The 44283-nt window shown below is 73.5% G+C and carries 32 protein-coding genes; 8 read left to right on the plus strand and 24 right to left on the minus strand.

The window, feature by feature from the left end; translation table 11 throughout:
• Together CXR44_RS01400 and CXR44_RS01405 are read right to left on the minus strand one after the other, a co-directional pair.
• Positions 1-1357, minus strand: a 1357-nt coding sequence (locus CXR44_RS01400; protein WP_101783471.1) for an amidase, incomplete at its 3' end; no start/stop codon positions are given.
• A gap of 71 nt (positions 1358-1428) precedes the next feature.
• Entirely contained in the window at positions 1429-1866 is a 438-nt protein-coding gene (locus CXR44_RS01405; RefSeq protein ID WP_101782983.1) for a MarR family transcriptional regulator, read from the minus strand.
• Between the two features lie 108 nt (positions 1867-1974).
• Here CXR44_RS01405 and CXR44_RS01410 point away from each other — a divergent pair, with 108 nt between their 5' ends.
• Positions 1975-3099, plus strand: coding sequence for an SMP-30/gluconolactonase/LRE family protein (locus tag CXR44_RS01410; protein ID WP_219601629.1), 1125 nt, complete (start codon positions 1975-1977; stop codon positions 3097-3099).
• 163 nt (positions 3100-3262) lie between these two features.
• Here CXR44_RS01410 and dnaE read toward each other — a convergent pair whose 3' ends face one another.
• Together dnaE and CXR44_RS41905 are read right to left on the minus strand one after the other, a co-directional pair.
• Positions 3263-6790, minus strand: coding sequence for a DNA polymerase III subunit alpha (dnaE, locus tag CXR44_RS01415; protein WP_101782984.1), 3528 nt, complete (start codon positions 6788-6790; stop codon positions 3263-3265).
• A 314-nt stretch (positions 6791-7104) separates the two neighbouring features.
• Entirely contained in the window at positions 7105-8106 is a 1002-nt protein-coding gene (locus CXR44_RS41905; protein ID WP_101782985.1) for a chorismate mutase, read from the minus strand.
• A 285-nt stretch (positions 8107-8391) separates the two neighbouring features.
• Between CXR44_RS41905 and CXR44_RS01425 the strand changes: the two genes are divergently transcribed.
• The 6 genes from CXR44_RS01425 to CXR44_RS38745 are packed head-to-tail and all read left to right on the plus strand — an operon-like array spanning position 8392 to position 15629.
• A complete protein-coding gene (locus CXR44_RS01425; protein WP_101782986.1) occupies positions 8392-10425 on the plus strand; it encodes a serine/threonine-protein kinase in 2034 nt (677 codons plus the stop codon).
• A gap of 10 nt (positions 10426-10435) precedes the next feature.
• The gene (locus tag CXR44_RS01430) at positions 10436-12238 is read left to right on the plus strand and encodes a serine/threonine-protein kinase (RefSeq protein WP_101782987.1); all 1803 of its coding nucleotides are present in this window, start codon (positions 10436-10438) and stop codon (positions 12236-12238) included.
• Positions 12239-12250: 12 nt separating this feature from the next.
• Complete coding sequence (locus tag CXR44_RS01435) at positions 12251-13087, plus strand: AraC family transcriptional regulator (protein WP_245898740.1); 837 nt, start codon at positions 12251-12253, stop codon at positions 13085-13087.
• Positions 13088-13116: 29 nt separating this feature from the next.
• Complete coding sequence (locus CXR44_RS01440) at positions 13117-13779, plus strand: AzlC family ABC transporter permease (RefSeq protein ID WP_101782988.1); 663 nt, start codon at positions 13117-13119, stop codon at positions 13777-13779.
• Entirely contained in the window at positions 13776-14087 is a 312-nt protein-coding gene (locus CXR44_RS01445; protein ID WP_101782989.1) for an AzlD domain-containing protein, read from the plus strand. Before CXR44_RS01440 ends, CXR44_RS01445 begins: the two co-directional genes overlap by 4 nt.
• A 27-nt stretch (positions 14088-14114) precedes the next feature.
• Positions 14115-15629, plus strand: a complete 1515-nt coding sequence (locus CXR44_RS38745; RefSeq protein ID WP_245898741.1) for a serine/threonine protein kinase — start codon at positions 14115-14117, stop codon at positions 15627-15629.
• 11 nt (positions 15630-15640) lie between these two features.
• On the opposite strand, the gene CXR44_RS01455 is transcribed toward CXR44_RS38745, so the two are convergent.
• From CXR44_RS01455 to CXR44_RS01465, 3 genes are read right to left on the minus strand one after another with little or no spacing between them, the layout of a single operon-like run.
• Positions 15641-16570 carry an RluA family pseudouridine synthase gene (locus CXR44_RS01455; RefSeq protein ID WP_101782990.1) on the minus strand — a complete coding sequence of 310 codons (930 nt, stop codon included), beginning with the start codon at positions 16568-16570 and terminating at the stop codon, positions 15641-15643.
• Positions 16567-17151, minus strand: a complete 585-nt coding sequence (locus CXR44_RS01460; protein ID WP_245898742.1) for a signal peptidase II — start codon at positions 17149-17151, stop codon at positions 16567-16569. The genes CXR44_RS01455 and CXR44_RS01460 overlap by 4 nt, the downstream gene beginning before the upstream one ends.
• Entirely contained in the window at positions 17115-17504 is a 390-nt protein-coding gene (locus CXR44_RS01465) for a TraR/DksA family transcriptional regulator (protein ID WP_101782991.1), read from the minus strand. Before CXR44_RS01465 ends, CXR44_RS01460 begins: the two co-directional genes overlap by 37 nt.
• A gap of 474 nt (positions 17505-17978) precedes the next feature.
• Between CXR44_RS01465 and ileS the strand changes: the two genes are divergently transcribed.
• Entirely contained in the window at positions 17979-21125 is a 3147-nt protein-coding gene (gene ileS, locus CXR44_RS01470; protein WP_101782992.1) for an isoleucine--tRNA ligase, read from the plus strand.
• Positions 21126-21168: 43 nt separating this feature from the next.
• Here the strand turns inward: ileS and CXR44_RS01475 are convergent, their stop codons facing one another.
• The 17 genes from CXR44_RS01475 to ftsL form a co-directional block, all read right to left on the minus strand.
• Positions 21169-23427, minus strand: coding sequence for an ATP-binding cassette domain-containing protein (locus CXR44_RS01475; RefSeq protein ID WP_101782993.1), 2259 nt, complete (start codon positions 23425-23427; stop codon positions 21169-21171).
• A gap of 320 nt (positions 23428-23747) precedes the next feature.
• A complete protein-coding gene (locus CXR44_RS01480) occupies positions 23748-26096 on the minus strand; it encodes a hypothetical protein (RefSeq protein WP_144069827.1) in 2349 nt (782 codons plus the stop codon).
• Positions 26097-26138: 42 nt separating this feature from the next.
• On the minus strand, positions 26139-27002 hold the full coding sequence (locus CXR44_RS01485) for a DivIVA domain-containing protein (protein ID WP_101782995.1): 864 nt from the start codon (positions 27000-27002) through the stop codon (positions 26139-26141).
• Positions 27003-27109: 107 nt separating this feature from the next.
• Positions 27110-27400 carry a YggT family protein gene (locus CXR44_RS01490; RefSeq protein WP_101782996.1) on the minus strand — a complete coding sequence of 97 codons (291 nt, stop codon included), beginning with the start codon at positions 27398-27400 and terminating at the stop codon, positions 27110-27112.
• An 80-nt stretch (positions 27401-27480) separates the two neighbouring features.
• Positions 27481-27981 (minus strand): cell division protein SepF, encoded by a 501-nt coding sequence (locus tag CXR44_RS01495; protein WP_101782997.1) that lies wholly within the window; start codon positions 27979-27981, stop codon positions 27481-27483.
• Between the two features lie 142 nt (positions 27982-28123).
• Positions 28124-28816: a YggS family pyridoxal phosphate-dependent enzyme gene (locus CXR44_RS01500; protein ID WP_101782998.1), complete on the minus strand. Its 693-nt coding sequence runs from the start codon at positions 28814-28816 to the stop codon at positions 28124-28126.
• Between the two features lie 242 nt (positions 28817-29058).
• Positions 29059-30486: a cell division protein FtsZ gene (ftsZ, locus tag CXR44_RS01505; RefSeq protein WP_101782999.1), complete on the minus strand. Its 1428-nt coding sequence runs from the start codon at positions 30484-30486 to the stop codon at positions 29059-29061.
• A gap of 344 nt (positions 30487-30830) precedes the next feature.
• A complete protein-coding gene (locus CXR44_RS01510; protein ID WP_101783000.1) occupies positions 30831-31493 on the minus strand; it encodes a cell division protein FtsQ/DivIB in 663 nt (220 codons plus the stop codon).
• 180 nt (positions 31494-31673) lie between these two features.
• Positions 31674-33074: a UDP-N-acetylmuramate--L-alanine ligase gene (gene murC, locus CXR44_RS01515; RefSeq protein ID WP_101783001.1), complete on the minus strand. Its 1401-nt coding sequence runs from the start codon at positions 33072-33074 to the stop codon at positions 31674-31676.
• Positions 33071-34144, minus strand: a complete 1074-nt coding sequence (murG, locus tag CXR44_RS01520; RefSeq protein WP_101783002.1) for an undecaprenyldiphospho-muramoylpentapeptide beta-N-acetylglucosaminyltransferase — start codon at positions 34142-34144, stop codon at positions 33071-33073. Before murG ends, murC begins: the two co-directional genes overlap by 4 nt.
• A 9-nt stretch (positions 34145-34153) precedes the next feature.
• Positions 34154-35440: a putative lipid II flippase FtsW gene (gene ftsW, locus CXR44_RS01525; protein ID WP_101783003.1), complete on the minus strand. Its 1287-nt coding sequence runs from the start codon at positions 35438-35440 to the stop codon at positions 34154-34156.
• The gene (gene murD / locus CXR44_RS01530) at positions 35437-36801 is read right to left on the minus strand and encodes a UDP-N-acetylmuramoyl-L-alanine--D-glutamate ligase (protein WP_101783004.1); all 1365 of its coding nucleotides are present in this window, start codon (positions 36799-36801) and stop codon (positions 35437-35439) included. Before murD ends, ftsW begins: the two co-directional genes overlap by 4 nt.
• A gap of 4 nt (positions 36802-36805) precedes the next feature.
• On the minus strand, positions 36806-37861 hold the full coding sequence (gene mraY / locus CXR44_RS01535; RefSeq protein ID WP_101783005.1) for a phospho-N-acetylmuramoyl-pentapeptide-transferase: 1056 nt from the start codon (positions 37859-37861) through the stop codon (positions 36806-36808).
• Positions 37858-39297 (minus strand): UDP-N-acetylmuramoyl-tripeptide--D-alanyl-D-alanine ligase, encoded by a 1440-nt coding sequence (locus CXR44_RS01540; RefSeq protein ID WP_101783006.1) that lies wholly within the window; start codon positions 39295-39297, stop codon positions 37858-37860. The genes mraY and CXR44_RS01540 overlap by 4 nt, the downstream gene beginning before the upstream one ends.
• Positions 39294-40826 (minus strand): UDP-N-acetylmuramoyl-L-alanyl-D-glutamate--2,6-diaminopimelate ligase, encoded by a 1533-nt coding sequence (locus CXR44_RS01545; protein ID WP_101783007.1) that lies wholly within the window; start codon positions 40824-40826, stop codon positions 39294-39296. The genes CXR44_RS01540 and CXR44_RS01545 overlap by 4 nt, the downstream gene beginning before the upstream one ends.
• Before the next feature lie 37 nt (positions 40827-40863).
• Positions 40864-42594 carry a peptidoglycan D,D-transpeptidase FtsI family protein gene (locus CXR44_RS42290; RefSeq protein ID WP_483870009.1) on the minus strand — a complete coding sequence of 577 codons (1731 nt, stop codon included), beginning with the start codon at positions 42592-42594 and terminating at the stop codon, positions 40864-40866.
• A gap of 1088 nt (positions 42595-43682) precedes the next feature.
• The coding region (gene ftsL / locus CXR44_RS01555; RefSeq protein ID WP_219601630.1) for a cell division protein FtsL at positions 43683-44283 on the minus strand (601 nt) is incomplete at its 5' end.

The raw sequence follows: 44283 nt of genomic DNA on the forward strand, positions 1-44283 counted from the left end.
GGCGGGCTCCGTGGCCGGTGGCCCGCTCGAACGCGCCGGCCACGCGCAGCACCCGGGCGTCGGCGAACGGCCGCCCGACGATCTGCACGCCGACCGGCAGCCCCTCCGGGGTGAACCCCGCCGGCACGGACGCGGCGGGCGCGTGCAGCACGCTGATCCAGTACGCCGAGCGCATCCAGGCCAGGTAGTCGGGCAACTCGACGCCGTTGATCTCGTCCACGTACGGATGCTCGACGGGGAACGGCGGCACCTGGCTGACCGGCGCGATGAGCACGTCGTAGGTGTCGAAGAAGGCCGCCATCCGCTGGTAGAGGCCGCTGCGCAGCCGTTCGGCCCGTGCCAGGTCGGCGCCGGTGACCTGGCGGCCCTGCTCGACGTTCCAGGCGGTGTGGGGGCCGAGCCCGCGCAGCTCGCCGAACGACAGGGCGTAGTGCCAGGCCCGGTAGACGCGGAACGCCTCCTCGGCGTCGGACAGGTCGAGGTCCACCTGCTCGACGTGCGCGCCGAGCCGCTCGAACACGCCGGGCGCCGTCGCCGTGACGGCCGCCGTCGCCGGGTCCACCGGCAGCCCGCCCAGGTCGGGACTCCAGGCCACCCGCAGCCCGGCCACCCCCTCCTCGGGGTCGGCCGCGAAGCGCTCCATGATCGAGTACGGCGAGCGCGGGTCGAACCCCGAGATGACCGACATCATCAGCGTGACGTCCTCGACCGTCCGCGCCATCGGCCCGAGCACGGACAGCGTGTACCAGGCGGCCGTCTCGGACGGGGCGGGCACCCGGCCGGGGGTGGGCCGCAGACCGACCACGTTGCAGAACGACGCCGGGTTGCGCAGCGAGCCGCCCATGTCGGAGCCGTCGGCCAGCGGCACCATGCCGCAGGCCAGCGCCGCCGCCGCGCCGCCGCTGCTGCCGCCCGCCGACCGGCTCAGGTCGTACGGGTTGCGGGTGGCGCCGAACACCTCGTTGACGGTGTGCGACCCGGTGCCGAACTCGGGCGTGTTGGTCTTGCCCACGCTGATCGCCCCGGCGGCCCTGAGCCGCCGCACGATCGGCGCGTCGGTGTCGGGGACGTGCCCGGCGAACAGCGGCGACCCGTACGTCGTGCGGACGCCCGCGGTGTCCACCAGGTCCTTGTGCGCGACCGGCACCCCGTGCAGCGGCCCGGCCGGTTCGGTGGCGTCGGCGGCTCTGGCGGCGTCGAGCGCCCGTTCGGCGTCGAGCGTCACGATGGCGTTGACCCGCGGGTTGACCTGCTCGATCCGGTCGAGGCAGGCCCGCAGCAGCTCGACGGCGCCCACCTGGCGGGTCCTGACCAGGCGGGCCGTCTCGGCGGCGCTGAGGTAGTGCAGTTCGCTCACGGTCCGATCCTTCCCCGCGCGCCGGCGACGGGCGACGGCAAGGGTTGCCAGACGACATGTCCGCGCGCGGGTCAGTCGCGCTCGCGCGTGCCGTCCAGGAAGTCCGCGCAGCGGGACAGCAGGGCGACCAGCGTCTCCTGCTCGTCGCCGGTGAACTCGGCGGACAGGCCCCGCTCGACCCGGACGGCGGCGGCGTCCGCGGCGGCCAGCACCTGTGCGCCCTTCTCGGTCAGCCGGGTCTGCAGGATGTTCTTGTGCCACTCGTGAGGGGTGCGCGTGATGAGGCCCTGCTCCTGGAGGTTCTTCAGCACCGTGGTCATGGTGGGCGGGGTCACCCCGCATGCCCTGGCCAGCGCGGCGGCCGAGATGCCGGGATTGTCGGCGAGGTGGAGCAGGGCGGCGTACTGGGCGACGGTCACACCGGCCGGCCTGAGCGCGGCGTGCTTGGCCGCGTCGAGCGCCTGCACCGTGCGCTTGAGGTGCGCACCCAGGCGCTCGGAGATGGGCATGGACGTCACGTGTGCATGGTAGCGGCCAGGCGTGCGGCGACTTGCATTAGTGTTCTAACAATCGTTAGTGTCCTCACTAATCATTGATCGCACACATGTGGAGTACTGATGCCCTCCATCCCCCTGTCCGTCGGCGTCACGGGAGCGCTCCTCGCCGCGGTTCTGTCCGCCGCGCCCGCCCAGGCGACCCCGGGCCCGCCCGGGGCCCCCGGCGCGCTCGCGGCTCCGGCGGCCGCGCGGCCCACCACGTCGGCCACCGCCGCCCCCGCGGCGACCACCAGCTCCACCACCGCGCCCGTCACCACCGCACCCGTCACGACCGCGCCCGCACGCGCCGCCACCGCACGCGTCACGACCGCGTACGAGCTGCCCGGCGACCGCGTCTACCCGGAAGGGATCGCCGTCGACCCCCGCACCGGAGCCTTCTACACGGGTTCGTTCGCCGACGGCACGATCTACCGGACCGCGCCCGGCAGCCGGGTCGCCGAGGTCTTCCTGCCCGCGGGCGCGGACGGCCGGCACACCGCGAACGGCCTGAGGACCGACCGGGCCGGAAGGCTGTGGGTGACCGACTCCACCAGCGGAGTCAGCGTCTACGACCTGCGCAGCCGCGAGCTGCTCGCCCGTTTCACGGTGCCGGGAAGCGGCGCCAGGTTCGTCAACGACGTGGCCATCGGAGGTGACGGCAGCGCCTACCTCACCGACAGCGTGCGCGCCGCGGTCTACCGCGTCACGCCGCGGCAGCTCGCCGAGGCACGGGGCGGGACGGCGACGCTCACCACGTACGCCGACCTCAGCGAGGTGCTCGACCCGCACCCCTCCGGCGGCTACACGCTCAACGGGATCGTGGCCGGCCCGGCGGGGCGCTACCTGCTGCTGGTGGACCTGGCCGGCGGCGACCTCTTCCGCCTCGACCCTGCGAGCGGCGCCGTGCGCCGGGTGCCGCTCAGCGGCGGCGACATGCGGAACGCCGACGGGCTCGAACTGCGCGACGGCACGCTGTGGGTGGTCCACAACGTCGACAACTCCGTCAGCCGGTGGCGCGTCGCCGCGGACGCCGCGTCGGCGCGCCTCGAACGGCGGCTGACCGACGAGACCCTGCAGTTGCCGACCACGCTCGTGCGCCACCGGGGGAGGCTGTACGTCGTGCGGTCACAGTTCGACAAGGGCGGCCCGCTGGGGCCGGGCACCCCGACCGTTCCGTTCACCGTCGCCGAGGTGCGCGGCATCTGACACCCACGCCACCACCCCCGGGCAACGCCCACCCCACCGTGCACGGCCCCGGGCAACGCCCATCCCACCGTGCACGACCTGGGCCGCTCTCCGGGCGCCCGGTGAGCGGCAGCCGGAGCCGCTCACCGGGCGCATCGCCATCGGCCCGGGGAGCGCGGGCGGGTCAGCCGCCGAGGCAGGCCGGGCCGAGCAGCTCCTTGAGGTCGCCCATCAACGCGGGCGACTGGGTCACCCGGAGCCGGTCCTCGACCCGCATGACCGTCGTCTTGGGCCCGTTGTGCACCTGCAGGTGCACCTCGGAGGTGCCCGGGTGGGTGGTGAGGATCTCCTTGAGCCGGCCGACGACCGGCGGCGTGCACCGGTTGAGCGGCAGGCTGACCAGCAACGGCCCGCCCGCCTCCTGGGTCAGGTCGGGCGCCGTCACCTCCATGGCGATGATCTTGGCGACGTCCTCCCGCTTGTCGATGCGCCCCTTGACGAAGACGATCGCGTCCTCGGCCAGGATCGTCGAGCAGAGCTGGTAGGCGGACGGGAAGATCATGACCTCGATCGAGCCTTCGAGGTCCTCGAGCTGGGTCAGCACCCAGGTGTCACCCTTTTTGGTGATCTTGCGTTGCACGCCGCTGAGGATGCCGCCCACGGTGACGATCTGCCCGTCGGGGCGGCTGTCGTCCTGCAGGGCGGCGATCGTGCAGTCGGCGCCCGAGGCGAGGATGTGCTCGACGCCGAAGAGCGGATGGTCGGAGACGTAGAGGCCGAGCATCTCCCGCTCGAACTGCAGCAGGGTGTTCTTGTCCCACTCGCCCACCGGGATCTGCACGTCGAAGGTCTGGTCCTCGCCGCCGTCCACCGCGCCGAACAAAGAGTCCTGGCCGATGGCCTCGTTCTTCTTGATGTCGATGATCGCGTCGACGGCCTGCTCGTGCACCATCACGAGGCCCTTGCGGACGTGGCCCAGCGAGTCGAACGCGCCCGCCTTGATCAGCGACTCGATCACCCGCTTGTTGCAGACGATCGCCGGCACCTTGCGCAGGAAGTCCTTGAAGTCGGCGAAGCGCCCCTTCTCCTTGCGGGCCGCGATGATGCCGTCGACGACGTTGCCGCCGACGTTGCGGACCGCCGACAGGCCGAAGCGGATGTCGGTGCCGCGCGGCGTGAAGTCGAAGTCGGAGTCGTTGACGTCCGGCGGGTAGACCTTGATGCCCATGCGCCGGCACTCGTTGAGGTAGAGGGCCGACTTGTCCTTGTCGTCCTTGACGCTGGTCAGCAGGGCCGCCATGTAGGCGGCCGGGTAGTTGGCCTTGAGGTAGGCGGTCCAGTAGGCGACGAGGCCGTAGCCGGCGGTGTGCGCCTTGTTGAAGGCGTAGTCGGAGAACGGCAGCAGGATGTCCCACAGGGCCTTGATGGCAGCGGCCGAGAAGCCGTTGTCCTTCATGCCCTTCTCGAAGAACTCGTACTGCTTGTCCAGCTCGGACTTCTTCTTCTTGCCCATGGCGCGGCGCAGCAGGTCGGCGCCGCCGAGCGAGTAGCCGGCGACCTTCTGCGCGATGGCCATGACCTGCTCCTGATAGACGATCAGGCCGTAGGTCGTGTCGAGGATCTCCTTCAGCGGCTCCTCGAGCTCGGGGTGGATCGGAACGATCTCCTGCTGGCCGTTCTTGCGCAGGGCGTAGTTGGTGTGCGAGTTGGCGCCCATCGGGCCCGGCCGGTAGAGGGCGAGGGCGGCGGAGATGTCCTCGAAGTTGTCGGGCCGCATGAGCCGCATGAGCGAGCGCATGCCGCCGCCGTCGAGCTGGAAGATGCCGAGCGTGTCGCCGCGCGCCAGCAGCTCGTAGGTCTTGGTGTCGTCCAGCGGCAGGTCGAGCAGCTCGATCTTCTCGCCCGAGGTGGCCTCGATGGCCTTGAGGCAGTCGTCGATGATCGTGAGGTTGCGCAGGCCCAGGAAGTCCATCTTCAGCAGGCCGAGCGTCTCGCAGGTCGGGTAGTCGAACTGCGTGATGATCGCGCCGTCGGAGTCGCGGCGCATGATCGGGATGTAGTCGGTCAGCACCTCGGACGACATGATCACACCGGCGGCGTGCACGCCGGTCTGCCGGATCAGGCCCTCCAGGCCGCGGCCGAGGTCGATCGTCGCCTTGACGTCGACGTCCTCCTCGTAGAGCTTGCGCAGCTCGCCCGCCTCGTTGTAGCGCGGGTGGTCCTTGTCGAAGATGCCGGACAGCGGGATGTCCTTGCCCATGACGGCGGGCGGGAACGCCTTGGACACCCGGTCGCCGAGGGCGTAGGGATAGCCGAGGACGCGGCCGGCGTCCTTGATGGCGGCCTTCGCCTTGATGGTGCCGAACGTGGCGATCATGGCGACCTTGTCGGCGCCCCACTTCTCGGTCACGTAGCGGATCACGTCGGCGCGCCGGCGCTCGTCGAAGTCGATGTCGACGTCGGGCATGGAGACGCGCTCGGGGTTGAGGAAGCGCTCGAAGATCAGGCCGTGCGGGATGGGATCGAGGTCGGTGATGCCGAGGGCGTAGGCCACCAGCGAGCCGGCCGCCGAGCCTCGGCCGGGGCCGACGCGGATGCCGTTGTTCTTGGCCCACATGATGAAGTCGGCGACCACGAGGAAGTAGCTCGGGAAGCCCATCTGGACGATGACGCCGAGCTCCTTCTCCACCCAGGCCCGGTGCTCCTCGTCCACGCCGCCGGGGAAGCGGCGCTCCATGCCCTTCCAGACCTCCTGGCGGAAGAACTGCTCCTCCGTCATGCCCTCGGGGATCGGGAAGGTCGGCATCAGGTTCTTGAACTCGAAGAACCCGGCCGGGTCGACCTTCTCCGCCACGAGCAGGGTGTTGCGGCAGCCCTCGGCCCACAGGTCGGAGGAGTCGACGGCGCGCATCTCGTCGGCGGTCTTGATGTAGTAGCCGGAGCCGTCGAACCGGAACCGGTCGGGGTCGGACAACTGCTTGCCCGTCTGGATGCACAGCAGGGCGTCGTGGGAGGCGGCGTCGGACTCGTAGGTGTAGTGGGAGTCGTTGGTCACCAGCGGCGGGATGGCCAGCTCCTTGCTGATCCTGGTCAGCCCGTCGCGGACGCGGCGCTCGATGTCGAGCCCGTGATCCATGATCTCGAGGAAGTAGTTGTCCCTGCCGAAGATCTCCTGGTAGCGCGCCGCTGCCTGGAGCGCCTGGTCGTACTGGCCGAGCCGCAGCCTCGTCTGCACCTCGCCCGACGGGCAGCCGGTGGTCGCCATCAGGCCCTCGGAGTGCTCGGCGAGGATCTCGGCGTCCATCCGCGCCCACTTGCGCACGAACCCCTCGGTGTAGGCGCGCGAGCTGAGCTTCATCAGGTTGTGCAGGCCCGCCTTGTTACGCGCCCAGATCGTCATGTGGGTGTAGTAGCCGCCCGCGGAGACGTCGTCCTTCTTCTGGTGCGGCTCGCCCCACAGCACCGGCTTCTTGTTGTGCCGCAGCTCCGGCGCGACGTACGCCTCGATGCCGATGATCGGCTTCACGCCCGCGGCGGTCGCCTGCTTGTAGAAGTCGTAGGCGCCGTGCATGTTGCCGTGGTCGGTGATGGCGATCGCGGGCATGCCCAGCTCGCCGACCTGTTTGAACATCTGCTTCAGCCGTGCGGCCCCGTCGAGCATGGAGTATTCGGTGTGCACGTGCAGATGGACGAACGAGTCGCTGGACGACATGGAGCGGCGCCTCCGGGTCTGCGGGTCTGCCGGCCGGCCCGGAGCGGTCCGGCCGGTCGAGGGTGTGCTCCGACTCTAGTGCTCCCCGCCGACAACCCGCGTCCCTCCGAGGGCGCGGCGCGTCACCCTGACAGCGACCTCCTGACACCCTGTCAGGCCGCCTCCCCGTAGCGCCTGACCGGGTCGCCCGCATCGCCGCCCGGACCGGCCGGAGCCGCCTCCGCTCGGGACCGGCCGGGGCCGCCCTCCCTCCCGGACCGGCCCGAGCCGCCCTCCCTCCCGGACCGGCCCGAGCCGCCTCCGCTCCGGACGGGTCACTGCTGGGCGCGGCGTTCCTCCGCCAGGTGCAGGCCGGCCTCGATGACCACCTTCATGATGGCGGCCAGCCGCTCCTCCCCCAGTCCGGGCGCGCGCCGGGCCATCCGCGCCACCAGGGCGCGCTCCCGCCCCGGGTCGCGCCCGGCGAAGCCGCCGACGGGCTTGAGCGTCTGCACGACCCCGGCCAGCGCGGCACGCCGCTCCAGCAGCGTGGCCAGGGCGGCGTCGACCCTGTCGATCGCCTCCCGGCACTCCCCCAGCGTGCCGGGCGTCTCGGGCCGTACCAGCGCCCCCAAGAGCGTCACCGCCTCCTCCGCCGCGCGCCGCCCGCCGTCCGCGAAGCCACCCGCGGCCTCGGCCACAGGATCGCCCCCGAGACCGCCCTCGAGACCGACTGCGGGGCCGCCCGCGGGGCTGTCCCCGGGGCCGCCGGTGGGGCCGTCGTCGCCCGCCCTGGCGTACGGGACGCCGTCCGGGCCCGCCCCGACCGCGGGGTCCGCCACGATGAGGCCGTCGGCCCCGGCCGCCACCGCCGCCGCGGACAGCCCCGGGTCGGCCCGCACGTCGGCGACCACCGGACGGCCGGACGCCGCCCGCGCCGCCCGCAGGAGCCCGAGGTCGAGCCGCCCGCCCTCGCACAGGATCACCTGGTCGTTGCCCTCCGCCGCGCAGTAGCCGGCCAGCGCGAGCCACTCCTCCAGCGACGCCGAGGGCCTGCGCTCCACCACCACGGGCAGCCCCAGCCCGGCGACGGCCCGCACCAGCGGGATGTCGCGGGTCCAGGCGGCGCCGACCACCACGCCGTCGGCCCGTTCGGCGATCCAGGGCAGGTCACCCGCGCCGGACGGCTCCACCAGCGTCGCCCGCCCGCGCGGGGGCCGCCCCGCGTCGCCGCGCCGGTCGCGCAGGCTCACCCTGCCGCCGATCACCACGGCCGGTCCCGCGCCGACCGGCGTCCCGCCCAGGGTGACCACGCGACGTTCCAAGGTCGATGACATCTCGGCTCCTCACTCGGGCCGGCCCCTCGAAGCCGGCGGAAAACCAAAAAGGCAGAGACGGGCGTCTCTGCCTTGTGCCGACTCCAGGTGGTCGCTACCCGACGACCGGCTCTCCCGGAGCCGGCTCGGTAAACGCGTAGCGACAGGTCATGTCAGAAACCCTACACCCGCCCTCCACCTGCTGGACTGTGCTTCTCACATGGCGGACTGTCCTTCAGGCGAGTCGCCGATGATCCCTCGCTATGGGAGTATTTCTTGGCCTAGAGGGAGGGTTTGAGGCCGTTGATGTCGGATCGCAAGCGGGACGGACGCCGCATCGCCGGCCGCTACCAGCTGCTGGAACCCATTGGCAAGGGCGGGATGGGCATCGTCTGGCGCGCCCATGACGAGCTGCTGGATCGCACGGTGGCGGTCAAGGAAGTCCGTTATGCCGCCGCTCTGGGCGACGAGGTGCAGATGCTCAACCGGCGCACGATGCGCGAGGCGCGGGCGGCGGCGAGGTTCGAGCACCCCAACGTGATCGTCGTGCACGACGTGATCGAGGAGGACGACCGCCCCTGGATCGTCATGCAGCTCGTCCAGTCGCGCTCCCTGGGCGCGGTCATCAAGCAGGACGGGCCGCTGAAGCCGAAACGGGTCGCCGAGATCGGCCTGGCGGTGCTCGACGCCCTGCACCGCGCGCACGAGTCGGGCGTGCTGCACCGCGACGTCAAACCCGAGAACGTGCTGCTGGCCGACGACGGCCGGGTGGTGCTGACCGACTTCGGCATCGCCACGCTGGAGACCGAGACGCAGCTCACCGTGACGGGTCTCGCGGGCACTCCGGCGTTCATCGCGCCCGAGCGGCTCAAGGGGCTGCCCGCGCGGCGCGAGTCCGACCTGTGGTCGCTGGGCGCGACGCTCTACACCGCGGTGGAGGGCCGCTCGCCGCACGAGCGAGGCATGGCGCTGGCCACCATGCACGCCGTGCTCACCGACCCGCCGGACCCGGCGCCCCACGCCGGCCCCCTGGCCGAGGTGATCGACCTGCTGCTGGCCAAGGAGCCGGTGCAGCGTCCCTCGTACGAGGAGACCGAGCGGCTGCTGCGTGAGGCCATCGCCGCCTCCACCGCGCGTCAGGTGAGCCGCCAGTCTCCGCGCGCCACCGCGGTGATGCCGGCCCAGCGGCCCGCCTCCGGGCCGCCTCCCGTGGACGACGACACCCCGACGGACCCCGACCTGGCGGTCCCCGGGGCCGCCGGGGCGCCCGCCCCGCACCCCGCGCCCAACCCGGCCCGGCCCGCGGCCAAGCCGTCGCGGCCCATCTCGGCGCGCCCTCCGGCCGCGCGGCCCGCCCCGGCCCGGCCGGACACGGCGCACGCCGACTCCCTGCGGTCCGACGCTTCGCGGTCCGGCTCCGCGCGGCCCGAGTCCCCGCGTCCCGAGTCCGGGCGCCCGGCGCCGCCGCGCCCGCCCGCCTCGGCGTCCGAGCAGGCCGGCCCGTGGGCGGCCGAGCCGGCCCGCGAGCTGCCCGAGACCGGTGCGCGGCTCGCCCCGGCGACCGCGGACCCCGCGGACCCCATCCCCCCGACGGCCTACTCCTCCCGCTCCGACCTGCGTGGCCGGCCCTGGCCCGTCGTCGCGGCGGCCGGGGCGGTCGTGCTGGTGGCGGCGATCGGCGGCTATCTCGGGCTCAACTCCGCGCCTGACGAGCGCCCCCGCTCCGCGCGCACCGGCGTCGTCGCCACGCCGACCACGTCCGCGTCCGAGTCGGCGTCCGATCCCGGGTCCGAGCCGTCCGACGGCGCCACGGATTCGCCGAAGGCCGAGCCGACCACGAGCCCCACCGAGGCGCCGAGCCCCAGCCCGTCGCCCACTGAGACCGAGGACGCGCTGCCCGAGGGCTGGAAGATGTACAAGGACAAGGAGATGGGCTTCTCCGTCGGCCTGCCGAAGGGCTGGGACGTCCACACCCGCGACTCCAACCGGGTCACCTTCCGCGGCCCCGGCGCCGGACCCAAGTCCTACCTGCTGATCGAGGAGGCGCCGAACCCGGGCCCCGATCCGTACCAGGACTGGATCAAGCAGGAGCCGATACTCAAGCACAACTTCGGCGGCTACGAGAAGCTGTCCATCAAGAAGGTCGACTACCAGAAGGCGGCCGCCGACTGGGACTTCACCTGGAACGCCAACTCGGGTCCGTCCCGGGTGCGCAACCGGGGGTTCGTCACCGAGAACGGCCGCGGCTACGCCATCTACTGGCACACCCTCAACAGCCGGTGGAAGAAGGACCTGCACTTCTTCGAGGGCTTCTGCGCGACCTTCAAGCCCCGCAAGTAGGCTCGCCGACGTGGAGAGGCAGGTCGGCAACCGCTACCGCCTCGTCGAGCCGATCGGCGAGGGCGGCATGGGCGTGGTCTGGCGCGCCTACGACGAGCTGCTCGACCGCACGGTGGCGATCAAGGAGGTCCGCTACACCGGCGTCGCCGACGACGAGCGGGCCCAGCTCAACCGCCGCACCATCCGGGAGGCCAGGGCCGCGGGCCGCCTCGACCATCCCTCGGTGGTCGTCATCCACGACGTGGTCGAGGAGGACGGCCGGCCGTGGATCGTGATGCAGCTCGTCCGGTCGCGCTCGCTGGCCCAGGTCGTCCGCGAGCACGGGCCGCTGCCGGTCGGGCAGGTCGCCGCGATCGGCGGGCAGGTCCTCGACGCGCTGCGCGCCGCGCACGCCACCGGTGTTCTGCACCGTGACGTCAAGCCCGAGAACGTGCTGCTGGCCGACGACGGCCGGGTGGTGCTGACCGACTTCGGCATCGCCTCGCTGGAGGCGGAGGCGGGGCTGACCGCGACCGGCGGCCTGGTGGGCACGCCCGCGTACATGCCGCCCGAACGGCTGCACGGCGATCCGGCCCGGCCGGAGTCCGACCTGTGGGCCCTGGGCGCGACGCTGTACGCGGCGGTGGAGGGGGCTCCGCCGTACAAGCGGGACTCGTGGGCGGCGACGGTGGCCGCCGTGCTGCGCGACGACCCCGAGCCGCCCCGGCGGGCCGGCCCGCTGACGCCGGTCATCATGGGGCTGTTGCTGCGTGATCCGGCCGCCCGGATGCCCGCCGGGGAGGCCGCGCGCCTCCTGTGGGCCGCCGCCGGCCACGCTCCCGCCGCCGGCCACGCTCCCGCCACCGGTCACGCTCCCGCCGCCGGTCGTGTCACCTGGCCGCCGGTGGGCGCCGCTCCCGGCGACCCGGCCCGCCCCGCTCCGTTCCGCCCCGGCCCCGGCCCCGGCCCCGGCCCCGGCGACCACGGTCCGGGCGATCCCGACCGCGGGCCCGCCGGTCAGGGACGCGCCGCCCACCCGGTGCCCGACGCCACCCTGCATGCCGGCGCCGATCCCACGTCACCGGCGCAGCGTCGTGGCGGGAGGCGATGGCCGCGCGGCGTGGTGCCCGCCGCGGCGGCCCTGGTCGCCGCGGCCGTGCTCGGCACCGGAGCCGTGCTGCTGGCCGACCGTCCGGACTCCCCGGGCAGCGGCCCGGCGGCCGCGGACCGGACGGGCACGGACAGGGCGGGCACGGACAGGGCGGGCACGGCGACGCCTGTCGGGTCGCCCGTCACCCCCGCCACGCCGGACGCCACCGGCAAGGCGACCACCGCCGCGACCCCCCGGAACACGCCGTCCGGCGCCCGGCGGGTCGTGCCGCCTCCCGGCTGGCGTTCCTACACCAGCACGGCCGGACGCTTCTCGGTCGCCATCCCGGCCGGCTGGCGGGCCGTCCCGAGCGCCACCCGGGCCAGCGTGACCGTCCGGGCGCCCGGCTCGCCCAGCAGGCTGATCATCGAGTGGACCGTCGCCGACCGGCCATGGACCGACCCGGCCAGGCACTGGGCCGACCTGGAGAAGGAGATCCTGGCCAAGGGCGAGTTCAGCGGCTACCGGCGCCTGTCCATCGAGCCCACCACCTACCTCGGCCGCCCGGCGGCCGACTGGGAGTTCACCCGCGTGGCCGACGGCACGGTGATCCACGTGGTCAACCGCGGGTTCCGCACCGCCTCCGGCCGCCCGTACGCCATCTACTGGGAGACCACCGAGGCCCGCTGGCCACGCGAGCGCCGCTACTTCGAGACGTTCACCAAGACCTTCACCCCTCGTTGAGGCGAGCGGAGCGTGAAGGAGCAGGCGAGGTTCTGGCGGCATCCCGCGGTGCCGGACGTCGACCTGCTCAAGGCCCGTTACGTCACCCACCGCTTCACCCGGCACGCCCACGCGGAGTTCGCGATCGGGCTGATCCTCGAGGGTGTGGAGGAGTTCGACCACGGCGGCTCGCTGCGACGGGCCGGCGCGGGCGAGATCGTGCTGGTGAACCCGGAGGTGGCGCACACCGGCCACCCGGGCACGCCCGGCGGCTGGGCGTACCGGATGCTGTACCCGTCGCTGGAGACGATGGCCGAGATCGCGGCCGACCTGGGCCGGCCGCGCGGCACCCCCTCCTTCCCCGAGCAGGTGGTACGCGACCCGGCGCTCGCCGCGCTGCTGGACCGGGCGCACCGGGCGGCCGAGCGGGGTGACGACCTGGCGGCCTCGACGCTGACGCGCACGCTGTTCGGCGGGCTGCTGGCCCGCCACGGCGTGCCGCGCCCCGTGACCGGTCCGGGGGCGGAGCTCACGTCGGCGGGGCGGCGAGCCGTCCAGGAGGCGATCGAACTGCTCGGCGCGAGCCTGCTCGACCCGCCGACGCTCGACCGGGTGGCGGAGAGCGTGCGCGCCAGGCCGTTCCCGCTGCTGCGGGCGTTCAAGGCCGAGACGGGGTTGCCGCCGCACGCCTACCTCGTCTCGCTCCGGGTACGGCGGGCACGCCGGCTGCTGGCGTCGGGCAGGACGCCCGCGGAGGTGGCGGCCGAGGTGGGCTTCACCGACCAGGCCCACCTGACCCGGCATTTCAAACGGATCGTGGGCGTGCCGCCCGCGGCCTATCAGCGAGCCGCAGGAACGTACAAGACCTGACATCGGCCCACGTCATAGCCTCGATTGGTATGGAAGAGACATCACACCGTGCCGTCGCGATCCGGGACGGTCTGGGCGTGGGCGTGGCCGTGGGGCTGGCCGGGCTCGCCTTCGGGGCCGCGGCCGTCACCGCGGGGATGAGCATCGCCCAGGCGTGCGTGCTGAGCCTGCTGGCGTTCACCGGTGCCTCGCAGTTCGCGCTGGCCGGGGCCGTCGGGGCGGGCGGCGACCTCGCGGCGTCGGCCGCCGGCGCGCTGCTGCTCGGCGGCCGCAACACCCTCTACGGGCTGCGACTGGCCGGGCTGCTGCGGGCGAACGGGCCGCGCAGGCTGGTCGTGGCGCAGGGCGTGATCGACGAGACCGCCGCGGTGGCGCTGGCGCAGCCGAACCCGGCGGCGGCGCGGGCCGGGTTCACCGCCACGTTCGCCGCCCTGTACCTCACCTGGAACCTCACCACCCTCGGCGGCGCCGTCGGCACGTCGTTCCTGGGGGACCCGCGCGTGCTGGGGCTGGACGCGGTCGGACCGGCCACGTTCCTGGCGCTGCTGTGGCCGCGGTTGACCCGCAGCGCCGAGCTGCGGTGGCTGGCGGCGGGCGGGGCGGCGATCGCGCTGGCCGCCACGCCGTTCCTGCCGCCGGGCGTGCCCGTGCTGCTGTCCGCCGTGGCGGTGCTGGTGGTGATGGTGCGATGACGCTGTGGTGGGCGATCGCCGTCGTCTGCGCCGGCTGTTACGTGCTCAAGCTGGCCGGGCTGGCGGCCCCGCGCTGGGTCCTGGAGCATCCGGTGGTGAGCCGGTTCGCCGAGCTGGTGCCGGTCGCGCTGCTCGCGGCGCTGGTCGCGGTGCAGATGTTCAGCGAGCAGGGACGGCTGCAGGTGGATCCGGCCCGTACGGCCGGCCTGGCCGCCGCGGTGGTCGCGCTGCTGCTTCGCGCGCCCTTTTTGGTGGTCCTGCTCATTGCCGCCGCCATTACTGCGCTTGTACGGGTTTTTAGCGGGTAGTCGCCCCGCATGTCCGAATCAGCGGGGATGGTCGGTGGACGATACCGGCTGCTCAGGACCATTGGCCAGGGCGGCATGGGAACGGTGTGGCAGGCACACGACGAGGTGCTGGGCCGGGACGTCGCGGTGAAGGAGGTGCATCCGCCGCCGGATCTGACGGGGGCGGAGCGGGACGTGTTCAGCGTCCGCACCTTCCGTGAGGCGCGCGCGGCCGGGCGGGTGGCGCACCCGGGGGTGGCCACGGTCTACGACGTGCTGGAGGAACACGGCCACCCGTGGATCGTCATGCAGCTCGTCCGCTCGCGCACGCTGGGCCAGCTCGTGCGCGAGGAGGGGCCGCTGCCGCCCGTCCAGGCGGCGGCGGTCGGGCTGCAACTGCTGGAGGCGCTGCACGCGGCGCACGCCGCGGGCGTCCTGCACCGCGACGTCAAGCCCGACAACGTGCTGCTGACCGACGACGGCAGGGCGGTGCTGACCGACTTCGGCATCGCGACCACCGAGGACGAGGCTCCGGTGACCAGGACCGGCATCCTGGTCGGCACGCCCGCGTTCATCTCCCCCGAGCGGGCGGCGGGCAGCCAGGCCACCCCGGCCTCGGACCTGTGGTCGCTGGGCGTGACCCTGTACGTCGCCGTCGAGGGCCACTCGCCGTTCCAGCGCCCGCACGCCCTGGCCACGCTCGGCGCGGTCATGCACGACGAGCCGGCGCCGCTGGCCCGCGCCGGCGTCCTGGGGCCGGTCCTGCTGGGACTACTGCGCAAGGACCCCACCGAACGGATGACGCTGGACGAGGCGCGGATGCGGTTGCACGCCATCGTCACGGGCAGCGCCCCCGAGCCGACGGCCCCGGTGGCCGTCCCGCCGATCCCCCGGCAGGCGCCCCCGGCCGCGGCCACCCCGCCCGTGCCGTCCGATCCGCCCGGGTTCGCCGGGTCATCGGGCCGGGTCGCGCCGCCGGTGCGGGCCTCCGGGCAGCACGCCCGCCCACGGCGGGCGCGCCGCGGCGCGTCACTGGCCGCCCTGGCGGCCGGGGTGATCGCCGTCGGACTGGCCGCGGGCGGCACCGCCTGGTGGTCGCAGCGGGACGGCACCGCCCGGCCGCCGGCGACCGTACCGGCCGTCGTGAGCTCCCCGGAGGTGTCCACGGGCGACACGCGGCCCTCCTCCGACCCGCGCTCCACCGAGCCCGCGACCGCGACCGGCGAGCCGCGCGCACGGCGGAGTGCCCCGCCCTCGGACGAGCCCCGGTCACAGGGGTCCGCCACGCGGCCCACCAGGGACCGTTCGGGCGAGCCGACCCGGGAGCCCACGCGCGAGCCGACCCGTGAGCCGACGCGCGAGCCCACGAAACAGCCCACGAAGCAGCCCACCAAGAAGCCCACGAAGCAGCCCGGCCAGGACGAGTCGGGCGACCGGCCCTCCACGCGCGACCCCGGCCAGGTCGAGCCGTCCACCGGCGGCCAGGGGGCGGACAAGGGCGACGACGGCCGGCAGACCCAGGAGGTCGCCGCGCAGGGCCCGAAGAAGTCGAAGAAGTCCTGACGCGCGGGCGGTCAGGACTCGGCGCGCACCAGGTCGAGAGCCTTCTGCAGGTCCTCGGGATAGTCGGTGCCGAACGACACCCACTCCCCCGTGCCCGGGTGCTCGAACGCCAGCGACACGGCGTGCAGCCACTGCCGGCCGACGCCCAGCCGGGCCGCGATCGTCGGATCGGCGCCGTACATGAGGTCGCCCACGCAGGGGTGACGCAGCGCCGACATGTGCACCCGGATCTGGTGGGTGCGGCCGGTCTCCAGCTTGATGTCGAGCAGCGACGCCGCCCGGAACGCCTCGATCGTGTCGTAGTGGGTGACCGACGGCTTGCCGCCCGCCACCACCGCGAAGCGGCCGTCGCCGGACGGGTGCCGGTCGATGGGCGCGTCCACCGTGCCCCGGAACGGGTCGGGATGGCCCTGCACCAGCGCGTGGTAGCGCTTGTCGACCGTGCGTTCCTTGAAGGCGCGCTTGAGCCAGGAGTACGCGTGCTCGCTCTTGGCCACCACCATCACGCCGGTCGTGTTGGCGTCGAGCCGGTGCACGATGCCCTGGCGTTCGGCCGCGCCGCTGGTGGCGATGGTGTGGCCGGCGCCGAGCAGGCCGCCGAGCACGGTGGGGCCGGTCCAGCCGACGGTCGGGTGGGCGGCCACCCCGATGGGCTTGTCGACCACGACGATGTCGTCGTCCTCGTGCAGGACGCGCATGCCGGGCACCGGTTCGGCCACCGGCGCGGGAGCGCTCACCGGGGGCGGGAGCGTCACGTCCAGCCAGGCTCCGGCGTGCACCCGGTCGGACTTGGCGGGCTGCCGGCCGTCGACCAGCACCTCGCCGGCCGTGATCAGCTCGGCCGCGCGGGTGCGGGAGAAGCCGAACAGCCGTGACAGGGCGGCGTCGAGCCGCTCGCCCTCCAGCCCGTCGGGCACGGGCAGGCTCCGCTGCTCGCTCAACCCTTGCCCTCCTTCGTTCCGTCGATCTGGTAGCCCCTCCAGGCCAGGATCACCGCCAGGATCCCGCCGCAGACGATCGCCGAGTCGGCGATGTTGAAGATGGGGAAGTAGTCGATCACGGGGAAGTTGCCGGGCAGGACCTCGATGAAGTCGACCACGTGCCCCTGGAACTGCGTGCTCCTGCCGAATCCCGAAGGATAGCGCAGCAGCCGGTCGGTCAGGTTGCCGAACGCCCCGCCGAGGAGCAGGCCCAGGGTGAAGGCCCACGGCCGGCTGTTGAGAGTGCGCGCCGTGCGCAGGATGGCGATCACCACGCCGGCCGCGATGAAGGTGAAGACGATCGTCATCCCGGTGCCGATGCTGAACGCCGCGCCCGAGTTGAAGATCAGCCTGAACTGCAGGAGGCCCGGAACGACCACGAGGGGGCCCTGGCGATCCTCCAGGGCCCCCAGCGCCCACGTCTTCGTGGCGAGGTCACTCACGTAGATGACCGCCGCCAGCAGACCGAGAACGGTGAGCAGCAGGCGGCGGTCGCGCCGTGGCGCTACCGGCGCTCCTCCTTCTGCTTGCAGGTCACGCACAGCGTCGCCCTCGGGAACGCCTGAAGGCGTTCCTTGCCGATCGGCTTGTGGCACGATTCGCACACTCCATAGGTCCCTGCGTCGATCCTGGCGATCGCACGTTCGTTCTGCGCGAGCAGGTCGCGCGCATTCAGGGTAAGGGCGATCTCGCGTTCGCGCTCGTACGTCTTGGCGCCGGCGTCCGCCTGGTCGTCCCCCGCTCCCTGGGTGACGTCACCTGAGGCTATCTCCATCTCGTGACGCAGGATGTCGGCGTTGAGCTCGTCGATCTCCTGCTGCAGGACGCCGCGTACCTCGGCCAGCTCCTCGTCGGACCACATCGCGGGTGTAGCGGTCTGCGTGACTGCCGTCATGGCTGCCTCCCTGGTGACAAGGCCGCTGATCTCAAGGCCTGAATGGTGCGGGCAGCTTAGGTGCCCCTATAACAGAGCGGCAAACGACCCACCGGCCGGTTTACCTCTCCCGTACTATCCAGTCGCGCCCGTTCAACTCCTGCCGAGCCCAAGTCCATTCCCCAACTTGGTCGCCGTTTACGAGTTGCCGACCGGAGCGAGGACGCTCACCGGCGAAACCCGGAAGCCTTACGTCCTGCTCTGCGTTAAGGTGTGAAGCACTGCAAGGCGTTGATGGGGCCCTCGGTTGTGAGGGATATCACCCCGGAGCCGCCGGAAGAACGGCTCTGCGGAGCTCACTAGACCCGGCAGCAGGCCCGAACGAAGTGGGTCTCGGTCTCCCGAGGCCAAGAAGGGTGGTACCGCGGAGCCGTGTCCGGCTTCGTCCCTTCGCGCCGATCTGTCGCCCAGTGACCGCGTGGAGGCTCGCCCGAGATGTCGTCCCCTACTTTCCGCTCTCTTCCCGCGCAGGTCGACCTGCCCGCGCTCGAGCGCGAGGTCCTCGACCGGTGGCGGGACGGGAAGATCTTCGAGCGCTCCGTCGAACAGAACGACGGCAACCCCGCCTGGGTCTTCTACGAGGGCCCGCCCACCGCCAACGGCCTGCCCGGCGTCCACCACGTCGAGGCCCGCGTCTTCAAGGACATCTTCCCCCGCTACAAGTCGATGCGGGGCTTCAGCGTGCCGCGCAAGGCCGGCTGGGACTGTCACGGCCTGCCGGTCGAGGTCGGCGTCGAGAAGGAGCTCGGCCTCTCCGGCAAGAAGGACATCGAGGCGTACGGCATCGCCGAGTTCAACGCCCGGTGCCGTGAGTCGGTGCTGCGGCACGTCGACGCGTTCGAGCAGATGACCGAGCGGATGGGCTACTGGATCGACCTGTCGACCGCCTACCGCACCATGGACCCGTCCTACGTCGAGTCGGTGTGGTGGTCGCTGAAGGTCATCTTCGACAAGGGCCTGCTGTTCCGCGACTTCCGCATCACGCCGTACTGCCCCCGCTGCGGCACCGGCCTGTCCGACCACGAGCTCGGCCAGCCGGGCGGCTACGAGACCGTCTCCAGCCCGTCGGTCTACGTCCGCATGCCCGCCACCTCCGGGCGGCTCGCCGAACTGGGCGCCTCCCTGCTGATCTGGACGACGACGCCGTGGACGCTGGTGTCCAACACCGCGGTGGCCGTACACCCCGAGGTGACCTACGTGGCGGCGCGCACCGCCGACGGCGAGGTGCTGGTGGTGGCCGAGCCGCTGCTGCACGTGCTGGGCGAGGGCGCCGCCGAGGTGGCCCGGTTCACCGGGCGGGAGCTGGAGCACACCACCTACACCCGGCCGTTCGAGCTGGTCGACATCCCGGACGCCCACCACGTGGTGCTCGGCGACTACGTGACCGTCGAGGACGGCACCGGCCTGGTGCACCAGGCTCCGGCGTTCGGCGCCGACGACATGGCGGTGATCAAGCAGTACGGCCTGCCGGTCGTCAACCCGATCGGCCACGACGGGCGCTTCCACGACGACGTGCCCATGGTCGGCGGCATGTTCTTCAAGGACGCCGACGAGACGCTGACCGACGACCTGCGGGCGCGCGGGCTGCTGTTCCGCGGCGGTCACTTCGAGCACAGCTACCCGCACTGCTGGCGCTGCCACACGCCGCTGCTCTACTACGCGCTGCCGTCCTGGTACATCCGCACCACCGCGGTCAAGGACGCGATGCTGGCGGAGAACGCCAGGACCAACTGGTTCCCCGACACGATCAAGTGGGGCCGGTTCGGCGAGTGGCTGCGCAACAACGTCGACTGGTCGCTGTCCCGCTCGCGCTACTGGGGCACACCGCTGCCGTTGTGGGTGTGCTCGGCCGACGAGACCCATGTGACGTGCGTCGGCTCCCTGGAGGAGCTGGGCCGCCTGGCAGGGCGCGACGTGTCGGCGCTCGACCCGCACCGCCCGTACGTGGACGATGTCACCTTCGGCTGCCCGCAGTGCGGGGAGACGGCCGTGCGGGTGCCCGACGTGATCGACGCCTGGTACGACTCGGGGTCCATGCCGTTCGCCCAGTGGGGCGCCCGCGGCAAGCCCGAGGGGGTCTACCCGGCGCAGTTCATCTGCGAGGCGACCGACCAGACGCGCGGCTGGTTCTACTCGCTGATGGCGGTCGGCACGCTGGTGTTCGGCCAGTCCTCCTACGAGAACGTGCTGTGCCTCGGTCTCATCCTGGCCGAGGACGGCCGCAAGATGAGCAAGCACCTCGGCAACGTGCTGGAGCCCATCTCGCTGATGGACGAGCACGGCGCCGACGCGCTGCGCTGGTTCATGGCCTGCTCCGGCTCGCCGTGGTCGGCCCGGCGGGTGGGACACCACGCGCTGGAGGAGATCGTCCGCAAGGTCCTGCTGACCTACTGGAACACCGCGTCGTTCTTCACCCTCTACGCCGGCGCGGAGTCGTGGTCGCCCGCGATGCTGGCCGACGCCCCGCCCGCGGCCGAGCGGCCGCTGCTCGACCGGTGGGCGCTGGCCGAGCTGCACCGCACGGTGGCGGAGGTGACGGCGTCGCTGGACGAGTACGACACGCAGCGGGCCGGCCGCCGGCTCGCCGAGTTCCTCGACGACCTGTCCAACTGGTACGTGCGCCGCTCCCGCCGCCGCTTCTGGCAGGGTTCGCGCGAGGCGTTCGCCACGCTGTACGAGTGCCTGGAGACGGTGACCCGGCTGATGTCGCCGATCGCGCCGTTCGTCACCGACTACCTGTGGGACGTGCTGCGCTCCCCCGAGGCGCCGTCGTCGGTGCACCTGACCTCGTGGCCGCGGACCCGCGAGGACCTGCTCGACCCGGTGCTGTCGGAGCAGATGGCGCTGGTGCGCCGCCTGGTGGAGCTGGGCCGCTCGGCGCGCGCGACGTCCGGCGTCAAGACCCGCCAGCCGCTGCGCCGGGCACTCGTGGGCGCGCACGGCTGGCCGTCGCTGCCGGGCGAGCTGCGCGATCTCATCGCCGACGAGCTGAACGTGCAGGCCCTGGAGGACATGTCGGGCTTCAGCGCCGACCTCGTGTCCTACACGGTCAAGCCGAACTTCCGGGCGCTCGGCAAGCGGTTCGGCTCGCAGACCAAGCTGGTGGCCGCCGCGGTGGCCGCGGCCGACCCGGCCTCCCTCGCCCCGACCCTGCGCTCCGGCGGCACGGTGACGGTCGAGGCGGCCGACCTCGGTCCGGTCACGCTCGGCGCCGACGACGTGATCGTCACCGAGCACCCCAGGTCCGGCTGGGCGGTGGAGACGGGCGCCGTCGACACGGGCACCGGCGAGACGGTCGCGCTCGACCTGGAGCTGACCGACGAGCTGCGCCGCGCGGGGCTGCTGCGCGAGGTCATCCGCCTGGTGCAGGAGGCCCGCAAGGCCACCGGCCTGTCGATCACCGACCGGATCGACCTGTGGTGGACCGCCACCAATGCCGACCTGGCGCAGGCGCTCGCCTCGGCCGGTGCGCTGGTGGCCGAGGAGGTGCTGGCCGCGTCCGTCGCCGAGGGCAGCCGGCCGGACCTGCCCGTGCACACCGACGCGGACCTGGGGCTGACCTTCCAGCTCCGGCGCGCCTGACCCGCCGGGGGCGGGGCGCCGCGCGGCGCCCCGCCCCCGGCTGTCACGTTCGGCCGGCCGGTACGGCGTGCCGCAGGTGCTCGGCCGTGACGGAGCCCTGAGCGGTGAGCAGCCGGGCCGGCGTCCCCTCGAAGACGACCCGGCCGCCGTGCCTGCCGCCGCCGGGCCCCATGTCGATCACCCAGTCGGCCCGCTTGACCACCTCCAGGTCGTGCTCGACGACGATGACCGTGTTGCCCCGGTCCACGAGGCGGTCGAGCAGGTCCATGAGGGTGTCGACGTCGGCCGCGTGCAGGCCGGTCGTGGGCTCGTCCAGGACGTACACGCTGCCCGTCCGGTGCAGCTCTCCCGCCAGCTTGAGCCGCTGGCGCTCCCCGCCCGACAGCGAGCTCGTGGGCCGGCCGAGCGTCAGGTAGCCGAGCCCCACCTCCACCAGGGTGCGCAGCCGGGCGTTGACCGCCTTCTCCGGGAAGAACTCCACGGCCTGCTCCGCCGTGAGCGCCAGGACGTCCACGATGGTCCTGCCGCGCAGCGTGTGCCGCAGCGCCTGCGGGTTGTACCTGCTGCCCCCGCACGCCTCGCACACCCGGGTGACCGGGTCCATGAACGCCAGGTCGGTGTGGATCTCCCCGCGTCCCTCGCACAGCGGGCAGGCCCCGGCCGAGTTGTAGCTGAACAGGCCGGGATCGACGCCGCCGGCCTTGGCGAACAGCGTGCGAACAGGGTCGAGAACGCCCAGGAACGACGCCGGGCTGGACCGGGCCGAGACGCCGATCGCCCCCTGGTCGACCACCACCGCCTCGGGGTGCTCCTGGGCGAACACCTCTCCGACGAGGGTCGACTTGCCCGACCCGGCCACGCCCGTGACGCAGGTGAGCACGCCTGTGGGCAGATCCACGGTGACGTCGTCGAGGTTGTGCAGGCGCGCGCCCGCGACGCGCAGCGCCCCCGTCGGCCGGCGGAAGCCGTCCTTGACCGGGGTCCGGCGGGCCAGGTGGCGCCCCGTGACGGTGGCCGCCCGCCTGAGCCCGGCCACGGGACCCTGGTAGACGACCCGGCCGCCGTGAACGCCCGGCCCGGGCCCCATGTCGATCACCTGGTCCGCCACCGCGATCACATCGGGGTCGTGCTCCACGACCAGCACGGTGTTGCCCTTGTCGCACAGGGCTCGCAGCAGGCCGTTCAGCCGTCCCACGTCGCGGGGATGCAGGCCGGCGCTGGGTTCGTCGAAGACGTAGGTCATGCCGGTCAGCGCCGAGCCGAGGTGGCGGACCATCTTCAGCCGCTGCGCCTCCCCGCCCGACAGCGTGGAGGTCTCGCGCTCCAGGGCCAGGTAGCCGAGCCCCATCCGCTCCACCCGGCGCAGCGACGCGGCCGCGGTGGCGGCGACCGGGTTGTCCTGGCCGTCGAGGACGCCGATGAGGTCGGTGACCTCCATCCGCGCGTAGTCGGCGATGGTGTGCGGGCCGATCGTCGTGCGCAGGGCCGCCTCGTTCAGCCGGGCGCCCCCGCAGGCCGCGCAGGTGGCCTCGACGACGCACGCCCGCACCGCCTCGCGGGTCCTCGCGGCGAGCCCGGACAGGTCACGCCTGAGATAGAGGCGGGTGAAGCGGTTCACCACGCCTTCGTAGTCGACCTTGTTGAGGGTGCCGTTCTTGCCGTGGACGTCGACCTTGAAGCCCTTGCCGTGCAGGAGCAGCTCGCGTTCCGCGGGGGTGTAGTCCCTGACCGGCTTGGCGGGGTCGAACGTGCCGGAGCGGGCGTAGATCTGCCACTGCCAGGTGCCCACCCCGAACATCGGGAACCTGATCGCGCCCTCCTCCAGCGACCTGTCCTCGTCGAGGAACGCGTCGAGGTCCAGCCGGACGGCCCTGCCCAGGCCGTCGCATGCCGGGCACATCCCGGCCGGGTCGTTGAAGGAGTAGGCGTACGAGTATCCCGCGCTCGGCGTGCCGTACCGGGAGAACAGCACGCGCAGGACCGGGAAGATGTCGGTCATGGTCCCGACGGTCGAGCGGGCGTTGCCCCCGACGGGCTTCTGGTCGACGACGACGGCGGCGCCGAGGTTGGCCAGGTCGTCCACCTCCGGCTTCTCGTAGGCCGGAAGGCGGTTGCGGACGAACCAGCTGAAGGTCTCGTTGAGCTGACGCTGCGACTCCACGGCCACGGTGTCGAAGACGAGCGACGACTTGCCCGAGCCGGAGACGCCGGTGAAGACGACCAGGCGGTTCTTGGGGATGCTCAGATCGACGTTGCGGAGGTTGTTGACGCGGGCGCCGCGGATCTCGATGCATTCCGACATACGCAGTACGGTACATCGTACGACTCAGGCCGTGCGACCGTCACAGCTCGCTACCGTCCCGCGGGAGCGCACCTTCCTGGGTGCGCGGCTGATCGTGTTCCCGGCCACCCGCCGATGTCGGCGGCGATCGGCGGCCTCGCGGCTCGACGGCCGGATGAAGCGCCGTGATCGCGCGATGCGCTCTGGCCCCGCGCGAGGCGAGCCGCCCGGTGAGCGGCCCGGTGAGCGGCCCGGTGAGCGGCCCGGTCCCGTGGTCGGCGGCCCGGGATCGACGCCACCGGGCCGCTCGCTCCACCTGCCGATCGGGCCTCTCGCGGCTGTCAGGCCACGCTCTCGCGGTCGTGGCGGCAGACCGAGCAGCCCGTCAGGCCCGTGTCCTCGGCCTGGGCGAGCGTCATGGTCTCCACGCCGCCGTCACCGGCGCCCTCGATGAGCGGGCAGTCGGTGTCGTGGTAGCGCCGCGTGCCCACGATCACCTTGACGGGACGGCTGCGCCCCCCACGGGCCGCCTGCTCCTTGCCGGTCTCCCCGGACGCGTCCTCGTCAGCGGCCTCAGCCTTCGGCTTCCCGGCCACATCCTCACCGGCGGCCTCGGCCTTCGACTTCGCGGGCACGCCCTTGTCGGCGGCCTCCGCCTTCGACTTCCCCGCTGCGTCCTCACCGACAGTCTCGGCCTTCGACTTCCCTGTCGCGTCCTCACCGGGAGCCTCGGCCTCCGGCTTCGCGGGCACGCCCTTGCCGGCGGCCGCAGCCCTCGACTTCCCCGCCGCGTCCCCACCGGCGGCCTCAGCCCTCGACTTCCCGGGCGCGCCCTTGCCGGAACCCGCCGCCTGCGACGTGCCGCCGGTGGCGGCGCCGGGCAGCGGGCCGCGGGGCTTGGCCGGCGACTCGGCCGCCGACGCGGGCCGCTCCGGCGTCACCGGCCCGGCCGCCGGGCGCTCACCCTTCGAGCCCGTCTGCTGGGAGGCAGGCCGGGCGCCCGACGGGCGCGTCGCGGACGCTGGTTCCGCCCTGCCCTCCGCGGGCCGTGCGCCGGACGGGCGTGGCGCGGACGTCGATCCCGGCTTGCCCTCGCCCGGACCGGCCGGCTTGGTCCCGGTGGGCCGGGCCGGGGCGGCCGGGGCCTCGATCGGCTCGCCGGAAGCGGACACGGCACGCTGGGGCCGGGTCGCGGGGCCGGAGTCGTCGTCATCGGGCGCTTCGGCCCGGCCTGCGGCACTCGGCCGCCGCGCCGCCTTTCCGTCCTCCGCCTCGGGACGCCCTCCGGACGCCTCACCGGGCCGCCCGCCCGCCGTGGCGCCGGACGAGCCGGCGGCAGCACCCTCGGGACGCTTCCCGGACGAACCAGCGGCAGCACCTTCGGGACGCCTCGCGGACGAGCCGGGGGCGGCACCCTCGGGACGCTTCCCGGACGAGCCGGGGGCGGCGCCCTCGGGACGCTTTCCGGACGAGCCGGGGGCGGCGCCCTCAGGGCGCTTTCCGGTGGGTCTGGCGGCGGTCGTGGCGGGAGGCGTGATGTTCAGGACCGTCTCGTCCGTGTCGCCGTCCTCGGCGGCAGAGGCGGCGGGACGCTCGCCGGTGCCCGCCGGGCGCTTCCCGGACGTGCCGGTCTCCGCGAAGGCGGGCGGAATGGAGATCTTGGGGTCCGTCTCGTCGTCGCCGGACGGGGCGCCGGAGGACGCGGCGGAGCCGGACGGGGTGCGCTTGGCCGGGCCGCCGGAAGGCCCGTCGAGGGACGCCGGGCGGGCGAACCAGCCTTGGGATCCGTCGTCCTCGGAGGCTGCGGGAGTGGCCTCCGCGGCGGAGGCCGGGGAGCCGGGCTTCGGCCGGCCGACCGGCTTGCCCGCGCCGGTGGAGGCCGGGGGACGCAGGTCGCGGGTGAGCTCGGCGGACTCGGCCGGGCTCGCGGCGGAGCCCGAGGCGGCGGGTTCGGTGTCCGGGTCGCCGGAACGCCCGGTGCCGGAGGCGACCGGATCCTCGGGGGCCTCAGCGCCGGAACGGGCCGGCTCGGGAGCGGCTCCGGGACGGGTGGTCGCCGGCTTCGGCGACTCGGCGCCGGCCGAGGTCGCGGCGGGCTCGGGGTCGGCGACGGGGGGCAGTTGCCGTCCGCCGAGCGCGGCATCGGGCAGGCACGCCGTGCAGGGCGTGAAGCCCTCCTCGCGTGCCTCCTCGTACGTGAGCTCCTCGTGATCCCGGCCGATCAGCTGGCGGCACCCCGGGACGTGGTAGCGCTTGCGACCGGGGATCACCAGGACGATCGCGTCCGGGGAGATCCCCTTCGCCGCCGGACGGCGGGAGGCCGTCGCGGGCGCCGCCGGGGACATGGCCGCCGTCGGCTGCAGAGGGCGCGGACGCTGGGACGGCGGCGCTCCCGCCGGAGCGGTCGGTCCGAGCGGCCGGCCCTGCGGACCGGTCGGGGCGTGCGGACCGGTCTGGGCGTGCGGAACACCGGGGGGCACGAGCCCGGCCGGTGGGGTGGCCGGCCCTGCCGCCTGCCCACCACCGGGGAACAACTCGTGACGCCGCAAGAAGGCCCCGATCACCAGGAACAGCGCGGACAGCACGCTGGCCACGATGGACCACATGATCAGGTAAACCTTGGCCAGTACGAAGCCCGCGATCAGCAGAATGACCGCCGCGAGCACCAGACCAGCACTGATTAGGATCACAGAGGGCTCTTTCGAGTGACGGGTCCTTGTTGACCCGCTACTTTACCGGCGGTCGTTGTGAGGACCGTCACCGCCGGGGAAAGCGCCCTGCGGAGCCTCGCCGCCGAAGGGGCCGGGGCCGCCGGGGAGAGGCTGCTGACCGCCCTGGGGAACGGCGTGCGACATGGCCGGAGCGGAGACGGGGCCACCGGACATCACCGGGAAGGCACCGCTGCCCTCGGCGGAGACGTTGAGCTCGGCGAGCTGGTTCTCCAGGTAGAGCTTGAGCCGGCTGCGGTATTCGCGCTCGAAGCTGCGCAGCTCCTCGACCTTGCGCTCGAGCTCGTCGCGCGTCTGCACGAGGGAGCCCATGGCCTGGCGGTGGCGCTCCTGCGCGTCGCGCTCGAGCGTCTCGGCGCGGGCGCGGGCGTCGCCGATGACCTGCTCGGCCTGGCGGCGGGCCTTGGTCAGGATCTCGTCGGCCTCGCGGCGGGCGCGGGTGACGGTCTCGTCGGCCTCCCGGCGGGCGTCCGCGATCGCCTGGTCGGCCGTCTGCTGGGCCAGGGCGAGCACGCGGGCCGCGGTGTCCATGTTGTCCTCGGCGGGCGGCATGTTCATCGCCACGGGGACGGGCTGCGGCTGCGGCTCGGGCGCCTTCATCGGCTCCGGCTGCGGCGGCATCATCATCTCGGGCTTGGGCTGCTCCTGCACCGGGGCGGGGGCCATGGGCATGTTCATGCCGCCCGGCACCTTCCCGCGCAGGCACTCGGCCAGCTTGGCCCGCAGCTCCTCGTTCTCCTGGATCAGGCGGTCAAGCTCGGCCTCGACCTCGTCGAGGAACGCGTCGACCTCTTCCTCGTCGTAGCCCGGGCGCAACCGGGTGGTACTGAACTGCTTGTTCCGCACGTCAGCGGGCGTCAGCGGCATCTTTTTGGTCTCCTTGGCGCGCGTGGAGTCTGTCCGGAGGGACTGTGGACCCGAATCACTTCAGCGCGGACACGAGTTGGCTCTTGACCGGTGCCCCGCGGCCCCCGTCACCGGCCCAGCCATCCAACGATCTGGATGAGGAGGAGGACGACGATGAAGAGGACGGTGAAGCTTAGGTCAAAGGCCACCGTACCCAACCGGAGCGGAGGAATGAAACGGCGGAGGAACTTGAGAGGTGGGTCGGTGGCGGTGTATGTGGCCTCCGCCAGCACCAGCACCGCCCCGGAGGGACGCCACTGGCGGGCGAACGCCTGCACCGTCTCGAAGATCATCCTGCCGATGAGCAGCACCAGATAGAGCGACAGGACTACGACCAAGATCTGACTTACGATCCCCACGGTCTGGCCGCGCCTCCACTTCCGGTGTGCCCTCCGGGCCTCGGTGAGACCTGGTTGGGTTCGATAGACATACAGAGACTCTAACTCTGGTTGAAGAACCCGCGTTCCGCGATTCGTGCCTTGTCCTCGGCGGTCACCTCGACATTGGCTGGGGACAACAGGAACACCTTGTTGGTAACACGTTCGATGCTGCCGTGTAGGCCAAAGACCAGACCTGCCGCGAAATCCACAAGCCGCTTGGCGTCGCTGTCAACCATCTCGGTCAGGTTCATGATCACCGGGGTGCCGTCGCGGAAGTGCTCGCCGATCGTGCGGGCCTCGTTGTACGTGCGGGGGTGCAACGTGGTGATGCGGGCCAGATCGGTCGTGCGGCGCTCCAGGACCGTCGTGGCGGGCCTGGGCGCGGGCACGCCGGGGTCGGTCTCCTCCTCGCGCTCCTGGACGGCCACGGGACGCTCCTCGCCGGTGCGCGCCGGCTCGTCCTCGTAGGGGTAGTCGTCAGGGTAGGTCTCGTACCTCTCGTAGCGGTCGTCCTCCACGAGACCGAGGTAGACCGCCATCTTGCGCATCGCGCCGGCCATCGCTACGTCGTCCTCCCGCTCATGGTCGCAACTCGCTCGGGCCTGTCGCGAGGGCCCGAGGCGGCAGCCGCACCCCCCTTGAAGCTCACCGCTGATCGACCTCTACCGTTGGCGCGGGCCTGAAGGCCCACTTGAGGGGACATTACCTGACGAAGGGCTTGCGGCGGCCGAGCAACGCCGTACCGACCCGTACGTGTGTCGCGCCGTGCGCGATCGCCTCGGCCAGATCGTCGCTCATCCCGGCCGAGATCATCGTCGCGCCGGGGTGGCGCTCACGTACGGCCAGGGCCACCTCGTGCAGCCGCGCGAACGCCTTGCCGGGGTCCTCCCCCAGCGGCGCGACGGCCATGACGCCGCCCAGCCGGACGTTGCCGAGCGCGGCGATCTCGTCGGCGAGCGCCGGCACGTCGGCCGGAGCCGCCCCGCCGCGGCCGGGGTCGTCGTCCAGCGCGACCTGCACCAGGCAGCCGATCTCGCGGCCGAGCCGCCCGGCCTCCTTGCTCAGGGCGGCCGCCAGCCTGAGCCGGTCCACCGAGTGGACGACGTCGGCGTAGCCCGCCACGGAGCGCGCCTTGTTGGTCTGCAACTGGCCGACGAAGTGCCAGGTGAGCGGGAGCCCGGCGAGTTCGGCCGCCTTGGCGGCGGCCTCCTGGTCGCGGTTCTCGCCGACGTCGCGCACGCCCAGCGCGGACAGGATCCGCACGTCCTCGGCGGGGCGGGTCTTGGTGACGGCGATCAGTGTGACCTCGCCGCGGTCGCGTCCCGCCGCCCGGCACGCCGCCGCGATCCGCTCCTCGACCTCGGCCAGCCCGGCCGCGATCTCATCCCGCCTCATCGCGCCTCTCCCCTCTCGTCCGCGCTGCCCATTCTGCCGCTCTCCCGCCCCCCGAGCGCCTGGGGACCGGCCGGGAGATCTCCGCCGGCCGGCCCGCAGAGCCCGTCCTCCGGGCCCGTGAACGACCGTCCTCGGGCCGTCCTGCGGTGTGGGCGGTCTCACCCCGCCGCCGGTCCGCGCCCGCCCCCGCACACGGCGACGCCGCCCCGTCGTATCCGGACGGAGCGGCGAGGGCGAGGCGCTCACTTGAGGAAGTCGGGGACGTCGAGCTCCTCCTCCTGCTCCTCGAAGACCACCGGGCGGCGCTTGGCGGGCTCGGCCATGCGGGACGTGATGGGGGTGGGCGGGTTGGTGGGCTCGGGCGTCGGCCGGGGGATCGAGACGGGGCTCGGCGGCTCCTCGGCGACCGGCTCGGGGGCCGGAGCGGGCTCCGGGATGCTCTCGACCGGGCGCACCGGCTCGGGCCGGAACTCGGCGCGGGACTCCACCTGCGGCTCGGGCCGGGGCTCGGGCAGCGGCTCCGGGCGGGACTCGGACCGGAACTCGGGCCGGGGCTCCGGCCGCGGCTCGGGCCTGAAGTCGGCCCGTGGCTCCGGCCGGTGCTCGGCGCGCGGCACCGGCTCGGCCTTCACCGTCGGCGGGGCCACGCCGGGGCGCGCGGGAGAGGACACCGGCGAGGCGGCGGGCCGGCTCTGCGGGCGTGGCATCTGCTTCTCCACCGGCGGCAGGTCGTCGAAGCCCGCGGCGATGACGGTGACCCGCACCTCGTCGCCGAGCGCGTCGTCGATGACCGTGCCGAAGATGATGTTGGCGTCGGGCGCCGCCGCCATGGAGACGAGCTGGGCCGCCTCGTTGATCTCGAACAGGCCGAGGTCGGAGCCGCCCGCGATCGACAGCAGCACGCCGTGGGCGCCGTCGATGCTGGCCTCCAGCAGCGGGCTGGAGACCGCCATCTCGGCCGCCGCGACGGAGCGGTCGTCGCCCCGGGCATGCCCGATGCCCATGAGCGCCGAACCGGCGCCGGACATGACGGACTTCACGTCGGCGAAGTCGAGGTTGATCAGGCCCGGCGTGGTGATGAGGTCGGTGATGCCCTGCACACCGGACAGCAGCACCTGGTCGGCCGCCTTGAACGCGTCGAGCACGCTCACCTGCCGGTCGGAGATCGACAGCAGCCGGTCGTTGGGGATCACGATGAGGGTGTCGACCTCGTCGCGCAGGGTCTCGATGCCGGCCTCGGCCTGCATGGCCCGGCGGCGGCCCTCGAAGCTGAAGGGCCGGGTGACCACGCCTATGGTCAGGGCGCCCAGGGAGCGCGCGATGTTGGCCACGACGGGCGCGCCGCCGGTGCCGGTGCCGCCGCCCTCGCCGGCCGTGACGAAGACCATGTCGGCCCCCTTGAGGACCTCCTCGATCTCCTCGCGATGGTCTTCGGCCGCCTTGCGCCCCACATCGGGGTTGGCGCCCGCGCCCAGTCCGCGTGTGAGCTCACGGCCCACGTCGAGTTTGACGTCGGCGTCACTCATCAGCAGCGCCTGGGCGTCGGTGTTTATCGCGATGAACTCGACGCCCTTGAGTCCCTCCTCGATCATCCGGTTGACGGCGTTGACTCCGCCGCCGCCGATGCCGACGACCTTGATGACCGCGAGGTAGTTCTGCGGTGCTGCCACGACGAGGGGCCTTTCCGCTCGTGTACTTGCCATTTCGGTGCGGATCTCTCCGCGTTTCTCACTTCGGGTAACTCTCAACCTCAAGTTGAGATTCAGATTTATGTCAACCTGAGGATTGATACGGACAGTAGGAGTTACGCTCCGGGCGGGTCAACTAACCGCGCCGCAAGCACGTCCGGCGTGTCGCGGGCTGTCCGTTTCGCTCTGTGGTCACGCCTGGTCGGGGCACTCCTCCGCCGTACGCCCTCGTACAGGCTCTCACGCCGCGGCCCCCGCCACGCACAGGCGCGCGCGACCTGTGGCGCCCGGTCTGGACGCCCCGCCGGCCGGCGGCGGGGCAGGGCTCAGCGCAGGGTCACCACGTCCGGCGAGCTGACGTCGTAGACCTCCGCCTTGCGCCGCAGCAGCCGCGTGAGGATGCGGCCCTTCTCCTCGCCCCGGTCGGTGCCGCCCCAGACGACGCTGCGGCCGTCGGAGAGCGTGAGCGACACTCCCTCGGCCGTGGTGGCCCTGACCTGCCTGACCCGGCCGGTGAGCTCGTCGGGCAGGTGCTGGATCACCTGGAGCGCGGCCATGGTCGCCGGGTCGCCCGCGGCGGGGCGGTCCACGACGAGCACGGGCAGCAGCGGCGGCACGGTGTCGCCGACCTCGATGACCACGCCCTGCTTGTCGACGACCGCCGCCTTCCCGCCCACCTGGACGGCGGCGACGGGCTCGCGCTCGACCACCTGGATCCTGAGCGTCCCCGGCCACACCCGTTCGGCCCTGGCCGTGGCGAGCCGCCGGATGCCCAGCACCCGCGACTCGACCGCGCCCAGGTCCACCGTGGCGAGCGGGTGCAGCTCGGGCACCGCCGCCTGTTGCCTGATGCGATCGGTGGGAACTGTGATATTTCCCACGATCGTGATCGAGCGGACGCCGAGCACGGGCGAGAAGAACACCAGCCAGGCGGCCGTGCCGACCACGCCGGCGGTGAGCAGCACCAGCAGTGCCGTGCGCGCCTTCATCACTCCCCCGGGTCACTCCGTCACGGCGCGCCGGGCGCCGCGACATGATCGTGGCACTGACCCTACGCCGCGCGCGCCCCCGCCGCCCGGGACGCGCCCGGCGCCCGCGACGCGGGCGAGCCGGGCCGGGCGTGCACCTTCCAGGGCGGGCGCCGACGGCGCGGGGCCCGGGACGGGTCGTCAGCGGGCGGACAGCTCGGCGAGGATCTGGGAGCCGAGCTCGGTGACGTCGCCCGCGCCCATGGTGAGCACGATGTCGCCGGGCCGCGCCCGCGTGGCCGCCAGCGCCGGGACCGCGGCGCGGTCGGGCGCGTACGCCACCCGCTCGGCCGGCAGCGGCACCCGCTCGGCGACCATCGCCCCCGACACCCCCGGCTCGGGGTCCTCCCGGGCGCCGTAGACGTCGAGCACGACGACCTCGTCGGCGAGCCCGAGCGCCGCGCCGAACTCGTCGGCGAAGAACCTGGTGCGCGAGTAGAGGTGAGGCTGGAAGATCGCGACGACCCGGCCGGTGCCGGAGAAGGAGGCCACCACGTCGCGCGCGGCCCGCAGGTCGGCTGCCAGCTCGGTCGGGTGGTGGGCGTAGCTGTCGAAGACGGCGACCCCGCCCGCCTCGCCCTTGGCCTCGAAGCGACGCTTGGCCCCCGTGAAGGCCGCCAGGCCGTCCCTGATCTCCTCGAAGGGCAGCCCCAGCTCGTCGGCCACGGCGATGACCGCGGTGGCGTTGAGGGCGTTGTGGGCCCCGGGAACGGCCAGCCTGACGTCGCCGCGGCCCTCGACGGTGAACGTGGTGCCGAACCCGTCGGGCCGCACGTCGGTGACCCGGATCTCGCCGGCGGCGCCGTAGGTGCGCACCCGGATGCCGCGCGAGCGCGCCACCTCGGCCAGCTCGACGGCGCCCGGGTCGTCGGCGCAGGCGATGAGCACCGAGCCGACGCGGTCGGCGAAGCGGGCGAAGCTGTCGTGGACGGCCCGCGGGTCGCCGTAGTTGTCGAGGTGGTCGGCCTCGACGTTGGTCACCACGGCGATGTCGGGCGCGAGCATGAGGAACGACCCGTCGCTCTCGTCGGCCTCGGCCACGAACACCTGGCCCGAGCCCTCGTCGGCGCCGAGCCCGGTGGTGACCAGCTGGCCGCCCACGCAGTAGGACGGGTCGGCGCCGCACTTCTGCAGCGCCACGGTGAGCATGGAGGTGGTGGTGGTCTTGCCGTGGGTGCCGGCGATGGCGACGGCGGTGCGGCCGGCCATCACGGAGGCGAGGGCGGCGGCCCGCGGGATGACCCGCAGCCCCTGCTTGAGCGCCTCGCCCAGCTCGGGGTTGGAGTCGCGGATCGCGGTGGAGACGACCACGGTGTCGACGTTCTTGACGTGGGAGGCGGCGTGGCCGATGTGCACGGTGGCGCCCAGCCGGCGCAGCTCGTTGAGCAGGTCGCTGCCGCGGGCGTCGCTGCCGGAGACGGGAACGCCCCGCTTGAGCAGGATGCGCGCGATGCCCGACATGCCGGCGCCGCCGATGCCGATGAAGTGCACCCGCCCGAGATCCTCGGCGGAGACGGGGTCGACCAGCTTGACCAGACTCATCGGGCTATCTCCAAGACTTTCCTCGCGAGAATGATATCGGCGTCCTTGCGCCCCAGCCGGGAGGCGGCCTCGGACATGACGGCGACCCGCTCGGGGTCGCGCAGGATGGGCAGCACGTTACGGATGATCCAATCGGGTGACAGCTCGGCGTCGTCGACCACCAGGCCGCCGCCGCCCGCGACGATGCGCTCGGCGTTGATCCGCTGCTCGCCGTTGCCGTGCGGCAGCGGCACGTACGCGCCGGGCAGGCCCACGGCGGTCATCTCGGCGCAGGTGAGCGCGCCGCTGCGGCACAGCGCCAGGTCGGCCGCGGCGTAGGCGAGGTCCATCCGGTCGACGTACGGCAGCAGGACGTACTGGGGGTCGCCGGGCGGCGGCTCCCGCTCGGCGGTGTTGCCCGGCCCCAGCACGTGCAGCACCTGCACGCCGGCCGCGCGCAGGGCCGGCGCGGCGGCCAGGGCGGCCTGGTTGATCGACCGGGCGCCGCGGGAGCCGCCGAAGACGAGCAGGGTCGGCCGGTCGTTCTCCAGCCCGAACCAGGAGCGGGCCTTGTCGCCGGTGGACAGCCGGTCGAGCGCCACGATCTCGCGGCGCAGCGGGGTGCCGATGTAGTCGCCCTTGAAGGCCGCGTCGGGGGAACCGGCGAAGACGTGGTCGGTGAGCTTGGCGCCGAGCCGGTTGGCGAGGCCGGGCCGCGGGTTGGCCTCGTGGACGACGATCGGCAGGCCGCGGCGCTTGGCCGCGAGGTAGGCCGGGGTCGCCACGTAGCCGCCGAAGCCGACGAGGACGTCGGCTTCGACCCGGTCGAGCACGCCGGCCACGGCGTTGACCGCCACGGCCAGCCGGCCGGGCATGGTGAGCAGCTGCGTGGTGAGAGCGCGGGGCAGCGGCACCGCGGGGACCAGCTCCAGGCCGTAGCCCCGGGCCGGCACGAGGCTGGTCTCCAGGCCGCGCTCGGTGCCGACGCAGGTGATGCCGATGCTCGGGTCGAGACGGCGCAACGCGTCGGCAAGGGCGAGTGCCGGCTCGATGTGGCCGGCCGTCCCTCCCCCGGCGAGGACCACCCTCATGTCCACTCCCTAACGTCTCGCTCTGCCTCTGGTCGTTCCCCCCAGGCCAAGCCAGCTTAGGGCCCGTACGACCGGTCCGGGGCCGCGTGCGGCCAGAGCTTCGCGCGCACCCGGTTCCCTCTTGGCGAACGACAGGAGCATGCCGAGCGCGGCCAGCGTCGGCAGCAGCGCCGATCCGCCGTACGACACGAGGGGCAGCGGGATGCCGGTGATCGGCAGCACGCCGAGCACGGCGCCCATGTTGACGATCGCCTGCCCGGCGATCCAGGCGACCACGGCGGCGGCGGCCAGGCGGACGAACGGGTCGTTGACCCGGGTGGCGACACGCAGCCCCGCGTAGCCGAGCAGCCCGAACAGGGCCACCACGACCAGGGTCCCCATGAGGCCGAGTTCCTCGCCGAGGATGGCGAAGATGAAGTCGCTCTCGCCGTGCGGCAGCCAGTTCCACTTGGCCCGGCTGCTGCCGAGGCCGAGACCGAACCAGCCTCCGGAGCCCATCGCGATCTGGCCCTGCACGGCCTGGTAGCCGGCCCCCTGCGCGTCGGCCCACGGGTCTAGCAGCGAGCTGACCCTGGCCATCCGGTAGGGCTCCACCCGGATCATGATGACGGCGGCCAGCACGGCGAGCGCCAGGATGCCGCCGAACAGCCGGATCGGCGCCCCCACCACCCACAGCAGGGCCAGGAAGATCATGAAGAGCACGAGCGTGGTGCCGAGGTCGCGGCCGAGCATGACCATGACGGCCAGGATGGCCGTGCCGGGCATGAGCGGGATGAGCATGTGCCGCCACTCGATGCGCCCCTGTCGCGCCCGGCGGGCGAGCAGGTCGGCGCCCCACAGGGCCAGGCCGAGCTTGGCGGGCTCCGACGGCTGGATGGTCAGCCCGCCCGGCAGGTAGATCCACCGCTGGGCGCCCAGCTCGGAGGAGCCGATGAACAGCACCATGACCAGCGCGATGATGGACAGCGCCATCAGCGGGTAGCCGGCCCAGCGGAAGAACTTGTGCGGCAGCCGCGAGCAGAGCCACATGACGACCACGCCGAGCGCGGCCGACAGCGACTGCTTGATGAACCAGGAGTAGGGGCTGCCGGTCTTCTGCATCGACTCGATGCTGGAGGCGGACAGCACCATCATCAGGCCGAGCGCCAGCAGCAGACCGCTGCACCCGATGACCAGGTAGTAGGTGGTGAGCGGCTTGCCGAGCAGCTCCTTGAGCACGCCCAGCTGCTCGCGGGCCCACCCGGTGGGACCCTCGACCGGGCCGGGCTGCGGCCGGTCCTCGGTGGTGGCGCTCACGGGGCCGCCTTCAGTTCGCGTACGGCTCGCGCGAAGGCCTCCCCCCGGGCCGGGTAGCCGGCGAACATGTCGAGCGACGCGCCCGCCGGGGAGAGCAGCACGGTGTCCCCCGGCGAGGCCAGGCGGGCGGCTTCGGAGACGACTCGGTTCATCGTCCCAGTGTCTTGGCCGGAGATGTCCACGACGGGGACATTCGGCGCGTGTCGCGCGAGTGCCTCGGCGATCCGGGCCCGGTCGGCGCCGAGCAGCACCACGCCGCGCAGCCGGGGGGCGGCCCGCCGCACGAGGTCGTCCACGTCGGCGCCCTTGAGCTGGCCGCCCGCGATCCACACGATCGACCGGTAGGCCGACAGGGCCGCCGCGGCGGCGTGCGGGTTGGTGGCCTTGGAGTCGTCGACGTAGTCGACCTCGCCGATCCGCTCGACGTGGGCCAGGCGGTGCGGGTCGGGCGTGAAGTCGCGCAGGCCCTGCCGTACGGCGGCGGCGGGCACGCCCAGGGAGCGGGCCAGCGCGGCGGCGGCCAGGGCGTTGGCCACGTTGTGCGGCGCGAGGGGGCGCACGTCGGCCAGGGTCGCGAGCTCCTCGGCCGCCTCGACGGGGTCGGCGACGAACGCCCGGTCGACGAGGAGGTCCTCGACCACGCCGAGCTGGCCGGGCCGGGGCACGCCGAGCGTGAAGCCGACGGCTCCCGGGTACGGGGCGGCCAGGCGGGTGGCCTCGGGGTCGTCGGCGTTGTGCACGACGGTGCCGGCGCGCTCGTAGATGCGGCCCTTGGCCTCGGCGTAGGCGTCCATGGAGCCGTGCCAGTCGAGGTGGTCGGGCGCGACGTTGAGTATCGCGGCGGCGTGCGGGGCGAGGCTGCTCGACCAGTGGAGCTGGAAGCTCGACAGCTCGACGGCGAGCACGTCGTAGGGCTCCGTGACGGCCTGGATGACCGGGACGCCCACGTTGCCGACGGCGACCGCCTCGCGGCCGGCGGCCCGCAGGATGGCGGTGAGCATGCGCACGGCCGTGGTCTTGCCGTTGGTGCCGGTCAGCGCCAGCCAGGGGGCGGCGCCGGCGGGCCGCAGCCGCCAGGCCAGCTCCACCTCGCCGACGACCTCGACGCCCGCGGCGAGCGCGGCGGCGACGAGCGGATGGTGCGGCGCCCAGCCGGTGGTGACGAGGCGGGTGACGCCCTCGGGCAGCTCCAGCGGCCCGAAGCGCACCTCGACGCCCCGGCCGGCCAGCTCGGCGGCGGCCTCGCGCTGCCGGTCGCCCGCGACGGACTCGACCACCACGACGGGCTCGCCGCGCCCGGCCAGGGCCCGCGCCACCGCGGTGCCGGACACGCCGAGCCCGGCGACGCAGGTGCGGCTCACCGGGTCACCTCGGCATCCACTCGAAGTAGAACAGGCCGAGCCCGAGGGCCGAGCAGAGCATGGCGATCAGCCAGAAGCGGACCACGATCGTGGTCTCGGCCCAGCCCTTGAGCTCGAAGTGGTGCTGCAGCGGCGCCATCCGGAAGACCCGTTTGCCGGTCAGCTTGAAGGAGCCGACCTGGATGATGACCGACATCGTGATGATCACGCAGAGGCCGGCCAGGATGATCAGCAGGAGCTGGGTGCGGGTGGCGATGGCCAGGCCCGCCAGCACGCCGCCGAGCGCCAGCGAGCCGGTGTCGCCCATGAAGATCCGGGCGGGCGGGGCGTTCCACCACAGGAAGCCGATCAGCGCGCCGAGCACGGCCGCGGCCACCACGGCGAGGTCGAGCGGGTCGCGTACCCAGTAGCAGTTGGGGCCGAGCTGGTCGATGCAGTTGTTGCGCAGCTGCCAGTTGCCGATCAGGACGTACGCGGCGAGCACGACGCCGGTGGCGCCGCTGGCCAGGCCGTCGAGGCCGTCGGTGAGGTTCACCGCGTTGGAGAAGCCGACGATCATGATCAGGACCCAGACGGTGAACCCGACGATGCCGATCGACGGCCCGAAGTCGCGCAGGAAGGACAGCCGGGGCTCCGCGGGGGTGATGCCGTAGACGTTGGCCTGCTGGGTGACCATCACGGCGAAGACCGCGCCGACGACGAGCTGGCCGAGAGCCTTGGCGCCGCTGCGCAGGCCCAGGCTGCGCTGCTTGTAGATCTTGATGAAGTCGTCGAGGAAGCCGACCGCGCCGAGCCCGGTCATCAGGAACAGCACGAGCATCCCGGAGACGGTCGGCGGGGTGAGCGTGGCCGCGTGGGAGCCGCCGTAGGCGAGCAGGGAGGCCAGCACGATGACGGTGCCGCCCATGGTGGGGGTGCCCCGCTTGCCGTGGTGCCCGGACGGGCCCTCCTCGCGGATCTCCTGGCCGTAGCCGCGCCTGGAGAACAGCCGGATGGCCACCGGCGTGCCGAGCATGGAGAGGATCAGGCCGATCGCGCCGGCGATGATGATGTTGGTCACTGGGGGGCACCCCCGAGCAGCAGCTCGGCCGTCCTTTCGAGACCCATCGCGCGCGGGCCCTTGACGAGCACCACGTCGCCGGGCCGCAGCCAGGCGCCCACCTGGGCCGCCGCGGCCTGCGCGTCGGGCACGTGGACGATCGGGAGCGCCTCGCCGTCGCCAGGCGACATACCGGAAATGTCCGGCGAGACGGCGGACGGGGCCCCCGCGGCCGCGGCGGCCCCCTCCAGGACCGGCTCCGCGTCGGGGCCGGCCACGACGAGACCGGACAGGCCGGAACCACCCGCCAGGCGGCCCAGCTCCTCGTTGAGCGCCGCGCCGTCCTCGCCCAACTCGCGCAGGGCGGCGATCACGGCGAAGCGCCGCCGCCCCTTGCCGAGCGCGCCCAGCGCCTCGAACGCGGCCCGCATCGAGTCGGGGTTGGCGTTGTAGGCGTCGTTGACGACCGTGACGCCGTCGGCCCGGTCCGTGACCTCCATCCGCCACCGGCTGCGCGGCGTGGCCTCCGACAGCTCCTCGGCGATGGTGGCGACGGGCAGGCCCAGCTCGTAGGCGGCGGCCGCGGCGGCCAGGGAGTTCTCGACGGCCGGGGTGCCGTACAGCTTCAGCTTGACCGGGGCGGCGCCGGAGGGGGTGTGCAGCGTGAAGGAGGCCCGGCCGCGCTCGTCCACGGTCACGCCCTCGGCGCGGATCGCCGCGTCCTCGCCGCGCCCGTACAGCGTGACGCGGGCGGCGGTGCGCGCGGCCATCGCCCGCACCAGCGGGTCGTCGGCGTTGAGCACGGCGACCCCGTCGCGGGGCAGCGACTCGACAAGCTCGCCCTTGGCCTGCGCGATGGCCTCCTTGCCGCCGAACACGCCGAGGTGGGCGGTGCCGACGTTCAGCACGACGCCGATGCGGGGCGGCGCGATGCGGGTGAGCGCCGCGATGTGACCGATGTTGCGCGCGCTCAGCTCCAGGACCATGAAGCGGGTGTCGAGGTCGGCCTTGAGCACCGTCAGCGGGTGGCCGATCTCGTTGTTGTAGGAGCCGACCGGCGCGATGGTCGGGCCGATGCGCGCGGTGAGCCGGGCCAGCAGGTCCTTGGTGGTCGTCTTGCCGGCCGATCCGGTCACGCCGATCACGGTGGCGTCGGGCAGCGCCGCCGCCTGCGCCGTGGCCAGGCCGGCGAGCGCGGCGGCCTGGTCCGGCACGATCACCGCGGGCGCCTCGACCGGCCTGCTCGCCAGCACCGCGACGGCTCCGGCCCGGACCGCCTGGGCGGCGTAGTCGTGGCCGTCGACGCGCGCGCCCTTGAACGCGACGAACAGCGATCCCGGCCGGACGTCACGCGAGTCGATCACGACGGGACCGCGGACCACCGCCCGGGGGTCGGCCTTGCCTGACAGGGCGCCCGAGGTGATCTCGGCGATCCTGGCCAGGGGCAACGGGATCATGCGTGCTTCCTGCTTTCCTTGCGTGCGGCGATCGCCTCGGCGACGACCTGACGGTCGTCGAAGGGGATCACTTCGCCTGAGATGTACTGGCCCTGCTCGTGGCCCTTGCCTGCCACGACCACCACGTCGCCGCGCTCGGCCCGGCCGATCGCCAGGTCGATCGCGGCCGCGCGGTCAGGCTCAATGATCACATGAGCGCGGTCGTGCTGCGGAACGCGGAGCGCTCCCTCCATCATCGCGGCCAGGATCGCCAGCGGGTCCTCGGAGCGGGGATTGTCGCTGGTGAAAATCGCCACATCGGCCAGCCGCGCCGCGGCCTCGCCCATCAGCGGGCGTTTCCCGGCGTCGCGGTCGCCGCCGCAACCCAGCACGACCGTGAGGCTGCCCGCGGTGACCTCGCGCAGCGAGCACAGCACCGACTCGACGGCCCCGGGCTTGTGCGAGTAGTCGACGACGGCCTGGAAGTCCTCGCCGGGCCCGGTCACCCGTTCCATCCGGCCGGGCACGCCGGTCAGGGAGGCGACGCCGTGGACGGCCGTCTGCAGCGTCACCCCGGCCTCGACCAGGGTGACGACCGCGCCGAGCGCGTTGGCGACGTTGAACGGGCCGGGCAGCGCGATCTGCGCGTCGGCCTCCACCCCGCCGGGACCCACCACGCGGAACGTGCTGCCGTCGGCGCCCAGCCGGGTGTCCAGGGCCCGCCAGTCGGCCGCCGGGTCGCCCAGCGCGGAGAAGGTGGTCATCGGCACCTTGGCCCGCGACAGCAGCTCGCGGCCGTACGGGTCGTCGACGTTGGTCACGCCCACGCGGCTCATCTCCGGCTGGAACAGCCGGGCCTTGGTCGCGAAGTAGTCGTCGAGATCCTTGTGGAAGTCGAGGTGGTCCTGCGACAGGTTGGTGAACAGGGCCACGTCGTAGAAGACGCCGTCGACCCGGCCGAGCGCCAGCGCGTGGCTGGAGACCTCCATGGCGGCGGCGGTCACGCCGCGCTCACGCATGAGGCCGAACAGGCCGTGCAGCTCCGACGCCTCCGGAGTGGTCAGCCTGGCCGGGAAGTGCTCCTCGCCCACGCGGATCTCGACGCCGCCGACCAGCCCGGCCGTGTGCCCGGCGGCGCGCAGCCCCGCCTCCAGCAGGAACGTGGTGGTCGACTTGCCGCTGGTGCCGGTGACGCCGAGCACCTGGATGTCGTGCGCCGGCTGGCCGTACACCCAGGAGGCGACCTGCCCGAGCAGGGCGCGCGGGTCGGGCACCACCAGCACCGGCAGCCCGGTCGCCGCCGCCGCCTCGCGGCCCGCGGGGTCGGTGAGCACGGCGACGGCTCCACGTGCCAGCGCCTCGGCGGCGAAGCTCGCGCCGTGCACCTGGCTGCCGCGCACGGCGACGTAGAGGTCGCCGCGCGTGACCTCGCGGGAGTCGATGGTGACGCCGGTCAGCGCGGCGTGGGGCGACCTCGGCGAGCCGGACTCGGCGTCGAGCATGGTCGCGAGCCCCGTCAGCGGACGGGGCGAGGTGGTCGTGGGACGCATGGACGGGGGACGCACGGCGGCAGCGTACCTTTCCCTGTCACTGTCCCGCGCGTGTCCGCGCTGGAGGCGCGGCCGAACCGGTCGGCGGGATCTTCCTGCTCTTGATGGCGAACGTCATCACATCCTTGAACACGGGCGCGGCGACCTGCCCGCCGAAGTGACCGTTCTTCGGGTTCTGCAGCACCGAGAGCACCACCAGGCGGGGCGCGTCGGCGGGGCTGAAGCCCGCGAAGGAGGCCGTGTAGCCGTCGTAACGGCCGAGTTGCTGATCGTAGCGGTCGGCGGTGCCGGTCTTGCCCGCGACCCGGTAACCGGGGATGGCGGCCAGCTCGCCGGTGCCCTGCGCGCTCACGGCGGACTCCAGCATGGTCGTGATCTCCTTGGCGGTCTTCTCGCTCACCACCCTGGTCTGCTTACCGGGAGGCGCCGGGACGAACCTGCCGCCCGTGTCGGTGGTGCCCGCCACCAGCTGCGGCTCCACCTTGACCCCGCCGTTGGCGATGGTCTGGTAGACGCTGGCCATCTGCAGCGCCGTCACCGACACGCCCTGGCCGTAGGCGACCGTGCAGCTCTGGCTGCCCGACCAGCCCTTGTGGTCGGGCAGCAGCCCGGCTCCCGCGCCGGGCACGCCGCCGCCCGGCCGGCTGCCGAAGCCGAACGCCCTCAGCATCTCGTACAGCTTCGCGTCGCCGATCTTGCGCGCGGCCATGATGGTGGCGACGTTGCTGGACTGCGCCATCGCCTCCTGGAACGTCATGGCCTGCGGCGGGTGCGGGTGGGCGTCGCGCAGGGTCCGGTCGGCGCACCGGATGTTGTCCTTCACGTGGAAGACCGTGCCGGGCGTGACCGCGCCCGCCTCCAGCGCCGCCGCGGCGGTGATCACCTTGTTGGTGCTGCCCGGCTCGAACACGTCGGAGGCTGCGCGGTTGATGTACAGGTCGGGGGACGAGCGGCGCCAGTTGTCCAGGTCGAGCTCCGGGGCGTTGGCCATGGCGAGGATCTGGGCCGTGCGCACGTCCATGACGATGACGGTGCCGCTGCTCGCGCCCGACTTCTCGACCTGCTCGGCGAGGGTGCGCTGGGCCGCCCACTGGATGTCGCGGTCGATGGTCAGCCGCACGTCGCGGCCGTCGACGGGGGCGGTGCGCTGGCTGCTGGTCATGGGGATGCGCTGCCCGTCGCGGCCGGTCTCGGCGCGCAGCTCGCCGTCACGGCCGGCCAGCAGGGAGTTGCGGGCGGCCTCGATGCCGCCGAGCCCCTTGCCCTCGTCGCCGACGAACCCGATGAGGCTGCCCGCCAGGTCGCCGCCCGGGTAGAGGCGGCGGTAGGTCCTCTTCTCGGTCAGCGCCGGCACGCCCGCCTTGAGCAGGCGGTCGGCCACGACCGGGTCGACGTCCCTGGCCAGCAGCTGGTAGCGGGTGTCGACCCTGGCGAGCTTGGCGGTCATCTCCTGCTCGGGCTTGCCGAGGTGGCGGGCCAGGACGGCCGCGACCTTGGGCCGGACGTCGGCGGGCACCTTGCTGGGGTCGATGGCGACCTCGCGTGCCTCGACGGTCACGGCCAGGGCGTGGCCGCCGGCGTCGGTGATCGTGCCGCGCTTGGCCGGGATGACCTCCTTGTGCAGGCGCTGGCCGGCGGCGGCCGCCTCGTAGACCTTGGAGTCGAGGCCCTGCATCTGGATGAGCCGGCCGGCGAAGATCGACAGGATGAAGGTCATGCCGATCAGCCCGATGTTGATGCGCCGCCGGGGGTTGCCGAGGCGCAGCACGAGGGGCGGCTTGGGCGGGCGCGGGGGCGCCGGGGGCCTGCGGGGCGGCCGGGGGCCGTCGCCGCCGCGCCCCGGCCGGCGCTCGTCGCCGTCCGGCCACGGGCGCCAGGCGTTCCAGCCGCGGCGGGCGCCGTCCCGCGGCTCCCACCCCTCCCGTGCCCGGCCGGCCGCCTCATCCGACCGCGTACGGCCATCACGGGCCCGGCCGGCCGCCTCATCCGACCGCGTACGGCCATCACGGGCCCGGTTGGACGCCTCATCCGACCGCGCACGACCGTCGCGAGCCCGGCCGGACGTCTCGCCGGACCTGGTGCGGGAGGAGGCGGACTCCGACCGCAGGCGGTTGTCACGGGCGCGGCCGGAGGCGGCGGCGGGTGCGGCGCGGGTGCGGCCGCGCCCGTCGTCCTGGCCGGGGCGGGCACGGGGGGCGTCGGCGTCCTCCCGCGGGGCACGCTCGCGCCCGCGGTCGTGCCCGTCCTGCCGCGCCCGGCCGCGTGCGCGCTCGTCGCCGGCCTGCGGGAGGCGCGCCCCCGCCCGGCCGGTCTCACCGCTCCTGCGGGCGCCCTCGGCCCCGTCGTGGCGCGCGCGCCCGCCGGGGCGGGGGCCGTCGCCGTCCTCCGCCCCCCGCCCGCCCGCCGGCTCGTCCCCCGTGCGCGACCGCCGCCGGGCGGTCCCGGCGGGGTCGTCCGCACCGCGCGGCCGCCGTCCGGCGCCCTCCGCCTGCTCGTCACCCGTACGCGACCGCCGTCCGGCACCCGCCGGCTCGTCACCGGCGCGGGGTCGCCGGGTGCCGCCGCGTGGCTCGTCGTCGCCGGGGTGCCCGCCCGCGTCGTCCCGTGGCGGGCGCAGACGCCGGGCGTCGGCCGCGGGCCCGCTGCCGAAGGGCAGGTCGAACGGGTCGGGCTGCTTCCTCGGGTTGCGCGGCTCGCGCCGCTCGTCGGGCGACGGCCGTCCCGTCCCCTCCGAGCGCGCCGAGCCGCCCTGCCGCCCGGGACCGCCCGGCCGACGACGAACGGCGCCGGCCCCTCCCTGAGAGCCGGCGCCGCCAGCGCCGCGGCCGGGCCCCTGGCCCTTGCCGCCTGTCTCCCTCACCGCGTCCGGCCCACCGCACCGGACTCCGTGCCGGAGTCCGCGCCGGCCTCGGCGCCGGACCGCGCACCGGTCTCGGTCCCCGTCGTGGCGCCCACCTCAGCGCCGGTCTCGGCACCGGTGCCGGTGCCGGTGCCGGTGCCGGTCGTGGCGCCGGTCTCGGCACCGGGCCGCGGGCCCGGGTCCGCACCGCGCCGCGGGCCGGGCTCGGCGCTCTTGCCGGGCAGCGGCGCGTCGTCGTCGACAGGCAGCGGGTTGATGCCCGTGTCGCGGGTCAGACCCTGCTGCTCGGCCTGCGTGGCGATGGCGTCGGGCTGGGTCGCCCGCTCGTTCTCCTGGCGCAGGTAGTCGTTGTGCCGGCGCGCGTTGGCGATGTCCTCGCGAAGCTCGCCGGCGGTGATCGAGTCGCGCGCGAGCACGGTGTTGAGCAGCAGCAGGCTCATCAGACCACCGCACAGCAGCCCGACGACGAGCAGCACGAACGGCGCCCGCTGGCGTCGCCGCGCGGGCCGGCGCTGCGCCGCCGGACGGGGGGCGCGCAGCCGGGCGTCGCCGGTCCCGCCGCGGGCGGCGGTGTCGGCGGCGGGGCTCGGCGGCGGC

This window comes from Nonomuraea indica, assembly GCF_002850745.1.
GTDB lineage: Bacteria > Actinomycetota > Actinomycetes > Streptosporangiales > Streptosporangiaceae > Nonomuraea > Nonomuraea indica.

Bases quoted from the DNA above. Each gene is read 5' to 3' on its own strand.
- CXR44_RS01405 (WP_101782983.1), bottom strand. From the start codon at position 1,866: ATGCCCATCTCCGAGCGCCTGGGTGCGCACCTCAAGCGCACGGTGCAG.
- CXR44_RS01410 (WP_219601629.1), top strand. From the start codon at position 1,975: ATGCCCTCCATCCCCCTGTCCGTCGGCGTCACGGGAGCGCTCCTCGCC.
- dnaE (WP_101782984.1), bottom strand. From the start codon at position 6,790: ATGTCGTCCAGCGACTCGTTCGTCCATCTGCACGTGCACACCGAATAC.
- CXR44_RS41905 (WP_101782985.1), bottom strand. From the start codon at position 8,106: ATGTCATCGACCTTGGAACGTCGCGTGGTCACCCTGGGCGGGACGCCG.
- CXR44_RS01425 (WP_101782986.1), top strand. From the start codon at position 8,392: ATGTCGGATCGCAAGCGGGACGGACGCCGCATCGCCGGCCGCTACCAG.
- CXR44_RS01440 (WP_101782988.1), top strand. From the start codon at position 13,117: ATGGAAGAGACATCACACCGTGCCGTCGCGATCCGGGACGGTCTGGGC.
- CXR44_RS01445 (WP_101782989.1), top strand. From the start codon at position 13,776: ATGACGCTGTGGTGGGCGATCGCCGTCGTCTGCGCCGGCTGTTACGTG.
- CXR44_RS38745 (WP_245898741.1), top strand. From the start codon at position 14,115: ATGGTCGGTGGACGATACCGGCTGCTCAGGACCATTGGCCAGGGCGGC.
- CXR44_RS01465 (WP_101782991.1), bottom strand. From the start codon at position 17,504: ATGACGGCAGTCACGCAGACCGCTACACCCGCGATGTGGTCCGACGAG.
- ileS (WP_101782992.1), top strand. From the start codon at position 17,979: ATGTCGTCCCCTACTTTCCGCTCTCTTCCCGCGCAGGTCGACCTGCCC.
- CXR44_RS01475 (WP_101782993.1), bottom strand. From the start codon at position 23,427: ATGTCGGAATGCATCGAGATCCGCGGCGCCCGCGTCAACAACCTCCGC.
- CXR44_RS01485 (WP_101782995.1), bottom strand. From the start codon at position 27,002: ATGCCGCTGACGCCCGCTGACGTGCGGAACAAGCAGTTCAGTACCACC.
- CXR44_RS01495 (WP_101782997.1), bottom strand. From the start codon at position 27,981: ATGGCCGGCGCGATGCGCAAGATGGCGGTCTACCTCGGTCTCGTGGAG.
- CXR44_RS01500 (WP_101782998.1), bottom strand. From the start codon at position 28,816: ATGAGGCGGGATGAGATCGCGGCCGGGCTGGCCGAGGTCGAGGAGCGG.
- CXR44_RS01510 (WP_101783000.1), bottom strand. From the start codon at position 31,493: ATGAAGGCGCGCACGGCACTGCTGGTGCTGCTCACCGCCGGCGTGGTC.
- murC (WP_101783001.1), bottom strand. From the start codon at position 33,074: ATGAGTCTGGTCAAGCTGGTCGACCCCGTCTCCGCCGAGGATCTCGGG.
- murG (WP_101783002.1), bottom strand. From the start codon at position 34,144: ATGAGGGTGGTCCTCGCCGGGGGAGGGACGGCCGGCCACATCGAGCCG.
- CXR44_RS01540 (WP_101783006.1), bottom strand. From the start codon at position 39,297: ATGATCCCGTTGCCCCTGGCCAGGATCGCCGAGATCACCTCGGGCGCC.
- CXR44_RS01545 (WP_101783007.1), bottom strand. From the start codon at position 40,826: ATGCGTCCCACGACCACCTCGCCCCGTCCGCTGACGGGGCTCGCGACC.